At 46.4% G+C, this 57,671-nt stretch carries 47 protein-coding genes and 2 pseudogenes (2 of these 49 cut by a window edge); 17 read left to right on the plus strand and 32 right to left on the minus strand.

Annotated elements, in window-relative coordinates:
- On the minus strand, window positions 1-233 hold the 5' end (the start) of the coding sequence (locus C6W44_RS04755; RefSeq protein WP_007394850.1) for a DUF411 domain-containing protein. It extends 412 nt beyond the left edge of the window; the window shows 233 of its 645 coding nt (coding positions 1-233); it begins with the start codon at window positions 231-233; its stop codon lies beyond the left edge, outside the window.
- A gap of 239 nt (window positions 234-472) precedes the next feature.
- Here C6W44_RS04755 and lnt point away from each other — a divergent pair, with 239 nt between their 5' ends.
- A complete protein-coding gene (lnt, locus tag C6W44_RS04760) occupies window positions 473-2,056 on the plus strand; it encodes an apolipoprotein N-acyltransferase (protein WP_105244432.1) in 1,584 nt (527 codons plus the stop codon).
- A gap of 21 nt (window positions 2,057-2,077) precedes the next feature.
- A protein-coding gene (locus tag C6W44_RS04765; RefSeq protein WP_105244433.1) for an IS3 family transposase occupies window positions 2,078-3,243 on the plus strand; the annotation gives its coding sequence in 2 pieces (ribosomal slippage) (window positions 2,078-2,336 and window positions 2,336-3,243; 1,167 coding nt in all).
- Between the two features lie 218 nt (window positions 3,244-3,461).
- On the opposite strand, the pseudogene C6W44_RS04770 reads toward C6W44_RS04765, so the two are convergent.
- From C6W44_RS04770 to C6W44_RS04785, 4 genes and pseudogenes are all read right to left on the minus strand, one after another.
- Window positions 3,462-3,755 (minus strand): annotated as a pseudogene (locus C6W44_RS04770) (IS3 family transposase); the annotation flags it as partial.
- Window positions 3,756-3,787: 32 nt separating this feature from the next.
- A protein-coding gene (locus C6W44_RS04775) for an IS3 family transposase (protein WP_105244434.1) occupies window positions 3,788-4,953 on the minus strand; the annotation gives its coding sequence in 2 pieces (ribosomal slippage) (window positions 3,788-4,695 and window positions 4,695-4,953; 1,167 coding nt in all).
- A gap of 200 nt (window positions 4,954-5,153) precedes the next feature.
- The gene (locus tag C6W44_RS04780) at window positions 5,154-6,323 is read right to left on the minus strand and encodes a hypothetical protein (protein WP_105244435.1); all 1,170 of its coding nucleotides are present in this window, start codon (window positions 6,321-6,323) and stop codon (window positions 5,154-5,156) included.
- Between the two features lie 136 nt (window positions 6,324-6,459).
- Window positions 6,460-7,413 (minus strand): annotated as a pseudogene (locus tag C6W44_RS04785) (YifB family Mg chelatase-like AAA ATPase); the annotation flags it as partial.
- A 291-nt stretch (window positions 7,414-7,704) separates the two neighbouring features.
- On the opposite strand from C6W44_RS04785, the gene C6W44_RS04790 reads away from it, so the two are divergent.
- From C6W44_RS04790 to hemN, 3 genes are all read left to right on the plus strand, one after another.
- Complete coding sequence (locus C6W44_RS04790; RefSeq protein WP_105244437.1) at window positions 7,705-7,950, plus strand: hypothetical protein; 246 nt, start codon at window positions 7,705-7,707, stop codon at window positions 7,948-7,950.
- Window positions 7,944-8,537 carry a penicillin acylase family protein gene (locus tag C6W44_RS04795; protein WP_264755607.1) on the plus strand — a complete coding sequence of 198 codons (594 nt, stop codon included), beginning with the start codon at window positions 7,944-7,946 and terminating at the stop codon, window positions 8,535-8,537. Before C6W44_RS04790 ends, C6W44_RS04795 begins: the two co-directional genes overlap by 7 nt.
- 354 nt (window positions 8,538-8,891) lie before the next feature.
- Window positions 8,892-10,352: an oxygen-independent coproporphyrinogen III oxidase gene (gene hemN, locus C6W44_RS04800; RefSeq protein ID WP_413772335.1), complete on the plus strand. Its 1,461-nt coding sequence runs from the start codon at window positions 8,892-8,894 to the stop codon at window positions 10,350-10,352.
- A gap of 88 nt (window positions 10,353-10,440) precedes the next feature.
- On the opposite strand, the gene C6W44_RS04805 is transcribed toward hemN, so the two are convergent.
- The 3 genes from C6W44_RS04805 to C6W44_RS04815 all read right to left on the minus strand — a co-directional run bounded on the left by C6W44_RS04805 (window position 10,441) and on the right by C6W44_RS04815 (window position 12,625).
- A complete protein-coding gene (locus tag C6W44_RS04805) occupies window positions 10,441-11,301 on the minus strand; it encodes an SPFH domain-containing protein (RefSeq protein ID WP_075101278.1) in 861 nt (286 codons plus the stop codon).
- A 39-nt stretch (window positions 11,302-11,340) separates the two neighbouring features.
- The gene (locus C6W44_RS04810) at window positions 11,341-11,838 is read right to left on the minus strand and encodes an NfeD family protein (protein ID WP_105246459.1); all 498 of its coding nucleotides are present in this window, start codon (window positions 11,836-11,838) and stop codon (window positions 11,341-11,343) included.
- A gap of 232 nt (window positions 11,839-12,070) precedes the next feature.
- A complete protein-coding gene (locus tag C6W44_RS04815) occupies window positions 12,071-12,625 on the minus strand; it encodes a porin family protein (RefSeq protein ID WP_105244440.1) in 555 nt (184 codons plus the stop codon).
- A 420-nt stretch (window positions 12,626-13,045) separates the two neighbouring features.
- On the opposite strand from C6W44_RS04815, the gene C6W44_RS04820 reads away from it, so the two are divergent.
- The 3 genes from C6W44_RS04820 to C6W44_RS04825 all read left to right on the plus strand — a co-directional run bounded on the left by C6W44_RS04820 (window position 13,046) and on the right by C6W44_RS04825 (window position 15,221).
- The gene (locus tag C6W44_RS04820) at window positions 13,046-14,296 is read left to right on the plus strand and encodes an 8-amino-7-oxononanoate synthase (protein WP_105246462.1); all 1,251 of its coding nucleotides are present in this window, start codon (window positions 13,046-13,048) and stop codon (window positions 14,294-14,296) included.
- Window positions 14,297-14,413: 117 nt separating this feature from the next.
- Window positions 14,414-14,566 carry a hypothetical protein gene (locus C6W44_RS13545; protein WP_227526492.1) on the plus strand — a complete coding sequence of 51 codons (153 nt, stop codon included), beginning with the start codon at window positions 14,414-14,416 and terminating at the stop codon, window positions 14,564-14,566.
- Between the two features lie 31 nt (window positions 14,567-14,597).
- Complete coding sequence (locus tag C6W44_RS04825; RefSeq protein WP_264755608.1) at window positions 14,598-15,221, plus strand: biotin synthase; 624 nt, start codon at window positions 14,598-14,600, stop codon at window positions 15,219-15,221.
- 104 nt (window positions 15,222-15,325) lie between these two features.
- Here C6W44_RS04825 and dnaK read toward each other — a convergent pair whose 3' ends face one another.
- Together dnaK and grpE are read right to left on the minus strand one after the other, a co-directional pair.
- Window positions 15,326-17,263, minus strand: coding sequence for a molecular chaperone DnaK (gene dnaK / locus C6W44_RS04830; protein WP_105244441.1), 1,938 nt, complete (start codon window positions 17,261-17,263; stop codon window positions 15,326-15,328).
- Between the two features lie 197 nt (window positions 17,264-17,460).
- Window positions 17,461-18,060, minus strand: coding sequence for a nucleotide exchange factor GrpE (grpE, locus tag C6W44_RS04835; RefSeq protein WP_105244442.1), 600 nt, complete (start codon window positions 18,058-18,060; stop codon window positions 17,461-17,463).
- A gap of 526 nt (window positions 18,061-18,586) precedes the next feature.
- On the opposite strand from grpE, the gene C6W44_RS04840 reads away from it, so the two are divergent.
- Window positions 18,587-19,987: an alpha/beta hydrolase gene (locus C6W44_RS04840; RefSeq protein ID WP_105244443.1), complete on the plus strand. Its 1,401-nt coding sequence runs from the start codon at window positions 18,587-18,589 to the stop codon at window positions 19,985-19,987.
- Between the two features lie 24 nt (window positions 19,988-20,011).
- On the opposite strand, the gene C6W44_RS04845 is transcribed toward C6W44_RS04840, so the two are convergent.
- The 10 genes from C6W44_RS04845 to fmt form a co-directional block, all read right to left on the minus strand.
- Window positions 20,012-20,194, minus strand: a complete 183-nt coding sequence (locus tag C6W44_RS04845; RefSeq protein ID WP_193833346.1) for a hypothetical protein — start codon at window positions 20,192-20,194, stop codon at window positions 20,012-20,014.
- A gap of 429 nt (window positions 20,195-20,623) precedes the next feature.
- Complete coding sequence (locus tag C6W44_RS04850) at window positions 20,624-21,679, minus strand: TIGR01777 family oxidoreductase (RefSeq protein ID WP_264755609.1); 1,056 nt, start codon at window positions 21,677-21,679, stop codon at window positions 20,624-20,626.
- A gap of 164 nt (window positions 21,680-21,843) precedes the next feature.
- On the minus strand, window positions 21,844-22,323 hold the full coding sequence (locus C6W44_RS13550; RefSeq protein ID WP_227526357.1) for a fatty acid desaturase: 480 nt from the start codon (window positions 22,321-22,323) through the stop codon (window positions 21,844-21,846).
- A 9-nt stretch (window positions 22,324-22,332) separates the two neighbouring features.
- On the minus strand, window positions 22,333-22,482 hold the full coding sequence (locus C6W44_RS13555; RefSeq protein WP_227526358.1) for a hypothetical protein: 150 nt from the start codon (window positions 22,480-22,482) through the stop codon (window positions 22,333-22,335).
- Between the two features lie 276 nt (window positions 22,483-22,758).
- Window positions 22,759-23,388 (minus strand): L-threonylcarbamoyladenylate synthase, encoded by a 630-nt coding sequence (locus C6W44_RS04860; RefSeq protein ID WP_105244444.1) that lies wholly within the window; start codon window positions 23,386-23,388, stop codon window positions 22,759-22,761.
- Window positions 23,389-23,477: 89 nt separating this feature from the next.
- Window positions 23,478-24,710, minus strand: coding sequence for a DNA-processing protein DprA (gene dprA / locus C6W44_RS04865; protein WP_105244445.1), 1,233 nt, complete (start codon window positions 24,708-24,710; stop codon window positions 23,478-23,480).
- Between the two features lie 64 nt (window positions 24,711-24,774).
- Complete coding sequence (locus tag C6W44_RS04870) at window positions 24,775-25,872, minus strand: LysM peptidoglycan-binding domain-containing protein (RefSeq protein ID WP_105244446.1); 1,098 nt, start codon at window positions 25,870-25,872, stop codon at window positions 24,775-24,777.
- 341 nt (window positions 25,873-26,213) lie between these two features.
- A complete protein-coding gene (gene thrC, locus C6W44_RS04875; RefSeq protein WP_105244447.1) occupies window positions 26,214-27,635 on the minus strand; it encodes a threonine synthase in 1,422 nt (473 codons plus the stop codon).
- 58 nt (window positions 27,636-27,693) lie between these two features.
- Window positions 27,694-29,271, minus strand: coding sequence for a transcription antitermination factor NusB (locus C6W44_RS04880; RefSeq protein WP_105244448.1), 1,578 nt, complete (start codon window positions 29,269-29,271; stop codon window positions 27,694-27,696).
- 85 nt (window positions 29,272-29,356) lie between these two features.
- The gene (gene fmt, locus C6W44_RS04885; protein WP_105246467.1) at window positions 29,357-30,442 is read right to left on the minus strand and encodes a methionyl-tRNA formyltransferase; all 1,086 of its coding nucleotides are present in this window, start codon (window positions 30,440-30,442) and stop codon (window positions 29,357-29,359) included.
- 252 nt (window positions 30,443-30,694) lie between these two features.
- Here fmt and C6W44_RS04890 point away from each other — a divergent pair, with 252 nt between their 5' ends.
- A complete protein-coding gene (locus C6W44_RS04890; RefSeq protein WP_105244449.1) occupies window positions 30,695-33,571 on the plus strand; it encodes a response regulator in 2,877 nt (958 codons plus the stop codon).
- A 247-nt stretch (window positions 33,572-33,818) separates the two neighbouring features.
- Here C6W44_RS04890 and C6W44_RS04895 read toward each other — a convergent pair whose 3' ends face one another.
- The 8 genes from C6W44_RS04895 to rpmH form a co-directional block, all read right to left on the minus strand.
- A complete protein-coding gene (locus C6W44_RS04895; RefSeq protein WP_105244450.1) occupies window positions 33,819-34,493 on the minus strand; it encodes a riboflavin synthase in 675 nt (224 codons plus the stop codon).
- Between the two features lie 514 nt (window positions 34,494-35,007).
- Window positions 35,008-36,063: a bifunctional diaminohydroxyphosphoribosylaminopyrimidine deaminase/5-amino-6-(5-phosphoribosylamino)uracil reductase RibD gene (ribD, locus tag C6W44_RS04900; RefSeq protein WP_105244451.1), complete on the minus strand. Its 1,056-nt coding sequence runs from the start codon at window positions 36,061-36,063 to the stop codon at window positions 35,008-35,010.
- A 68-nt stretch (window positions 36,064-36,131) separates the two neighbouring features.
- A complete protein-coding gene (nrdR, locus tag C6W44_RS04905) occupies window positions 36,132-36,590 on the minus strand; it encodes a transcriptional regulator NrdR (protein WP_058369796.1) in 459 nt (152 codons plus the stop codon).
- A 113-nt stretch (window positions 36,591-36,703) separates the two neighbouring features.
- Window positions 36,704-38,161, minus strand: coding sequence for a tRNA uridine-5-carboxymethylaminomethyl(34) synthesis GTPase MnmE (gene mnmE / locus C6W44_RS04910; protein WP_413772316.1), 1,458 nt, complete (start codon window positions 38,159-38,161; stop codon window positions 36,704-36,706).
- Between the two features lie 175 nt (window positions 38,162-38,336).
- Window positions 38,337-40,019, minus strand: a complete 1,683-nt coding sequence (yidC, locus tag C6W44_RS04915) for a membrane protein insertase YidC (protein ID WP_105244453.1) — start codon at window positions 40,017-40,019, stop codon at window positions 38,337-38,339.
- Between the two features lie 215 nt (window positions 40,020-40,234).
- Window positions 40,235-40,600, minus strand: a complete 366-nt coding sequence (gene yidD / locus C6W44_RS04920) for a membrane protein insertion efficiency factor YidD (RefSeq protein ID WP_105244454.1) — start codon at window positions 40,598-40,600, stop codon at window positions 40,235-40,237.
- 1 nt (window position 40,601) lies between these two features.
- Entirely contained in the window at window positions 40,602-40,973 is a 372-nt protein-coding gene (gene rnpA / locus C6W44_RS04925; RefSeq protein ID WP_105244455.1) for a ribonuclease P protein component, read from the minus strand.
- A gap of 199 nt (window positions 40,974-41,172) precedes the next feature.
- Entirely contained in the window at window positions 41,173-41,307 is a 135-nt protein-coding gene (gene rpmH / locus C6W44_RS04930; protein WP_007394757.1) for a 50S ribosomal protein L34, read from the minus strand.
- A gap of 618 nt (window positions 41,308-41,925) precedes the next feature.
- Here rpmH and dnaA point away from each other — a divergent pair.
- The 5 genes from dnaA (at window position 41,926) to C6W44_RS04955 (ending at window position 50,473) form a co-directional block, all read left to right on the plus strand.
- Window positions 41,926-43,371, plus strand: coding sequence for a chromosomal replication initiator protein DnaA (gene dnaA / locus C6W44_RS04935; RefSeq protein ID WP_105244456.1), 1,446 nt, complete (start codon window positions 41,926-41,928; stop codon window positions 43,369-43,371).
- 452 nt (window positions 43,372-43,823) lie between these two features.
- A complete protein-coding gene (dnaN, locus tag C6W44_RS04940) occupies window positions 43,824-44,999 on the plus strand; it encodes a DNA polymerase III subunit beta (RefSeq protein WP_075101301.1) in 1,176 nt (391 codons plus the stop codon).
- 328 nt (window positions 45,000-45,327) lie between these two features.
- Window positions 45,328-46,545, plus strand: a complete 1,218-nt coding sequence (gene recF, locus C6W44_RS04945; RefSeq protein WP_105244457.1) for a DNA replication/repair protein RecF — start codon at window positions 45,328-45,330, stop codon at window positions 46,543-46,545.
- 575 nt (window positions 46,546-47,120) lie between these two features.
- A complete protein-coding gene (gene gyrB / locus C6W44_RS04950; protein WP_105244458.1) occupies window positions 47,121-49,727 on the plus strand; it encodes a DNA topoisomerase (ATP-hydrolyzing) subunit B in 2,607 nt (868 codons plus the stop codon).
- Window positions 49,728-49,864: 137 nt separating this feature from the next.
- The gene (locus C6W44_RS04955; protein ID WP_105244459.1) at window positions 49,865-50,473 is read left to right on the plus strand and encodes a manganese efflux pump MntP family protein; all 609 of its coding nucleotides are present in this window, start codon (window positions 49,865-49,867) and stop codon (window positions 50,471-50,473) included.
- Between the two features lie 126 nt (window positions 50,474-50,599).
- Here C6W44_RS04955 and rlmF read toward each other — a convergent pair whose 3' ends face one another.
- Window positions 50,600-51,652: a 23S rRNA (adenine(1618)-N(6))-methyltransferase RlmF gene (rlmF, locus tag C6W44_RS04960; RefSeq protein ID WP_105244460.1), complete on the minus strand. Its 1,053-nt coding sequence runs from the start codon at window positions 51,650-51,652 to the stop codon at window positions 50,600-50,602.
- Window positions 51,653-51,893: 241 nt separating this feature from the next.
- On the opposite strand from rlmF, the gene C6W44_RS04965 reads away from it, so the two are divergent.
- Window positions 51,894-52,700 carry a crotonase/enoyl-CoA hydratase family protein gene (locus C6W44_RS04965; protein ID WP_227526360.1) on the plus strand — a complete coding sequence of 269 codons (807 nt, stop codon included), beginning with the start codon at window positions 51,894-51,896 and terminating at the stop codon, window positions 52,698-52,700.
- A 67-nt stretch (window positions 52,701-52,767) separates the two neighbouring features.
- The gene (locus tag C6W44_RS04970; protein ID WP_199774458.1) at window positions 52,768-53,934 is read left to right on the plus strand and encodes a MalY/PatB family protein; all 1,167 of its coding nucleotides are present in this window, start codon (window positions 52,768-52,770) and stop codon (window positions 53,932-53,934) included.
- Window positions 53,935-53,981: 47 nt separating this feature from the next.
- Here the strand turns inward: C6W44_RS04970 and C6W44_RS04975 are convergent, their stop codons facing one another.
- The 3 genes from C6W44_RS04975 to C6W44_RS04985 form a co-directional block, all read right to left on the minus strand.
- Window positions 53,982-55,547 carry an FGGY-family carbohydrate kinase gene (locus C6W44_RS04975; RefSeq protein ID WP_105244462.1) on the minus strand — a complete coding sequence of 522 codons (1,566 nt, stop codon included), beginning with the start codon at window positions 55,545-55,547 and terminating at the stop codon, window positions 53,982-53,984.
- Window positions 55,548-55,705: 158 nt separating this feature from the next.
- Window positions 55,706-57,352: a glycerol-3-phosphate dehydrogenase/oxidase gene (locus C6W44_RS04980; protein WP_105244463.1), complete on the minus strand. Its 1,647-nt coding sequence runs from the start codon at window positions 57,350-57,352 to the stop codon at window positions 55,706-55,708.
- A gap of 190 nt (window positions 57,353-57,542) precedes the next feature.
- Window positions 57,543-57,671 carry the end of an FAD-binding oxidoreductase gene (locus C6W44_RS04985; RefSeq protein WP_105244464.1) on the minus strand. The gene runs 1,623 nt beyond the window's last position, so only the last 129 of its 1,752 coding nucleotides appear in the window; the start codon falls outside the window, past its right edge; its stop codon occupies window positions 57,543-57,545.

Consider the following 57,671-nt stretch of genomic DNA (forward strand, 5'->3'; position numbering starts at 1 on the left):
GGTTTACTTACTGATGTCATCATAGAATTATTTATAACGTTTGGTTCAGCTGTCTTTGGAACAGCCAAAACATCTTCAGTTGATGCCGATGTTGTGCTTGCATCAGATACGCCACTACTCGGTTGGCTACAAGCAAATAGTGATGAGGCAGCCAGTAATAATAACGTACTACGCAACCCCTTAGACAGATAACGATTGCATATAAGACTGGATTTTATTTTTAAGGGGGGCATAGTGCTTTCTCATGTACTGTAGATATTGTGAGCTATAGAAGATCAAGTAACACTTCATATCGTTTGGTAATGTAGCATAATAACCCATTAAACGGAGTACGTAAATTCATCCATTGAGCAGTGCAGGCTGGTATCATAAGCAGTTTTTATTTTAAAATACTGCCTGTAGTATTAACGGCTCTATCTAAGTTTTGGATTTTGATTAAAAATTCAAGGCTCATAATTTTGGATAATTTGCGATGCGCCTGTCTACTATTAATCTACAAAAGCGTTTGAGTACTCACTTAAATCAATTACCGCTATCGCTTACGCTAGTAGCAGCATGGCTTGCAGGAGCTATTTTTTTATTTTCGCTAGCGCCTTATGGGTTTTGGCCGCTAGCAATAGTATCACCAGCGATTTTATATGCGCTGTTGGTGACAAGTATGAGTGGTCGTCGCGCTTTTATTATCGGTGAAGCTTACGGTATGGGGCTATGGTGCGTCGGCGGCTTTTGGCTCTATACTGCTATCCATGATTATAGCGATACACCAACGTGGCTCGCATTGATTATGATTGCATTGATGGGTCTCGGTATGGGACTATTTCATGGATTGTTAGCACTAGTCTTTAACCGTATGGTAGGCAAACAACCCTTTTCATTTGCTGCTCTTTGGGTGCTACAAGAATGGTTAAAAACTTGGTTATTCACAGGCTTTCCGTGGCTGTTTGTTGGTTATGCATTTACTGAAGAGTATTGGTTATCGTCCTTAGCACCCGTTGCTGGTGTTTTTTCCGTCTCTTTTGTTGCCATACTATTGGCTGCAAGTTTAGTAGAGCTACTGCTTCGGCGCAGTAGTTATGCCATCGTTTCTGTACTGTTATTAGCCATTAGCACATCATTATGGCTGGTCAATCCGCAATGGACAAAACCTAAGGGCACACCTGATCTGTCAGTGTCATTGATTCAAGGTAATATTTCACAAGATATAAAGTGGCTGACTAAGTATCAAGTAGAAACGCTAAAGATTTATGCGAAGTTAACACGCACTGAGTGGGGACGTGATGTTGTGGTGTGGCCTGAATCATCTATTCCTATGTTTCAGGATGAGGCTGCGGGCTTTATTAGTGAAATGATAGAAATGGCTAATGCGACCAATACGACATGGATAACTGGTATCCCTTATAAGGATAAAGCGGCATTCAATGCCAGTACGGATAAGTATCCCCCATTTTACAATAGCGTGATTGCTCGAGGTGTAGAAGCGGAAGGCCTATACAAGAAGCAGCGTCTAGTGCCTTTTGGAGAGTATATTCCATTTGAAGGCGTGCTCGATATTTTCCCAAGTTTGGCCGGTAGTCAGGATATTAAGAGCTATAGTCGTGGTAGTGATCAGCAGTCACCTCTAAAGGTGCGTGGACACAATATAGGGACGGCTATCTGTTATGAGGTAGCTTATCCAGATACCACGCGTAAAAATGCCATCGATACTGAATTTTTGTTGACCGTCTCTAACGATGCCTGGTTTGGCACTTCAGCAGGACCATTGCAACATTTGCAAATGGTACAAATGCGCGCGCTTGAGAACGGGCGCTGGTTTATTCGAGCGACCAATACTGGTGTTACCGCTATCATTAACCATAAAGGTCGTATTGTAAAACGCGCACCGCAGTTTGAGCGTACTGTACTACGTGGTGAGATACAGGCACGGGTTGGTAACACGCCCTTTATGCTTATGGGAAATTATCCTATCTTGATAATAATAACCTTGTTATTACTACTAAGCTATTTTGGCAAAGTGAGCTATGCTGAAGAAACCGTACAACTAAACTTGGTAAACTAAGCGTATTAACTGGAGTTTACCATGACCAAGAAAGTAAGAACCTACAGTGACGAATTTAAAGCAGAAGCCGTTAAGAAGATAGCAGACAATAACGGTAATGTTTCAGCCACAGCCAAGCAACTTGGCATAGCGATGCAAACGTTATCGAACTGGCAGAACAAAGCCAATCAAGGCAAGCTTATTGGCACAGAGCAATATGATCCTGATCTTATGAGTGCTCTTCAAGAAATAAAGCAGCTCAAGCGGCAGCTTAAAGTAGCTGAAGAGGAGCGCGAAATTCTAAAAAAGGCGACGGCGTACTTTGCAAGGCACAGCTAGTCAGGTACGCCTTCATCAAAGATAACCAGCACCTTTTTCGCATCACCACTATGTGCCGCGTGCTAAGTGTTAAGCATTCAAGTTACTACGACTGGCTGGGTCGTAATCTCAGCGACCAACAGATACATCGCAATCAGTGTGAACTACTGGTTAAAGTCGCTCATACTCAGACCAAGCAGTGCTATGGCGTAGATCGACTGCATGCCCACCTAAGAGCGCAAGGGTACGATATCAGCCAATATATGGTTAGGAGCATCAAAGAAGAATACGGCATTAAATGCCGTCTTCACAAGCGCTTTAAAGTCACCACTGACTCCGATCATAACAAGCTGGTTTATCCAAACGTGCTGGATCAGAAGTTTGATGCAAACCGTCCTAATGAAGTATGGGTAAGCGATATTACTTATATCTGGACTGCTGAGGGCTGGCTGTACTTGGCAGGCGTTAAAGATTTATACACCAAAGAGCTTGTTGGTTATGCGATCAACAAACGCATGACTGCTGACTTAGTATGCCGTGCACTCAATATGGCAATTAAAAATAAACGACCCAGCAAAGGGCTAATCGTTCACTCTGACAGAGGCAGCCAGTATTGCAGCCATGCCTACCACAAGATCGTTAAGCAGCATCAGTTTACAGGTTCAATGAGCGCTAAAGGTAATTGCTTCGACAATGCTCCAATAGAAAGCTTCTGGGGCGTCTTAAAGAATGAGCTGGTATATCACCAGGATTATAAGACTAGATTTACAGCTATCAACGATATCATTAGATACATCGAGCTGTACTACAACCAAACAAGGATTCAAAAGGGTTTGGGCTATCAATCGCCAAGACAGGTGTGGTTTGATTATTATCGTCAGGCTGCGTAACTAAAATCTCCCAAGTTTAACTGTACGGAATTGACAGCAGGGATCAAAGGTCTAACCACACTTAGAAGACGAGGGTAATAGTAAACTTAATCATAATAATTTAATCAGTGTAAGTTTTTTATTTTTTCTAGGTAACGTTCTAACGCACGTAAATATAAAAGTTTTAAACTATTGACCCCTGCCGTCAAATCCGTATACATAAACTTGGGAGATTTTAATTACGCAGCTTGACGATAATAATCAAACCACACCTGTCTTGGCGATTGATAGCCCAAACCCTTTTGAATCCTCGTCTGATTGTAGTACAGCTCGATGTATCTAATGATATCGTTGATAGCTGTAAATCTAGTCTTATAATCCTGGTGATATACCAGCTCATTCTTTAATGTGCCCCAGAAGCTTTCTATCGGAGCGTTATCGAAACAGTTGCCTTTGCCGCTCATTGAGCCTATAAATTGATGCTGCTTAATGGTCTTGTGGTAGGCGTGACTGCAATACTGATCCCTGCTGTCAATTCCGTACAGTTAAACTTGGGAGATTTTAGTTACGCAGCCTGACGATAATAATCAAACCACACCTGTCTTGGCGATTTATAGCCCAAACCCTTTTGAATCCTTGTTTGGTTGTAGTACAGCTCGATGTATCTAATGATATCGTTGATAGCTGTAAATCTAGTCTTATAATCCTGGTGATATACCAGCTCATTCTTTAAGACGCCCCAGAAGCTTTCTATTGGAGCATTGTCGAAGCAATTACCTTTAGCGCTCATTGAACCTGTAAACTGATGCTGCTTAACGATCTTGTGGTAGGCATGGCTGCAATACTGGCTGCCTCTGTCAGAGTGAACGATTAGCCCTTTGCTGGGTCGTTTATTTTTAATTGCCATATTGAGTGCACGGCATACTAAGTCAGCAGTCATGCGTTTGTTGATCGCATAACCAACAAGCTCTTTGGTGTATAAATCTTTAACGCCTGCCAAGTACAGCCAGCCCTCAGCAGTCCAGATATAAGTAATATCGCTTACCCATACTTCATTAGGACGGTTTGCATCAAACTTCTGATCCAGCACGTTTGGATAAACCAGCTTGTTATGATCGGAGTCAGTGGTGACTTTAAAGCGCTTGTGAAGACGGCATTTAATGCCGTATTCTTCTTTGATGCTCCTAACCATATATTGGCTGATATCGTACCCTTGCGCTCTTAGGTGGGCATGCAGTCGATCTACGCCATAGCACTGCTTGGTCTGAGTATGAGCGACTTTAACCAGTAGTTCACACTGATTGCGATGTATCTGTTGGTCGCTGAGATTACGACCCAGCCAGTCGTAGTAACTTGAATGCTTAACACTTAGCACGCGGCACATAGTGGTGATGCGAAAAAGGTGCTGGTTATCTTTGATGAAGGCGTACCTGACTAGCTGTGCCTTGCAAAGTACGCCGTCGCCTTTTTTAGAATTTCGCGCTCCTCTTCAGCTACTTTAAGCTGCCGCTTGAGCTGCTTTATTTCTTGAAGAGCACTCATAAGATCAGGATCATATTGCTCTGTGCCAATAAGCTTGCCTTGATTGGCTTTGTTCTGCCAGTTCGATAACGTTTGCATCGCTATGCCAAGTTGCTTGGCTGTGGCTGAAACATTACCGTTATTGTCTGCTATCTTCTTAACGGCTTCTGCTTTAAATTCGTCACTGTAGGTTCTTACTTTCTTGGTCATGGTAAACTCCAGTTAATACGCTTAGTTTACCAAGTTTAGTTGTACGGTTTCTTCAGCATAGCTCANGTTATTGTCTGCTATCTTCTTAACGGCTTCTGCTTTAAATTCGTCACTGTAGGTTCTTACTTTCTTGGTCATGGTAAACTCCAGTTAATACGCTTAGTTTACCAAGTTTAGTTGTACGGTTTCTTCAGCATAGCTCAATCCTCTCCATCTGAAAAAGCGTCAGGCTCGTTTTGAGGCAACCTTATAATCTTTGAGTTACAAATATCTATAACTTCATCTAAAGTTAAATCCTCGCTCTTTACAAGCGCCCTTATCTGACCTATCTGCTCTATTCTATGCCTTACTACAGCAGTGGTTATATTATTAGCATCTCTTTGAGCCTCTAATATTATTTCATCAGATTCAATAGTGTTGTAGATTGGTTGAAACTTTAATGTTTGAGGTTCAACACCTTCACCGTATGTGGCAGAATTAGGCTTATCTATCCTATACTCTATTTCAGATCCCTGTGGCATAGACATACCTAAAATTTCGGTACAAAGTATGGTCTGATCATCAATCTTCAAACCTGATATCTTAAGTTGAATTTCTTGCTTATGATAAGGCTGAGCCATTAGAGAAAGGTACTGCCTATCATTTCTAAGCATTCTTGAATTGAGATTCCAAACTACTTTTTTAGTATAACCATTTGTTTTCAAATAGAATAAAAATACAGCGTCGGCAATTACACATCGATCAGGTATGGTAATCAGATCACCGTAGTTATCATTTATATTCAACCTTTCTTCGGCTTCTTCTTTGTGATAACTAATTAGAACTTTATTGATTTCTTTCGATACCCCATAGTGTGCAACAAAAAATAAAACCGATGGGATAACTATTTTAGTATTACCAGTCTGTACAACGAGGTTTGTATTAGAGTCTGTTTTAATGTCATCAACTGGATAGTTATCAGGCTCAAGAATATAATTGCCTTTATTCGCTGAAATACCAAAATGGTTAGTATATGTAAGGTTTGGGCGTTCTTGTTGCTTATCGTTATATGCATCTAACGTGGTATATAATGTTTCAAAATCGTACTTCTCCTCACAGATACCATCAACCCAAATAGACCCTATAGGTAACTTTAATATTGATTTGATTGATACTCCGACTACAACTTGTTTTTTGGTAGTAGAATTTAGAAAGTACACTTGAACCGTTTTACGTCTACGATAATAGTATATTTTCCCATACCACAGTACGACATACTCAGTCTTTGGATTATAATAACTCCCTAGACATACCTCAAAATATTTTCGGATATTTACCATACCCATATACTTAACCTTTTTACCATTACTCTTGAATAACGTATCAAACATAGCTCACTCCCAATCTATTTGTGTTGGGTCGCGAGTTAGCTATTTTAGTGAGAGTTATTTTAAGAAAATAGAGAGTATCAAAGATGGGTTTATGACATCTATTCTTGGAATATGACATCAATTGTTGGAACTGACAGCCACCGCCCACCAGCGCCACTGCCGATATGGTGTGATGCACTTGACGAAAGGGCCGTGTACCATAATCATAATCACTGTCTGCCACCGAGTAAATGCTGGCTACCTCCAGCGCCTCCTCATCACTCAAATCTGGCAAGATGGTCGGCAATCTCGATGCCATCAGGGTCTTGCCAGAGCCAGGCGGCCCTGTAAACAGTAACGAATGACCGCCTGCTGCCGCAATCTCTAATGCCCGTCTGGCATGATGCTGGCCTTTGACATCAGCCAAATCTACCTGATAGCCGACATGCCGCTGCACGGTGCTGGGCGTGACAATGGGTAAACGCTGAGAGGTCGCGTTTGGGTCAGTCAGTGACTGTAAGTGCTCACACACAGCCTGCAAGCTCTCGGCGGCCAACACATCTACACCCTCGACGCGGCTGGCCTCAGCACCATTATCCATGGGCACGATCAACTGCGGCAGTGTTTGCGCGCTTGCTTCTTTCTGATCTTCTTTTTGCGCGCAGCTTTTTGAGTCAGCTGTCGTTGTCATCTGCCCTAACCGCGCCGTTACCCCTTCTGATTTTATCGCCCGTGCTACTGCCAAACTGCCGCTGACTTGGCGCAGCTCGCCATTTAGCGCCAGCTCGCCGATAAACTCAAACGTGGACAAGCTCTCAGGCTCGATCTGACCACTCGCCGCTAAGATACCAATCGCAATCGGTAAATCCAGCCGCGCGCCATCTTTTGGCAGGTCCGCTGGCGCTAAGTTGATGGTTAGACGACGATTGGGAAACTGAAAGCCTGAGTTTAAGATGGCGGAGCGTACGCGATCCTTACTCTCACGGACGGCCGCCTCTGGCAAACCCACAATGGTGAGTGCAGGCAAGCCTTGCGATAAATGCACCTCAATGATGACCTTGGGGGCATGCAGCCCGACGACTGAGCGGGTATAGACTTGGGCAAACGACATCAGTACTTCCTAATATAGGGAATCAATCGATAATAAAACATTAATTATCAGTGCGCAAATGTCGTGTCTCACTCGCTTTGTTTTCAATGTTAATATCATTTAATACCGATGCGTTAAATAAGGCAGCACCAGCATCACGCTTCTATATTATTATATGATGAATAGATACGTCTTAATCTCAACCCTAGTCTTAAACGCATGCGCAATAAAAGGATGTTATTGCCTCATAAAGCTGATTGAGTCGAGCTTTATGTACCACGCTTTTTTTAACCAACCAAGGATGGATAAGTTATGAGCATCAATGTGCTTAATCATCGGCGTGTGCCGACCCTTACGCTACTGACAGTGGCCGTCTCCTTAGCTCTATTCGGTTGTTCGGATAGTGACAACAGTTTTAATAACGCTGATACCGCCCAGCCCACGACCCCCTACGAGGTGGACATCCAGCGCACCGAGTTTGGCATTCCGCATATCACCGCAAAAGGACGTTATCGAGCGGTGGCAGTATCGACGCGACCCAAGCCTGCACAGTGCTGAGCAATTGGGACCGCCGTAATAACTTAGACAGTAGGGGCGCTCATGTCTTTAGAGAGTTTTGGCGCAATGTCGACTTTACCGAAACCACTGATGATGCCTTTGATGTGCCGTTTGATGAGTCTGACCCTATCAACACAACGCGCGATCTTAAAATCACAGCGGGCACCCGTGCCGCCTTGGCAGATGCGATTGCCTACTTTCAAAACAATGGCGTGGCGCTCGATGCCACATTGGGCGAGCTACAATACACCCTTGATGCCAGCAAAAACAACGAGCGTATTCCGATGCATGGCGGCCAAGGACGTGAAGGCGTCTTTAACGTAGCGCGCGGCCCAGCACCAAACGCCGATGCCAGCGAGTATGCCTTTATCAATAACGGCCCGACATATATGCAAGCGGTGACGTTTGATGACAAAGGTCCTGTGGTCAACGCCTTACTGGCGTATTCGCAATCCGCGGATAGCACACGCCCTTATCACCGTGACCAGACGCGGCGTTACTCTGCAAAAGATTGGATTCGCCTGCCGTTTAGTGCCGGTGAGATTGCAACTCACGCGGTGGGCGATACGCTGCAATTAACCGAGTAAAACCAACTGCTATTTAACCTTATCAAAAGACCTCAGACCACACCGCTGAGGTCTTTTTTTCTGCTGAGCAAGCGCCGTTTCAAAAGCGTAGCAATTCTAAGCCTTTACACCCCCGCTATCACTTCTCCACATCCCAATCCTTACCCAACTGCTATAAGTCGTCTCCCCACTACTGGTAGGGATTTGTTATACTAGCGGTAGCAAGTCAGTCATCTCTATACAACCAAAAGCGACACCCAAAACCGCAGCCTGTATGGTCAACCCGAGGAATGCCGTATGACAGAATACTCACAACCAGATATTCAGCAGCCCTACAACCGCGCTGACGAGCAGCCGACGACCACGCGCCCTGTCATGCAGCCTGACAACCCATATGCCAGTACGCGCGGCAGTATCACCAGCAAGCAGCTGCCAGCGTTTGATGAAGCGATGATCCAAAAATACAATCGCTCAGGGCCACGTTATACCTCTTATCCAACAGCGCTGGAGTTTACCCCGATACCAGTAGATTTAGAGACCAAAATTCTAAAAAATCGTGAAGCGCGGGCGCCACTGTCTTTATACTTTCACATTCCGTTTTGTCGCCACCTTTGCTATTACTGCGCTTGTAATAAAATCATCACTAAGAAAAATAGCGACTCAGGCGACTACTTAGAGTATCTCATCGCTGAGATTAAACTCAAGCGGCGCTTATTGACCACTGAAGGTGGCAAGAACCCAGTCGTCAAGCAGCTGCATTTAGGCGGGGGTACGCCAACTTTTTTGCGTGACGAGGAGATGGTACAGCTGTGGGAGTTTTTACAAACCCAGTTTGAGTTTTTGAGTGATGACGAAGGCGACTACTCTATCGAGATTGATCCGCGTGAGCTGAGCGGCAACACCCTCCAGGTTCTACGCGATCTGGGCTTTAACCGCATCAGCTTAGGAGTACAAGACTTAGATGAGAGCGTCCAAATCGCCGTCAACCGAGTGCATTCAGCGGAATTAATCGAAAACGTACTTACTGAAGCACGCGAATTGGGCTTTCATTCTATCAATATCGATCTGATCTACGGTCTGCCGCATCAAACGCCTGAGACATTGGAGCAAACCGTACGCCGCATCATCGAGATGGCACCCGACCGGCTGTCGGTGTTTAACTACGCGCATCTGCCGGAGCGCTTTAAAGCCCAGCGCCAAATCAAAGAAGCGGATTTACCTAGCCCTGCAGCCAAACTGACCATGCTGGGCAACACCATTAACACGCTCACCGAGGCAGGCTATCAATACATCGGCATCGACCACTTTGCCAAGCCCGATGACGAGCTGGCTGTGGCACAGCGCGAGGGTAAGTTGCATCGCAATTTTCAGGGTTATACCATCATGGGCGACTGTGATTTGCTCGGCTTTGGGGTCTCATCGATCAGTCAAATCGCCAATGCCAATAGCCGCTATATCTTGCAAAACGATACCGACCTGCAAGCTTATCAAGCCACCATCGATGCCGCGCAGCACAATCTGGCCATTATGCCTGCGGTCAAAGTGATCAAAACCTCTATCAAAGATCGCTTGCGCGAGTATGTGATCATGAATCTGCTGTGTCACGACTACATCGACTTTAAAGACGTCAATCAAAAATTTGGTATCGATGCCATCACCTATTTTATTGATGAGATTGCGCAGTTAGGCGCGATGCAAGAGGACAGACTTATCGATATGGATGCCGCTGGTATTCGTGTGCTGCCAAAAGGTCGTCTACTCGGTCGCAACGTCGCCATGGTGTTTGATGAATATTTGGACAAAAAGCACAAAAACCGCTTTTCTAAAGTGATTTAACGTACTTTAAAAAATACTTTATGCACAAAAAAGACCTCGTTTTTGAGGTCTTTTGTTATGTCAATATGAGCGCTCAACCGTAGCGTTGTTACACCTTAAACTTATCGCCGACCATGCCCTTAACCGTGCTCAAGATGTCGGCAGGCAGTACCACCATTTTTGAGTTATCAGACTCTGCAAGCTGACGTATCGACTTGATGTACTGCTCGCCTAGCAGATAAACAATCGGCATCTCTTCATCGCCCATCGCAGCGGTAATCAGACGAATGGACTCCTCAGAGCCTTTGGCCAGCACCACTTGCGCTTCAGCATCACGACGAGAGGCTTCTAGGCGACCATCTGCTTCTAAGATAGCGGCTTGTTTTTGTCCATCGGCACGCGTCACTGTCGCACGGCGCAGACGCTCTGCTGCGGCCTGCTCTTCCATTGACGCTTGCATCGTATCTGAGGGGTTGATATCTTGAATCTCGACTGTTTTGAGTGTGATACCCCAATCAGCGATGTCTTCTGAGATGGCATGCTTGAGCTTGGTTTTAATCTCCTCACGACTAGATAGTGCGTTATCCAAATCCATCTCACCGATGATCGAGCGCAGGGAAGTCTGTACCAGATTACGGATACCATACTCATAATCTTCGATACCATAGACCGCCTTATCGGGGCGGACGATATTGATATAAGCCACCGCGTTGGCGATGATTACCACGTTATCACGGGTGATAACTTCTTGCGATGGAATATCAAGTACGATGTCTTTGGTGGTGACTTTATACGCGACGTCATCGACATAAGGAATAATAAGGTTGAGACCAGGCTCTAGCGTCTGGCTATATTTACCCAGTCGCTGCACCACCCACTTATAACCTTGCGGTACGATGCGCACCCCTTTAAACACGGTAAAGACTACCAGTGCAATTAACACCACCATCACAATGCTAAAGCTTTCCATAACTCATCCCTATAATTGATAATTGTATTTGACTGGCAGTCAAAATTGCCTATTTTTTTGGCTCAGCGTAGGCGACTGCATACTTCTGACGATCAGCTCATTGCCCACGATATCTGTCACCACCACCCGCTCACCAACTGCAATCTCCTCTCCTGTGGTGCGGCACATCCACTCTGCCGCGCCAACGATAGGGACACTAAAGCGCACGATACCTGCGCGCTCGGGCTGCGGTGATAGCACAATCATCCCTGTCTCACCCACGATGACACCACCGCCCAATCCAGCTTTGGTACGGTCCACTGATAAAGGCTTGATAAACTTAAACCATGCCACTAAAAACACCGCCGACAGCACCAACCAAATGACAACTTGCACAAAAAGAGAAATCGGCAAGAGCCAAGCCAGTGCTGCAACAATAATGGCAGCGGCACCAAACCACAGGCTGGCGAATGTCGGTACAAACATCTCAACAATCAGCAACAAAAAGCCCAGTACCAACCAATGCCAAGGCTCAATCATCAAAAACATCTCCATCATTGCCACCCACCCTGTTTGAATCATCCTAGCTTGCTATCCTAGCTTTCAATGTAGCATATTTTGAGCGTTTATAACCTCTTAAAAATCGTCAATATATACCACTCATAACACAACGCCCATATCTTAGATGAAATCAAAAAGCGCCGAATAACCTTTGCCACATAAAAAAACGACCGCCAAAGCGATCGTTTTCTGTTTGATATATAAATATAAGGTGTGGTCAATCAATGCCTTAGAACTTCAGCTGAGCACCAACAGTCATTAGATCAGCATCACTTCCCAACTTGTCGTATTCAGCTTCAACGCTAAAGTTTGGATTCACTGAATAACCAAGACCAACACCGCCTGCTAGGCTCGTATCACTGTCCGAATACGTCTCGGTTCTGATTTCAGTATTGCCAATATTGCGCGTATAGTCCCCTTCTATCTCAGTTTTTGCCACACCTAGTTTACCTTTGGCGTATAACCCTGTATTTGGGAACTGATAGCGGTAAGTACCATAAGCGCCATAAGACTTAGCATCAATATCGCCACCGCGATAATCTGCATCATCTGAGCCGACATACTCAGCTTCGATACCAAAGTTAGGGTCAAAATTATAACCCCCATAGATACCATAAGCCGTTGGATCATCAGCATCATTGACGTCTAGATCAAATTGACCGATCTTAGCACCAACGTATGGTTGACCAGTGTAGCCGTTACCATAAGTGACAGCGGCGTTTGCACCTACAGTAAGTAAAGAACCAGTTGCTAGTGCAAGTATAGTTTTTTGTAGAGTTTTCATTATTAGCTCCTTCAAGTAAATTTGGACAAACAAGTTATTTAGTTGTATTGACCATTTGGCCGTATCGCCTTGTTTGCTAACGATGAATATATAGTAACAAACTATTTCAAACACTCTGTCAGTGTTTGATGGTGTGAGAGTTAAGATTTGCAAGTATTTATCAGCGGGTGGGTTACAAAGGCAAAGATATGAAATCTTTTGTTACAACCTCCGTTTTTGTGCAATAATTCCTACTTATTTCACCGAAAGCGATGGCAGCGCGTGTATTTGAGCACTAGGTTTTACCGAGCGTATCCTCATGTTTCACCCAGTTAGACGATTATCGCTTGATAGAATACATGCCCTAGCCGCAAGGGACAAAGAGACCGAAAAAGGCCAAAAAATCGCTTTGTTTTATCAAAATAACAGGAAAAATAGATGATGACCCTCAAGGACGAGCTGGAGCAAGCACTACAGACGTTAAAGAAAAATGAGCAGTATCGGCAGATACCTACGCTGGCACATGATGGGCGCTATGTTGTTTATCAAGGCAAACGCTTACTAAACATCGCCAGTAATGACTATCTGGGCTTGGGCAGCGACAGTAGCCTACAAAGAGCGTTTTTTGAGCAGATGGATCAATTGGCTGACACGCATTATCCTAAGATGAGTGCCACCTCCTCACGGCTACTCACAGGAGACGACACGCAGTTACAAGCCTTAGAGCTTGAGATGCAAGCATGGTATCAAACGGCAGTGTGTCAAGAAGATGCCTCTAATAGTCCTAGCAGCCCTAGCAATCTGAGTAGGCCAAAATCTGTGTTGGTATTTAACAGCGGCTACCATGCCAATATCGGTATTTTGCCCGCGCTGACCGCCTTACCCATCAAAACGCTGGTATTAGCAGATAAGCTGGTGCACGCCAGTATCATCGATGGGCTGCGCCTTAGCCAAAACAAAACCGTTGGCTATCGCCGTTATCGTCATAATGACTACGCTCATCTGGCTCTGCTTATCGAGCAAGCTGATGACGATATCAGGCGCATCATTATCGTGACCGAAAGCGTGTTTAGTATGGATGGTGATCGCGCAGACTTACAACAACTGGTACAAATAAAAGCTCAAGATGCGCGTATTGAGCTGTATGTCGACGAAGCTCATGCCATCGGGGTCCTAGGGGAGACAGGGCTTGGACTGGCAGAGGAAACGCAGACACTCGGGCAGATTGATTATTTGGTTGGTACCTTTGGCAAGGCATTTGCCTCCGTTGGCGCTTATATCATGTGTGATGAAACTATCAAGCGCTGGCTGGTCAATCGCATGCGTTCACTGATCTTTAGTACCGCATTGCCGCCCATCAACCATGCTTGGACACGTTTTGTGTTGGCCAAAATGCCAAGCTTGACACCGGCACGGACGCATTTGGCGCTACTGTCTACCGAGCTGAGCGAGGCCATTGCCCTCAAATACTCTACCAGCGCAGCCAGCACCGCCTATACCTCGCCGATCGTCCCTTATATATTGGGCGATAATGCGCGCACACTGGCCAAAGCCCAGCAGCTACAGGCCGCTGGGTTTTATGCACTGCCTATTAGGCCGCCTACGGTGCCTGCCAACAGCGCGCGCATTCGTCTCGTAATGAATGCCAAACTGACCTATGATGACTGTGAGCGGTTAATTCAGCAACTGTAGTTGTCTTAAATATAGGTTGAATCGCTACTGGTAATAACGTACAGATGCCTTACGATCAGTCACAGACGATGATATGGTTTAGGAAAAATGGCTCGCCGAGAGGATGTAATAGCATAGATGACACACTCAGCCGCACTCAAGCTAGATCACAGAAAGCAAACCATCGCGCGCCATTTTGCCAATGCCAGTCATTATGATGAGCACGCCACTATCCAGCAAAAGATCTGTCACGACTTGCTGGCGACCATCTCAAAAAAGAACACAAGATAGCGTCTTAGAGATTGGCGCAGGTACAGGTCAGATGACCCGCCTATTAGCCGAGCACATTCAAAGCCAGCACTGGTTGATCAATGAGCTATGCGCCGAGCAAACAGCTACCCTGCAAAGCATTTTGCCAAATGCTCAGATCGCCATCGGCGACGCTGAAACTATCGACTTCAAAGGAGAACATAGTTTGATTGTCAGCGCCAATGCTGTGCAATGGTTTGATAATCCTCTCAGCTTTGTTGCCCACTCTGCCTCTCGCCTCCAAGCAGGTGGCCAGCTGGCCTTTAGCACCTTTACGCCTAATAATTTTTTGCAAATCAAAGCCCTGACTGGTCAAGGGCTTCACTATCCTGACATGCAGCAATGGCGCTTGGCATTGCATCACGCTGGGTTTGACAATATTGCGCTATCGACACGGCGCTTTGATGTGACATTTTTTAGTCCTTATGCGGTACTCAAACATATGAAACTCACTGGTGTATCGACCAATCAAACGCAAAACAAAGCCAGCCCGCGCGTGGCTTTCATTTGGAACAAATCGAGCTTACAGCAATTTGAGCGGCGCTACTGGCAGCATTTTTCGGTGATAGATGAGGCGGGAGACGCTGGTGTTATACTCACTTATGAAGCACTGATTATTAGCGCCCAGCTTACTTGAACCAAATATCGGTCGTTGATCAAATGAGTAACTGCCATAAAAAAACGCACCTCGAAAGGTGCGTTTTTATGTCACATTAATCAACAGTCAGCTTATCAGCCGTTTTATTTTTTGTCGTCTACTTCTGTAAATTCAGCATCGACAACATCATCATCGGCTTGGTTGTTACTTGCTGCATCCGCGCCTTGCTGGAACTGGCTTGGATCCATACCTTCTGCGCCTGCACCGCTATCAGCATAGATTTTTTGGCTGATAGGCAAGAAAGCATTGTCTAGCGCTTCAAGTTTGGCTTTGATGTCGTCATGATCATCTTCTTTAGTCGCTGTTTCTAACTCAGAGATTGCCGCTTCTACTGATGATTTTTCTTCTTCAGTGACTTTATCACCCGCTTCTTTTAGCGCTTTTTGTACCGCATGGATACGACCATCCGCTTCGTTACGAACTTGCGCCAGATTTGCAAACTTCTCATCTTCAGCTGCGTTGGCTTCAGCGTCTCGTACCATTTGCTCAACTTCTTCATCCGACAAGCCAGAGTCTGCTTTGATCTGGATGCTTTGCGCTTTACCAGTACCTTTGTCAGTCGCTGAGATGTTCATGATACCATCAGCGTTGATATCGAAAGTCACTTCGATTTGTGGCAGACCACGCGGCGCTGGTGGAATATCTGTTAAGTCAAAGCGGCCAAGCAGTTTGTTTTGGTTAGCGATTTTACGCTCGCCTTGGTAAACCTGAATGGTTACCGCAGGCTGGTTGTCTTCTGCTGTTGAGAACACTTGTGATTTCTTGGTAGGAATCATGGTGTTTTTCTCGATGATTGGGGTCATTACGCCGCCCATCGTCTCAATACCAAGCGTCAATGGTGTCACATCAAGCAATAAAACGTCAGTTTTGTCACCAGACAATACCGCACCTTGAATCGCGGCACCCGCTGCTACTGCTTCGTCAGGGTTTACGTCTTTACGTGGCTCTTGACCGAAGAACTCTTGTACTTTTTGTTGTACAAGTGGCATACGAGTCTGACCACCGACCAAGATCACGTCGTTGATGTCGCCGACTTTTAGGCCAGCATCTTCAAGGGCAATCTTACAAGGACCCATGGTACGCTGTACCAGATCTTCGGTTAAGCTCTCAAGCTTAGAGCGGCTGATAGTGATGACCAAGTGCTTAGGACCACTGCTGTCAGCAGTGATGTATGGTAAGTTCACTTCAGTGCTTTGAGCGCTTGATAGCTCGATTTTTGCTTTTTCCGCTGCTTCTTTTAGACGCTGCATCGCAAGTGAGTCACCTTTTAGGTTGACGTCTTGCTCTTTTTTGAATTCATCGACCAAGTAATCAATCAATGCTGAGTCAAAGTCTTCACCGCCAAGGAATGTGTCACCATTGGTCGCTAGTACTTCAAACTGTTGCTCACCGTCTACATCTGCAATCTCAATGATTGAGATATCAAAAGTACCACCGCCCAAGTCATATACAGCAACCGTGCTATCGCCTTGCTTTTTGTCCATACCATAAGCAAGTGCCGCAGCAGTTGGTTCGTTGATGATACGTTTTACATCAAGACCGGCGATTTTACCGGCATCTTTGGTGGCTTGACGCTGTGAGTCGTTGAAGTAAGCAGGTACGGTTACGACCGCTTCTGTTACTTTTTCGCCCAAATAGTCTTCTGCTGTTTTTTTCATTTTTTTCAAGATTTCAGCAGAAACCTGTGGTGGCGCTAGTTTTTTACCGTTTACTTCTACCCAAGCATCACCGTTATCCGCTTTGGCGATTTTGTATGGCACCATGCCGATGTCTTTTTGTACCACTTTGTCATCAAAACGGCGACCGATCAGACGCTTGATCGCAAACAAAGTGTTTTTTGGGTTGGTGACCGCTTGACGCTTAGCCGATTGACCAACGAGGATTTCGTCGTCTTTATAAGCGACGATAGAAGGTGTGGTACGGGTACCTTCAGCGTTTTCGATGACTTTGACTTTGTCACCTTCCATCACTGCCACACATGAGTTGGTTGTACCCAAGTCAATACCAATTACTTTACCCATAATCAAATGCTCCTAATGTATATTTTAAATATAACTACTTATATCTTCAGACCATAGTCGGTCACTTATTGCTATATATCGGTTTGCCTGTCGGTTTTTTCAAGGCAATCATCAAGCAAAAATTGTCTTTTGTGTGATTTTTTGTCAAAACCCTTTATATAAGTAAGGTTTAGATGCTTAAAATCAAGTAAAAAGTCCTACTGACCCACGCGTACCATCGCTGGACGTAGTAGGCGACCATTTAGGCTATAGCCTTTTTGTAGCACTGTACCGACCACATCAGCGTCGGCATCGGCATCGATACCCACCGCTTCGTGAACATCGGCATTGAACTTTTCACCTTGTGGGTCAATCACTTCGATACCGTTTTTGTTGAGGACAGACAGCAGGGCTTTGTGCGTCAGTTGCACGCCTTCGGTAACCGGATCGCTGGCGTCGGCGTTTTCAATCGCACGCTCTAGATTATCAACGACTTCCAATAGCTCTTTGGCAAATTTTTGTAGGGCAAATTTTTTGCTTTTATCGGCTTCTTGCTCCATGCGTTTTTGCGCATTGTAAGCTTCGGCATTGGCACGGGCGGTGGTCTCACGGGCCTGCTTGACCTCGCCTTCGAGCTCAGCAATACGTGCTTTGAAAGTGTCGATATCGATTTCGTTGTCGATGGTGACTTTTTCAGCTGAATTGTTTTTTGGATCAAACTCTTGCATGGTTTCTTCTAAAACACTGTCATTATGCTCGACGTTGTCGTGCGCCACATTGTGCTCAGGGGATTTGTGGTTATTGTTTTGCTCGCTCATGATAGCTCCTTAGAATTTTAATAATGACGATTGATGTATGGCACAACAAACCTGCTGGCAGCAAGTCATGCTGTGCTCTTATTAGTCTGCGCTTTTATTAGATAATCAACAGATATCACTGATTTTTTGCGAATATGCTTTGATAGCTGATTGATAAAGGTGATGAGGACAAATTTCAAGCCTTGCGCTGAGGATTTTTTCCCATTTACAACAATTGCTGTACCAACGAGCGTGGGACTAGAGATATGGCGCTGACAACGGCATAAACAGTGAGGCCAAACATTGAAACAAAACGTTGGAACAAACAGGCAAATCTAGCCAATCTATTTTGCAAGAGGTACCCTCCTACTGGTATTGATTTACCTTTATAGCTCACACCCACTACCAAACCTTCGGTTTATTCCAAAATTTTTACGGTTTTCATTCAATCCATTACCAAAATATACTCAATTTTGTTTTCTTTTGCTTTACTATGGCCAAAAACATCTGTTATTTCAAACACTAACCATCATGTATCCGAGGTGTTATGTCTCACTCAACCATATCGCTCAACACCTTATTAAATAGAGCGTTGATCAATCTAAAGCGCTCAAACGAGCTAGCGCCTGAGATAGAAGCTGTACCAAAAGATAGCGCTAAGCGTCAATGCTTTGCGTTAAAAAGCACGTGTTTGGGTTATCAGCAAGTCGTTAATCATCAAGCGCATACCTTGCATTATGCGATGAAAGGGCTGGGCTATTTGCCATTGCCGCTGTTAGAAAGTTTGGTCAGCTACCTTGGCGGCCCGACTTCTAAGCAATACTTGCATGCCGATGCCCATCTACGGCTGATTTTGGCGATAAATAGTAAGCTAAAAACCCCGCTTGAGCTGACGCCGATGCCTAAGCTGCGCGAGAGGTTCGCTGCCGATGCCGTGGCCATGCAGTCTCCAAAGGTATGGCAACAGACGGGCGATACGCTGATGAATAATATAAAGCGCTTTCGCAAAAAAGGTGAGGTCAGCGTTCGTTGGACTGATAAGGTGATTGCAAATGCTGATGATGGCGATATGACCATTCGCTGCTATCAGCCAGACGCTAGCACTTATAGAAAGACAATCAAAAAAGGCAGCGTGCACAATCCTGATGAGACTGTGTTGCTGTTTTTTCATGGTGGTGGGTTTTGTATCGGCGGTATCGATACGCATCACGAGTTTTGTCATGCGCTGAGCCAGCAGACTGGCTGGCCTGTCGTCAGTGTCGACTATCGATTGGCACCTGAGTACCCCGCCCCAGCCGCGCTAAAAGACTGTATCAGCGCTTATGCTTGGCTGGCCGAGCATTGTCATATGTTTGGCGCGCTGCCATCACGTATCGTCTTGGCAGGCGACAGCGCAGGTGGCGGCTTATCGACCCTTATTGCTCAGCAGCTCACCGCCCCTGCCAAACAAGCTTGGGCAGACCTAGGCGAAGCGGGGCAAGATATGTTTGCGCTGTTAGAGCGTCTGCCTCAGCCACTTGCGCAAATGCCGCTTTACCCTGTTACCGATATCGAGACAGACTATCCAAGCTGGGAGCTATACGGCGAAGGCTTGTTGTTAGATCATGACGATGTGGCGGTGTTTGACGCGGCATGTCTAAAAAACAGCCCCTTACCGCGACAACACATTCTCAACTCGCCTATGCTGGGGGACAACAGCCACGTCTGCCCCACTTATATCGTCACCTCAGAGCTGGATGTCTTACGTGATGAAGCTTTTGCGTATGCAGAGCAACTAAAGACACATGGCATATCGGTGAGAAACTATACGGTACTTGGTGCGCCGCATGGTTTTATTCACTTTATGAGCATTCATCAGAGGCTAGGATTAGAAACCCGCAAAATCATCCACGGTTTTGCCAGTTTTGTCCGTGAGGTCATTCGTGAGCAGGGGCAGTTAGCGGCCTAATGACTGACTGCTTTGGCGCGCTGACTATGACGACGGCTCAGCAACGGCACCACTGGGCGTCAGGGTAATTATCCAAATCTCAGAGCGCGTCCCCAGTCGAAACGGTACCGGCCCAAAGCCATATCCCGATGTCACCAAAAACTGCGTCTCCCCTACCACCTTAGCGCCATAATGTAGGGGCGCAAGCCCGCGCATCAATAACGTCAATGGAAATATCTAACCGCCATGCGTGTGCCCTGCTACATGCAAATCTATCGGTAAAGAACTGATTTCGTCCATCATAGCTGGCCTTTAGACGCTCTTTCATCAATGCTTCACGCTTTTTACATAAAACCTCATATAGTGGAATCCAAATAAACCAGATGCATGGCGCTCGGGTCGCTCAAAGTAGCGTGGCTATTCATTTAAACGCGGAACTGGTATAAATCAGTTATATGGTTCCACGTGAAACACCTCTAAGTTAAAACCTCTCACGATAAGGCTTGCGAACGTACTGTTTTGTTAGTGTGATACTTGAGTCTTTGCTTTTTTTGATAGCCATAATTAGGCACCAGTTTTATCATATCAATGCGGATGGTGAACGGGTTGTATTTGTTTCACGTGAAACAACTCCGTAGACCGTTCTTTTATTTAGCGCTATTTCGCCTCTAAGGCTTGCATGAGCGTAGGATATCGAAACTCATAACCCGCCGCTAATAACGCCTGTGGCAATACTTTTTGACCATCAATTAGTAGTGTCGACATCTCACCAAATATCAGCTTTAGTAAAAATTCTGGTAAAGTAAAGAGTGTTGGACGATGTAGCCATGTACCTACGGTTTTGGTAAAAGTATGATTGGTCACAGGATTGGGCGCAGTTAAGTTGTAGACCATGGCTGGCGTATCATTTGTGACTTTTAGTGAATTATCATTTGTGGTTTGACTGTTGTCATAATCAGCAAGGTGCTGCTCAATGATAAATATCACAGCGCCGACCCAGTCTGCCCGACTAATCCAGCTCATGATTTGCTTGCCATCGCCCAATTGTCCACCAACGCCCATTTTAAATGGGGTCAAAAGCTTGGCAAGCATCCCGCCATCAGGATGAATAACCACACCAGTGCGCACGATTGCCACAGGCACACCATGTTTAGTGGCTTTAAGCGCTAACTGCTCCCAATCATCACATAATTTATGAGCAAAATCTGTCTCAAAACCACTACTTTCTGTCAATGGTTTATCGCCTTGTGTGCCGTACCACCCTATCGCTGAACCACTAATCAATAATTTGGGCTTGCTGCGGCTGCGAGCGATAAATGCCAACAATGCCTCAGTAGGCCGGATACGGCTCGCCATCAGCTGCTCTTTGCGACTATCGCTCCAGCGCGAGTCGGCAATACCTGCCCCCGCTAGGTTTATTATCACATCAAAGCTTTTATCAGTCTTTGTAAGCTCATCATAAGTCATCATAGCGATATCGTCAGGGTGCGCCTGGTTACTATCACGCGTCAGCCAAGTGACTTGTAGTGCCTTTTTTCGCTCACGATACCGCGCCATGATTTCGTCGCTAAATGCTCGACCCAAAAAACCTGAACCACCACTGATTAAGATATGCATGTCTGACTCCTTATTCATGTCGCCAACTATCTGTATCGTCAACTCTTTGCTTAAGATAAACGCTGTCTCACCATCATCGTCTTCTTTCACCGTCATATCAAAACGACTTTCACAGGTGTTTGGTAACGTCTTTTGGTCTAGGACATCTCTTCAATTCAATCAATAGCCACCTAAATGAGTTAAAAATGAAGACACGCTCTAATGACCAGCACCTATAAAATAACTGTCCTTCTTTCATCCATTTAGAGACCTACTCGTCTCTAAGCAAAACGCTTACGGATAGGGCACTCACTGTCATCACTATTTTGATACTTGTCTTTTATGGCATTCCAGCGATGCTTCATGCGCTTTATAACGGTAGTACGGCTGGTTAGTACAGGCGCATTGGTCAAGTGAGGTGCGGCTGCGTCCAAACGCTTGGCAAGCGTTGGCAAATGGTTGGATGGTATCGCAGAAAACAAATGATGCTCTACATGATAAAGTAAATTAAATGTCAGCAGATTTACCAGAGGGTTGCGCTCAGTGCGAGCTATCGTCTCGTCACAGTCATGATGCACGCCCCACACAGCGATGATACCGACACTGGCATTGGCCAACATCATCACCACAAGATGATATAGCACCACCTGCCCAAACACCGTAGACGCAGCAAACACGCTCATCATCAGGGCACCCATGATCACCAATGCTATCAATCCAAACTCTAGCCAAGCCAACATCCTATGACGGCGACTGCTCAAGCGCAGCCCTTAACGGTAGATAGCCAACCGATACGTGATACCGCCGAGCAGTGCTTGCTGCCATGATGCCTTTGCCAAACGACCCTCAACGTCGTGATCGCCTAATGGGTCTCGATGATGCGCCATGTGAGTGGCTCGGATACTATGTAAGCTGGTCATCAATAGCACACTAAGCAGCAACAAAATAGCAGTGGTCAGACGCCGACCTGCACCTAAACTATGGTGATAACCATCATGCGCTTGACGAAAAGCGGTGGCAAAAAACAGATAAGACGCACCGCACGCAAGGAAAATTTATACCAGTTCCACGTTGATATATAATGTATCTGTTGTGTTTAGAATCGACTATAAGACGATATATAGTCAGATTAATACAAAACCCAGTCCAACCTACTTATGCCGTGTGTCTGATTTTCTGTAAAGCATGAGTGGGCGCTAACGAATAATCAGACCTGTGCGCGCGTCACGGATTTGGCTCGGCAGCGTATATCCCAAGGTATCAGCCTGTAAGTAGCCAATTTGGTCAGAAAAATACGCATAAGCTTCAGAGAAAGTCATGGCAGGCGGCTGGCCTGAAGGGTTACAGCTGGTGGATACCAGCAGGCCAAAAGGGTTTTGCTCACTGACCAACTGCTGGCACAGCTGCTGGATAAGCGGATGAGAGATGACCCGTACTGCCACGGTTTGATGCTGGCCGGTTATCCAATGAGGGATACTGGTGCTTAGTGTTTGCGGGATAGGCAATAGCCATGTATGCGCTTGTTGATACTGCGGCTGGGTGTTGTCGCTGTCCGTCTGCCAGCTTGCCAAAATAGGCTGACGCTGAGCCTGTGTTAAAGGTGCAAGCAACGGCGCTAAACGCTCGGCATTATCGGTAATGACAATCATGCCTTTGGCGATTGGTCGCTGTTTGATGGTCAAGATACGCTGTACGGCGGCTTGATTATAAGGGTCACAGCCGATACCCCAGACACTTTCGGTTGGATAAGCAAGTAGCTGGCCATTTTTTAGCCAAGTAGCAGCTTGGCTGACAGAATCGGCCAAAACGGAGGAGGATGGTTTCATGATGGAGGTACAAAAAATAAAAAGGTAGAAACTTATCATACTACAGCAAAAAGCCAATCTAAGACAGCCACTCGCAAAAATAGCATTTTTTAGACACGCAAGTAACGCCCACCTTGTACGCTGATGAGACCCAATAGCTCAAGCTCCATCAGCTGCCCGATCAAAACGGGTGCTTCAAGCGTGGTGGCCAGCAACAGCGCATCCAAATCTTGCCCATGCCAATCAAGCTGCTCATATACTGGCTGCAAGTGTTTGGGAGCCACAGGGTCCGGGTGATGAGCTATCGTAGATGGCAGCGGGCTCTCTGCAGTATTGGCAACCTGTGCTGATGGTGTGGCGTTATCATTATCAGAAGGTGTGCGTTTGTTCAGCGGAACGCGACTACCAAAACCTTTCTGGTGGCTAAGCTGACTACTGACATCTTCAATAACCTGCTGAGGATGATAAATCAACGTCGCCCCTTCGCGTATCAAATGGTGGCAGCCTTCAGCATTGCTATTGTCAATATGGCTTGGCACCGCAAAGACTTGCTTGCCTTGCTCTGAGGTCAAGCGCGCGGTAATCAGCGAGCCACTTTGAATGGTGGCTTCGGTGACGATAGTCGCTAGACTGAGTCCTGCGACCAAGCGATTACGGCGTGGAAAGGTATGCTTGTGCGGCGGCGTATGCGGTAGCAGCTCACTGATGATACAGCCACCCTGCTCGATGATTTGACTAAATAGCTGGTCGTGATGATTGGGATAATTGACATCAATTCCTGTGCCCATTACCCCGATCGTCCGGCCTTGATGGGCTAAATCTGTCTGTGCCAGTGCGCCTAGATGTGCGCGTTTATCCACCCCCATGGCCAGCCCGCTGGTGACAATGTAGCCTGCCTGCGCTAAGTACTGCGCCATATCAAAGGTGATTTTTTGTGCGTGGGCGGTGGGCTTGCGACTACCGACGATGGCGATTTGGGCTTGGTGCAGACGAGAGAGGTTACCGCGATAAAACAACACAGGCGGCGGATCATATATCTGTAGCAGCTGGGCAGGATAGTCCGCTTGATCGGCAAACAGTAATCCATAGCGCCCTTCTACGCGTGCTTGTTGGATTTTGTCGATATTAGCGCGTGTTTGCGCTGGCTGCTCATGGCGTTTGAGATGGGTATAATGAATACCCAGCTGCCGCCAAGCCTCTACTGTCGCCGTCCACGCCAGCTGTGCACTACCAAAGCTCGTCGTCAGCTTGTGATAAGCAGACAATGACGCATTCACCTCATACCATAGCGCCACTATGGCGCGCTGCTCGTCTGATAAAGAAGGGGTGACTGCTGTCATCATCGTTTGGCTCGCCTCCGCTAAGATCGGGTGCTCATCTCAAAACCTTGTACTGTATTTGGCGTGTTTATAAATATGGCGGCGGTAATAACCGATCACCGACATTCAGTGGCAGCTCAGAATCCAGTACATAGGCATAGCTGATATGTTCAAACGTATTAAAAACCATCAGCATCCCACTTGGCTCGTTTGGCAAACGCACTGGCGTATCATTGTCTCTTATATCACGCACCAACGGTCCTTTTTGGTACACAGTCAATACATCACCAGGTTTGGCACCATGCGTACTACCAAGGTTGATGGCGACCACGCTGCCTTTTGCTGCGGAGCTGATCGAATCCATCACTCGTACGATCATACCGCCACGACTGACGCTGGCTGGGGTTGGATAAAACACAGGCGGGATCGCATTGTCTAATTCTACAAATACCCGATCACCTTCGCGCACTTCTTTGCCATAGCTGTCTGTCAGTTGCAGGCTAGTGACGCCGTTGCTTTCTGTCGATGTCACTAGGCCTGTGGCCACTTGGGTAACTTCAAGACCGATGACTTTTTGGGTTTTTGGCTCGACGTATCTCTCACCTTCACGGTAAATGCCATAGCGTTGCCCCACGATCAGTGGTACGCCTTTGGCATAGACCTTGTCACCACTGGCGGTGATTAAGTTGCGGTTTTTAGAAGCCAAGATGTATGGCGTGGTATTAAAATCTTGTGGATCGACAATGATGGTCTTATCGAGCCAATGCTGAATTGCTGACCACGGAATAGGAGGGATACTGTTGGCCGTTGAGGTCACAGTGACCGCACTGGCGGTGACATCACCCATCAACTGCTTTTCGATTCCTGCACAGCCTTCGCCCGTATCGACACCGACCAAGGTTTTACCCTGAATCACGCACAAGATAAGGATGTCGTTTGGGTAGATCAGATGCGGGTTTTTGATTTGTTTATTGGTTGCCCAAATCTCTTTCCAGCGCCACGGGCTGTCTAAGTAGCGCCCAGAGATATCCCATAAGGTATCGCCTTTTTTGACGATGTAGCGATTGGGGGCATCGGCTTTGATGGTAGGTGGTGGATTATTGGCGTAGGCAGTACTCATTAGCATGGCACTGCTAAATGTCGTGATCAACAGTGCTTTTGCTATCTTTTTTAAGCTCATCTTCATTGTTATATCCACAATATGTACCGCTGTCGCCGCCTTAACAAACCCTACTTACGTCTATACCTGTCAAGCCCTTCGATTATATATTCGTAGAGACTCAGCGCAGTTTACAGACACAGCAATGCAATTATTATGACGCCTATTGGGCAGCTGTTTTTTGTAATTGACTGATGTTTATGGCTAAAAAAGCGTCTAGCACGATGATGACTTGCCGACGCTGTTTCTCATATTACAATTATATCTACCATAACACAATCATAAACACTTTATTACAATACCGTAACCTTTATGTGGATGATTTCCTAGATTTGCTTTTTACAATGAGCGTTAAATACCTTTATTAATTACGCTGGGTTTGCCGTTACATGTTGACGAATTTGTTCAGCGACCAGCTCAGCGTCGTTGTCTAATACCACGACATGCTGCGGCAAGTCCTCTAGCCCCTCGGTATGCGCTGGACGAGCAATCTGAATTTGCCCAACAGCCTCAACAATGGTATCGGCAAACTTTACAGGCAAAGCAGTCTCGGCACATACGATAACTTCTCCTGCGCGTTGTAATTCTTTAGCGACTTTAATCCCATCGGCAGTGTGCGGATCAACCAACTCACCATGCTGCTCATAAAGCGCCTTGATGGTTTGTAAGCGGTCGCTATGGGTGGACTTGCCAGCAGCAAAACCATAACGTGTGTTAACTGCTTCCATCAAATCAGACAAATCAAACCCTTGGCCGGATTTTACGCCTTCAAACAACGCATGGACGCGCGCGCTGTCTTTGTCGAGCAGTAAATAGACAAAACGCTCAAAATTAGAGGCTTTTGAGATATCCATCGATGGACTAGAGGTCACGTAAGTCTGCTCAGCTGGGCGCGGCTGATAGGCACCTTGATTAAAGAAATCATTGAGCACATCGTTTTCGTTGGTGGCGACGATAAGGCGATCGACTGGCAGCCCCATCTCACGAGCAATGTGACCGGCACAAATATTGCCAAAATTGCCCGATGGTACGCTAAAGCTGACTTTTTCGTCATTGCTTGTGGTGACGGCAAAATAGGCCTTAAAGTAATAAACGATTTGCGCAAGGATACGGCCCCAGTTGATCGAGTTCACCGTACCGAGATTATAAGCGGCTTTGAATGCCGCGTCCTGTTGCAGCGCTTTGACGATATCTTGACAGTCATCAAACATACCGTCGATGGCGATATTATGGATATTGTCATCAGTCAAACTATACATCTGCGCACGCTGAAACTCACTCATCTTGCCATGAGGTGACAGCATAAAGACTTCGATATTTTCTTTGCCGCGTAGCGCATACTCCGCCGCACTGCCCGTATCACCACTGGTGGCACCAATGATGGTAATCCGCGCGCCTTTCTTTTTCAACACGTATTCAAAGGCATTGCCCAAAAACTGCATAGCCACGTCTTTAAATGCCAGCGTCGGACCATTGGACAATCCCAAAATATACAGGTCGTCTTCAAGTTTGCGAACAGGGACAATCTCATCAGAACCAAATACGTCAGCGTTATAAGTACGCTCGATGATATCTTGCAAATCAGCCGCCGGGATATCCGTGGCAAAGCGCTGCATAATCGCCATGGCAAGCTGCGGATAGCTCAGCGTACGCCACTCATCAAGGGTAGCGCTATCAATGCTCGGATACTGCTCAGGCAGCATCAAACCACCATCTGGCGCAAGCCCCATCAAAAGCACATCACTAAAATCCATCGGTGCTGTCTGACCACGGGTACTGATATATTTCATGAGATTGTCCTGTCTACAATGATGTTTTTCAATATTTAAAACGGTTTATTTAGCAGTTTTATGCCATTGTCTTCTGTAGCAGCGCATAATAAAAACCATCGCCACCATCGCGATCTATCGGCAAGCATTGACGCCCGATCGCTTGTTCGATACCCCAACTACACGCCTCGGTAAACGCAACCGCCGCCGCATCGTCATGACGACTGACAAAGTCTTGCATTTGCAGGACGTTTTCTTGCTTTAAAATAGAGCAAGTCACATATAACAAGTAACCGCCGACTTTGAGCTGTGGCCATAGGTTTTGCAATATTTCTGCTTGCAATAACGCAGTCTGCTCAACGTCCTCTTCGGTACGCAAGAGGCTGATATCTGGATGACGACGAATCACGCCGGTCGCCGTACAAGGCGAATCCAGTAATATAGCATCAAATACGCCGCTGTTTTTAGCAGAATCTTGCTTTTTAGACGCACCACCAGTGCTGCGCCAGCGGGTTGCATCGGCGCAGACGATATCTAGGGCAATACCACTGCTACTTTGTGCCAAGTCTGTCTGGGTAAAGTTAAGGCGCTTTAGGTTGTCATAAATACGCTCGATGCGCGATGCTTCGTTATCGATAGCGGTGAGCTTAATGCCCGTAGGCACTGATGTCGCCGCTGTATCGTCTTGTTTCACGTGAAACAAGACTGACGCATCTTCAGAGCTTAATAATTCTAGCCAATGCGCCAGTTTGCCCCCAGGTGCCGCGCAAGCATCTAAGATATGCAGCTCATTATTATCTAAGCCCGCCTGAGACTGATCAGCGCTCACCTTACTCATCAAAGCACGATGGATAATCGGTGCCGCAAGCTGCGCGTGCATGTCCTGTACACTCACGATGCCGTCAGCGAAGTCAGGCAAGGCGCTGACAGCAGTGCTTTGGCGTAGCCGCAGACCTATAGTCGCTAGGGTAACGGGCGCAGCGTTAGAGGCACTAGGTAGACGAAAACCTGTGGTCATCTTGGTCAGCTCTGTCTCAATCTCTACCCCGTTTAACGCTTCTTGATACTCTGTAACTGAGCTGGCCGCCGCGTTTACTCGTAAAAACATCGGGGCTGGCTGCCGCAGTCCTTGTGTCAGCGCATCATACTGATCGCTCCAGTCTTGCTTGAGCTGATAAGCAAGCCAGTTCGGCAGGCTGTGGTTCTTATTGCATTTTTTGCGAAACTTATTGGGGTTTTTGGCGACCTTGCGCAGGATGGCATTGATAAGACCAGTCGCATGAGCAAAGCCGACCTCTTTTGCCGCCTCCACCGTTTCGTGTATCGCGGCGTGGTCAGCGACTTCTAAATACAGTAGCTGCACCAGACCGACCTGAATGGTGGTACGAACCTCGACTTCATCGATAGGGTTGTCCGCCAAACTATCCAGCAGCCGCGCCAGTGCATGCCACTGGCGTAAGGTCGTCAAAAGTAGCGCATGGGCAAACCCTTTATCACCATCGTGCAAGCTGTTGAGCAAAGGGTCAAGAACGCTTGCCAACGACTGCCCATTTTGAATGGCCAACAAGGTACGTATGACTCGTACGCGGACACTGCCATTCATAATCAGGTTGCTTGAGGGTTTATGGTTTTTAGACGCGGGGCTGGGATGTCTCATTGAGTTGCTGTTCCTTGACGTATGCGCGATAGCGTCTGATAAAGGTTAGATAACTTATAACTAAAGTACATTAAGCTTAATTGAATTAGTTTGATTCTTTGGTGAACTGGTCGCCATCATTTAATTGGTTGCCATGGCAGACTTGCTCTGCTGTCATCGGCTTGCCACCTGCAAACTGCAGATGAGTAATGGCCAATGTCCCACTCGCCTGCTCAGTATGACTGGCCGCCAAGCTATCGTCTTTGCCACAAGCGACCAATATCGCTTTGCGTCCAACACTGATGATGGTACCAGCGGGCAGTTCGGTTTGCTGCGAGGGGTTGACAGGTAGGCTGGCTAAAATCTTCACACGCTGACCATTGAAAAAAGTATAAGCGCCTGGCCACGGTGTCAGACCACGAATTTGACGCTCAATCATCGTCGCCGATTGTGCCCAGTCAATCTCGCCTTCGGTTTTGACAAGCTTTTCGGCGTAATTCGCTTGACTGTCATCTTGCGCGGCGGCTTGGTCTTGGTAATGCGCCAAATCCTTTAACACAGTACCGATGGCGTCCGCACCCAATGTTGCCATTTTGTCGTGTAGGCTGGCTGCCGTGTCATCAGCGGTGATAGGCGCACTGACTTTGTAGAGCATATCACCGGTGTCTAGTCCCTGATCCATCTGCATAATGGTAATGCCAGTCTCACTATCGCCTGCCAAGAGTGCACGATGGATGGGCGCTGCACCACGCCAGCGCGGCAGTAGCGAAGCATGAATATTAAGACAGCCATAAGTGGGTATCGTCAGTACGCCCGCAGGTAGTATCAGCCCATAAGCGGCGACAATCATCACATCGGGCTGATAGCTACGCAGCGTCTGGCGGGCCGCCATGCCTTCGGTGCTCGATTTTTTAAAGGTCGGTGGCTGCTCTACCACGATATCATGGGCGAGCGCCACTTGCTTGACCGCTGAGGCGGCCAGTTTTTGCCCGCGGCCCGCTTTGCGATCAGGCTGGGTATAAACCGCCACAACCTCTATGTTGAGTGCTTGTTGCTGGGCAATGAGCGACTCGAGGCTGACCGCCGCAAACTCAGGCGTCCCAGCAAACACCACACGTAATGGCGTGCTAGAAGTCGTATCGGCAAGGCTAGATGAGGAGGATAACTTAGAAGCAGGAGCAATTGTCGTCATAATCATGCATTATATAGGGTTCGGTGCTTCATTATAGGTGAGTTTGGCGTATTGTGCCATGATTGTAACCTCGCCTACTCAGCGTTACTTACGAGGTCCTTTCGCTTTATAATAGGCGCTATAGACAATAAAACAGCGATTGTTTTGCTATAGATAACCGTCATTGGTTATATTAAAGACATTGACTGCTTTATCATGGTAGTAGTCATGCCACATTTATCCTGCCAAGTGACGATATAGGACCTCGCTTTCATGCAACAGTTTCAGTCCTTACAGCGCTTATTGTTATTTTATGTCCTAACGTTGCTGGTGATGCTAGTACTGTATTATGTTATGTTGTTTGATGGTATGAGGCAGTATCAACAGCAGCACAGCGTCGATACTTTTTTTACCTTACAACACGAGATCACTGAGCATGCCGTGCTACGAAACGATGAGCTAAAGGGAGTTTTGGCGCATCCGGCACTTAACGGGGTCAGCTATCAGCTTATCTTTATGTTGCCCTCGGGACAGACATACATTCATCGTGATACCCGTCCGAACGAGCCTGCGTTTTCGACAGTGACGTTCCCGACTGTCAGAGCCTCTGCTCAAAATAATGGCGCTTATACGCTCAATACGCGCAATCTGACGGGCACCATTGAGCTAGATAGTGGCCACCGGATATATATGATATTGCGTCATAAGCCGCTTGATATCGACTGGATCTCTTATAAATACTGGTTGCCACTGATGGCAGCCATTGGGTTGTTTATTACCGCACTGCTATACATGCTCAAGCGCCGTACTAACTGGGAGCAGCTATTACGCTATACGGATAATTTGAGTGATAATGCAAAAGAAACCTATACCCCGTCGCCATTTTTAGAAAGCCAATCTACTACGGAGTTTTTACGATTAGGTCATGCGCTCGGCCGTATCAATTATCAGCTACACAACGACTATCGGCGTATCAAAACCCTCAAGCACCGTCTCGAGCGCCTGATTGAGCAGGCGCCATTACCGATGGCAATGATCATGCGCCACGGTCAAATCAGTTTTTTTAACCAGCGTTTTGAACAAGTCTTTATCAGACCTGCGCACAGCAGTGGCAGCGCACAGCTGACAGACTTTGTCATTGGCAAAGATGATACCACCCAACTACTGCTACAAAGACTGGTCAATCTGCGCGTCACACGTACGCTAACCGTGCTAGGAATAAAAGACCAGCAAACCTATCAGCTGCATGTGACGCCATGGTTTGGTGAGCATGGACAGGTACATGGCTTTACCGTTTTGCTCAATAATATCAATGAGCTGGCCAACCAAACAGAGCAGCTACGGCTAAAAAACCAACAATTACAACAAAAAATCGATGAGTTTAGCGAGCTGCGCTCCATCATGGGGCGTAAACTGCGCCTACCACTGGAGTCGTTGATAGACACACTCGAGCCTATCGACCCTAGCACCTTGACCGATAAGCAAAACCACACGCTTGAGACACTGATAAAAACCAGTCACTATATGCTCACCACGCTCGACAACATGCTAGATATCGGCGATATAGAGGTTCGAAAAACCCGCCTGAACATAGCGCCTGTCGATATTTATAAGCTTGGGCAAGAAGTGGGTGACGCGGCCGTAGATCATGCGCGCCAGCAGGGGCTAGAGCTTATTTATTTCTTTGATCCAGAGTGTCCACGTGTGATCGACACAGATCATACACGCCTGCGCCAGATACTCTTAAATCTACTTCATAATGCGATCAAGTTTACTCCCTCAGGCTACGTCGCCTTGGCGATCGATGCTATCAGTCCTGAGCAAGTATCTCAAATCAATAAAGGCAGCCTACTACCGATCAATGAACAGGTAAAAGCGCAGCAACCGCACTACTGGGTACGTTTTAGTATCAAAGACTCAGGCACAGGTATCGATATCGCCAAACAGCATCAGTTATTGAGTTGTTTTAATAAACAAAGCCCGTCCCTTCAGCAACACAACAACCTCGCTTATCACCATGGTATCGAAGCGGGCTTGGGCTTAAATAACGTCAATAGTTTTGCCCGTTTGCTTGGCGGTTTTATTGAGCTAAAAAGCGCGGTCGATCAAGGCAGCACCTTTAACCTCTATCTGCCTTGTCGGCAGCCAAGTTATCAGCCGATTTATCACCCTCACCAGCACTTACAGCATATTCATCTTATCGCCGTAGTCAACCAAACCTTGCTGTCCGATTACTTGCGCCGCTTGTGCCAGTATTTATCGATTCCAGCGACGATCTATACCGATGTTGATAGTGCCACCATCGAGCATGTGGCCGAGCGGCTTGGCAAAGACGCCCAAAGCCTAGCGCCCATCTTGTTATTGGATTATGAATACTACACTGACCACACCGCCATAAACCTCTCTGACCCAGTGGCAGAGCAAAGCGACAAACTGTCCGCCGAGACCTCTATCAACGAATCGAAGACCGCAGCAAAGAGCCCTGCATCAAAGACACAGGCAACCAAAGAGTGCCTGATACTGGCCAGCAACGATAGACGCCAAGCACTACATAACTTATTGTCTAAAAAATCACTGCCTAAGATTTTGTGTAGCATGAAGCCTGAGCGCCGTATTCCCTCTGCCCTGCTGGATCAATGCGATGGTTTTTTATTAAAACCCCTAGAGAGCGCCCTCCTGCTCTCTGAGCTGACACGACTGACGCTACCTGTTCGGCAAACCTTGACCACCCAAACGCCAAAAAACGACATGACGGTGGCCGCGCCCCTACACAAGGATGACGTAGAGCCGCTGATACTGGTGGTAGAAGACAGCCCAACCAATCAAAAAATCGCCTGTAAAATCTTAAGTAAACTGGGTTATCGCAGTATCGTAGCAGAAGACGGCCAACAAGCGCTTGAGCAGCTAAAGGCGCATCGGGAGGATATCTCGCTTATTTTGATGGACTGCCGTATGCCAGTCATGGACGGGCTACAAGCCACGCAAGCGATTCGCGCGCAAGGGGATGATATTGCAATCGTCGCCCTAACCGCGAACAGCTCAGACGAGGATCGCGACGCTTGTATACAAGTGGGTATGGACGAGTTTTTATCCAAACCTATCAATAAGAAAAAGCTCGAGGCTGTGCTAAAACATCTGATAAAACACTAAAATCCCGCTTACTATATCTATATCTGTATCTATATCCAAAAAAAAATAGCGGGTTAATATCAAAATATTAACCCGCTACCTGACTGGCCTTTGTGCGCATCGTATAGTAAAAGCAAGGCTAATAGAAGTTTTTGTAGCCTCTGTCAGCAACGGCACAGCACGCCAGAAAACGTTTATCAGCCTTGCTGGTTAATCAATGCCTGACTCTTTTATTTAGAATCGACGATACCTACGCTTTAGCTTATCACTACTTCATAAAACCATTATCGGCTAAGAATGCCTCGGTGATTTGGCTTTGCGGACTTGGTGCGTTTATGTCACCAGCTTGCGACTTATTTAACAAACGTTCCAAATAGCGGGCGACGATATCTACCTCGATATTTACCTTACTGCCGACCAGCCAGTGTTTGGCGATATTGGTCACTTGCGCCGTATGCGGGATGATATTGAGACAAACCACATTGTCACGTACTAGGTTGGTGGTTAGACTGATGCCATCGACAGTGATAGAGCCTTTGGTCGCGGTATAATGCGCCAGCTCTTTTGGGATCTCAATCTCGATATAGATAGAGCGCGCGTCTTGTTGCAGTTTACTAACGCGGCCGACCCCATCGACATGACCTGCGACGATATGACCACCAAAGCGCGTGGTGGGTAGCATCGCTTTTTCCAAATTGACGATATCCCCAGGCTTTAGGGTTTCCAATGCAGTACGAGCAATTGTTTCACGTGAAACATCGACAGAGTAAGATTTATCGCCAATCTCTACCACAGTGAGGCAGATACCATTTGAGGCAATAGAGTCGCCCAATTTGACATCACTAAAGTCTAGCTCGCTTGACTCTATCGTCAAGCGTATGTCACCGCCGGTAGGCTGCATGGACGTGACTTTTCCAACACTTTCTATAATTCCAGTAAACATAGAGACCTCGTATCCTAATTTTTTGCTGTTATAAGCGTTTAACAATAGTGACGATTATTACAATGGTATCCAATAGATGATAAATGCTAAATGATGACTACTTATCAATAGACAATGAACGAGCATCGCTTTTATCTAAATATTTCCTAAAAGCACTGTCTTTTAAGCGTGTAAGGGGATAAGTTGTGGATAAGTAACAATAAATCAAGCCTGTCTGCGATAAATCCTTATTTTATACAGAGTTATCCACAAACCTTTGCATTTTTACTATTACACTATCAACAGCATAACATCAACGTAAGTATATGATTTTTATAAATTATTTATAAAAAAAACAGTAAATCAGGGCCTTTTTAGTTTCACATGAAACAGAGTTATACACAGTTTCATGTGAAACAGGTGCGCCCTTCAGGCAATGCCACTATCTAGATAACTATTTGACCCTTTATCTATAGGGCAGGTATCTTGACCTTAGTATTCAAGGCTTGTGGATAAGGTGTTTATAACTTATGATCTATAAAGGATACAACGTCAGCTTAAGATCAGGGCCGAGTTGCTCATGGCCGCTCATTTTAAAACGTAATTGTTCAGATAAAGACAGCGGATGAAAATTCACCATCGGCCGCGCCGCTGCACCTAACAGACAAGGCGCTTGATAGACAATCAGCTCGTCTACCAGCTGTTGGCATAAAAAACTACCTGCGACGCTAGCACCTGCCTCTACCAATACATCATAGCATTGATGCTCACTGACCAGATGCCTTAACAGCTCGGCTAAATCGTCATTACGCCAATAAAGCGTATCTGCGCGGCGGCATAGTTGGTATTCTGATTGCGCGTTGTGCGCTAAGCGCTGACGTCTATCGAGTACGACCACCTTAGGAGCCGGAACTTGCTCAGCCGGCACGTCCAACTGAGTAGAGCGCACGTTGAGCTGTGGATCATCAGTAACGACGGTCTCACTGCCAGTGATAATGGCGCCACTTAGGGCGCGAAGCTTTTGTACGTCCTCACGAGCCGCTACCGAGGTAATCCATTTTGACTCGCCTGTCGCCATCGCAGTACGGCCATCGAGACTGGTGGCAATCTTAAGCCGAACGTAGGGCATCTGGGTGCGCATCGCCTTTAAAAACCCATGGTTTAATGCTTCTGCTTGCTCTGTCAATACGCCAACAGTGACTGCAATGCCGGCCTGCTCTAACAGCTGTACGCCGCGCCCCGCTACTTGCGGATTGGGATCGAGACCAGCTATCACCACCCTCTGTACGCCTGCCTCTATCAAACCTAAAGCACAAGGCGGCGTACGTCCTGTATGGCTACAAGGCTCTAAAGTCACATAGGCGGTGGCACCAACCGCTTGCGCACCAGCATCTTTGAGGGCAAATACCTCTGCATGAGGCTGGCCTGCCTTAGGATGAAACCCTTGCCCGACCACCATTCCTGCCTGAACAATCACGCAGCCTACCGCCGGATTGGGTCTTGTGGTATATAATCCTTGCTTGGCTTGCTCAATCGCCAGCATCATAAAATAGCGGTCTTGTGTAGCTTGCGCATGGTTAGAATTCGACATAATAATTGGCTTCATTTATAAAGAATATGTAGGGTGTGTTGAACATTCAACCATGGCACTGACAGAGACTATTTTTCATTGGGGCGAATATTGGCAATCTCTTGATGAAACGCATCGATATCCTGAAAATCGCGATAGACACTGGCAAAGCGTACATAAGCGACATCGTCCAGTGTCTTTAGCTCACTCATGATGATCTCGCCCAGTACCTTACTACTAATCTCGCGCTCCCCCATTTGCCTGACGCGCTTTTCGATTCGGCTAATCATTGCCTCTTGCTCATCAATGGTGATGGGGCGCTTTTGTAAAGGCAATAAAATAGAGCGGCGCAGCTTTTCGTTGTCGTAGGGCTCAATCTTGCCGCTAGATTTGATGATACGCGGCATCACAACCTCCACCATCTCAAAGGTGGTAAAGCGCTCTTGGCAGCTATTGCACGAGCGGCGGCGACGCACCTGCGCACCCTCTGCCGCCAGACGCGAGTCAATCACTTTGGTATCTGACGCGTTACAGTAAGGGCAGTGCATAGCGTTTCCTTATTTTGATATTAAGAATACATAGCGTCATTTATGAGGCTGAGTTTGATAGCTGACGTACTTTTAAAAGTTGATACGCGAACTTAAATAGCCAATCAGTAGCATTATTTGCCAATACAAAAACTACCAAATATCTTACCTAGTAAGTCATCAGCACTAAACTCTCCGGTGATCTCACCGAGGCTTAGTTGTGCTTGACGCAGGCTCTCAGCCACCAGCTCCCCGGCTTGAAAGACCGTCAGCTGCTCATGCGCTTCTGTTAAGTGCCCAGCTGTCCGTCTAAGCGCATCTATATGACGCGTACGGGCGATGAGGCTATTCTCTGGTGGATGAAAACCAACCTTAGCACACAATGTCTCGATCAATGTCTCGATACCAGTGCCTGTTTCACATGAAACATTGACTTGCTCATAACCACGCTGAGTGATTTCGTTTTGTGAGCTCGCCTTTTGCGCTTTATCGTGGGCATCAGTGAGTAAGTCGCTTTTATTGGCGATAATCAGTAGTTTTTTGGCTTCTGGGAGCTTACCAAATAGCTGCTCTGCCAGCTGTAGCGGTGTGCTGTCTTCTGCAAGGTCGCGGCTGACATCGTAGACCATCAGTAGCATATCGGCTTGTGTGATTGCGGTACGCGCGCGCTCAATTCCGATGCGCTCGACAGTGTCGTCGGTATCGCGCAGACCTGCAGTGTCGGTGAGGTGAAGGGTCAGGCCTTTGAGGACGACGGTCTCTTGTAGCGTATCTCGCGTGGTGCCTGCCACATTGGTCACGATGGCGCGCTCTTGCCCTGCCAGACGATTAAGCAAGCTTGATTTGCCCGCATTAGGCCGCCCTGCCAACACCACATGAATCCCATCGCGTAACAGCTGGCCTTGTTTTGCCGTTTCCAGCACTTGCCGGATTTTATCTTGCGTTTGCTCAAGCTTGTCTTGAATCACGCCATCCGATAAAAAATCAACGTCCTCTTCATCAGGGAAGTCGATAGCAGCCTCGACGTGCAAACGCAAATGAATAAGTTGCTCTAATAGCTGATTAATCTTTTGCGAAAACTCCCCGCTGAGCGAGCGGATGGCACTACTGGCAGCAGCGGCACTGGTTGCATCAATGGCATCAGCGATTGCTTCTGCTTGCACCAGATCCAATTTATCATTATCAAAAGCACGATAAGAGAACTCCCCTGCACCCGCTTGCTTGGCACCCAACTCAAACACGCGGGCGAGCAGCTGGTTTTGCAAAATCATGCCACCATGCCCTTGCAGCTCGATCACATCTTCACCTGTAAACGAGTGCGGGCCTTTGAAGTACAGCACCAAGCCTTCATCAACGATAGTACCATCCGCTTGATAAAATCGGCAAAAACTGGCCATGCGCGGTGTAAATGCTGTCTTGCCCGTCAGCTGACACGCAATATCATATGCACGCGCACCTGATAGCCGTATCACGCCGACACCGCCGCGCCCAAGCGGCGTCGCAATGGCGGCAATCGTAGCCAATCCTGATGGATGAGGCGTATTAGATGTAGCAGGTACGGCTTGCGCCAGCTCAAAAGAATCCACAGTCATTCTCATCAGTTAAAAGTCCCATTATAGACGGCTAAAGAGCGACTGACAAAGCCAAACTTAATATAGCAAATCTTGCGTTTACCGGTGTATGACAAAGTGATTGTAAAATACTAACAAATAAAAAAACCACCGCCGCTGCGATGGTTTTTAATGAAAACTAAAAACGTGAAGTGATTTAATCAAGTACCTTAGCGGTACGACGTTTTTGTTCTTCTTCAACTTTTCTGTTGACGATATATTGCTGCGTCATACTAAACAAGTTGTTCACCGTCCAATAAAGCACCAAACCTGCTGGGAAGAACAGCATAAAGGCGGTAAAGATAATTGGTAAAAACTTCATTACCTTCGCTTGCATCGGATCAGCTGGCTGCGGGTTTAGCTGCTGCTGTACAAACATCGATGCACCCATCAGCAATGGTAAGATAAACCAAGGATCCATCGCCGAGAGATCTTGGATCCACAAAATCCAAGGCGCGTGACGCAGCTCCACACTCTCAACCAATACCCAGTACAAGGCTAAGAAAATCGGCATTTGCAGCAAGATAGGCAAACAACCCGCCATCGGATTGACTTTTTCTTCTTTATATATTGCCATCATCTCTTGCGACATTTTCATGCGATCGTCGCCGTACTCTTCTTTTAGTGCCTGCAGTCTTGGGGCGATAGCACGCATCTTCGCCATCGAATAGTAACTTTTATTCGAAAACCACATAAGAGCTATCTTCACCAAAATCGTCAGAACAATAATGGACCAACCCCAGTTGCCAATGACTTTATGAATGCCATCAAGAATCGCAAATAAAATCTTAGATATTGGCCATAACAGACCATAGTCGACAGTTTGATTGAGCCCCACGGCGACTTCTTTAAGCTCAGACTGCACCTTTGGTCCTGCGTACAAGGTTGCATTGAGCGTCACTTGCTTGTTTGGCGCGACATTGACAGGCTGGCTATTAAAGCCGATAAAGTAGTCGTTACCTGTCTCGCGGCTAAAGAACTTACCCGTGAAGTTGTCAGGCGTCCAAGCAGAAACAAAGTAATGCTGCACGATACCCACCCAGCCTTTGTCACTGGTAGTGGTCAGCTCACCGTCGTTGAACTTACCAAACTTTAGCTTATTATAAGGGTCGTCAGGCGTACCCCAAGCACCGCCTAGATAAGTCGCCATGCTGAGCACGCCTTTATCAGACATACCAGGATCTTTGCTGTCATCACGCTTGAGCTGCGCAAACATTTGCCCTTGCCACGCATTGTTAGAAGCGTTTTGAATTTGATAACTGATATCGATCGGATATTTATCTTGGGTAAAGGTAAAGGTCTTAGTGATCGTTACGCCATCTTTTTTGTAAGTGAGCGGTACCGATAGCGTCTGCTGGCCTGCTTCCATCACATAGTTGTTGGCAGTGTGGCTATAAACCGCGCGACCTTCTGCGGTGTCGATACCATCTTGACCAATCAGACCCGACTGCGCCACATATACCCGATTGTTATTATTCTCTAATAACACAAAAGGCTTATCACTATCGAGCGTTGCATCATACTGTTTGAGCGCAGCATAGACGATATCGCCGCCTTCTGGATTGATTTTTATATCATAGCGATCTGTGGTGACTGTGATTAGACCTGCGTCTGTCACTGGCGCGTCAGTGACGCCGCTCGCATCTACAGGCATCGTCTGTACTGGAATGTCACCTGCTGCACCAGTGGTAGACGGGATGTCAGCACCCACTGAGGTGATAGTTTCTGGCACCGTATCTACAGCTGGCGCATCGGCATAATCATCTCGCCATGCCAAAATCAGCAGATAAGCGGTGATTAGCATCGCAATGATGATCATCACCCGAAATATCTTTTGCATAAATCTTTCCTAGATTGAAAAATTAGGGAATGAAAAATCAGGCATGTATCATGACCACCGCACAGTATTCACCCGTGTTTGAAGCGGCAATATCAGTAGTCAATCACATAAAATGTTCATCATTTTACTAAAAAACCGCTCTAAATGATACAAGAGTGTGGATAACTTGTGGGTAACTAAAGCGTTATCCTCAGCCAGTCCAAACGCAGGTTTGCTCAGAGCACGCTCATTAGATGATTTAAACGTGAAACATAGCTTGTGGTGTCTCTAAATACATACAAACCTTGAGCAGTATGCCGAGCAGGGGATAAGTATTGATAATGATAACTAGACAATGGTAACGGCACAAAATCAATGCCATGTCCGCCTAGAGGATGACAGCGACTTAGGCGCTTTAATAGCAGCCAGCTACCCGACCACCCCCCATGCCATGCCAACGCCTGCTTGCCATAGTTAGAGCACGTTGGATAATAACGACAACGCGCCGGTATAATAGGGCTTATTATCTTTTGATAAAGAGCAATGAAACAATAAATAAAATTATAAAAAATATTATTTATTATTTTTAGTAAAAATACCATTTTATTTTTTTTCTATTTTTTTTAAAATATTATTTATTTGATTTTTTAAATCTGTATTATCTATACCTTTCAAAGGTTTTTTTATTATAAAAACAATATCTTTGTTTTCTAGATTAAAAGACTTGATACGAAACTGCTCACGTATTTGGCGTTTGATTAGATTGCGCATCACGGCCGTGGGTACTTTACGCTTGGTGATCGCCATACCTACGCGTGCACCTCCATGCGTGTTAGTACGTACAAACGCCATCAAATGGCTTTGATGAAGTTTACGCTCTGGCGCATCAAACACCTTTTTGAACGCTGTAGGCGTGAGCAGGCGCTGCGCTTTGGTAAAGCGAGCATTGGGGGTCACTAAAGCAGTATGGGGCATAATCAACCTAGTTTTAGAGCTTACGATGGTAGCAAGAATAATAGCGTAAATATCAAAGCAAAGTATAGAGACAAAAAAAGCGCCGATATAGGCGCTTTTAATATATGACGATGTGTTAGTTGTGAAGACTGACTATCGCAATCTATAATTAATAGAAACACAACAAGCACATATGGCCATGCTTATCGCTATCTACTGATTATACAGTAAGGCGATGACGTCCTTTAGCGCGGCGACGGGCTAAGACCTGACGGCCTTTTTTAGTTGCCATACGTGCACGGAAACCGTGAGTACGTTTACGCTTGATCACGCTTGGTTGGAATGTACGTTTCATAACTCACCTATCAAAATAATGGGACTAAATTCGTAATAGCGAAGGATTATACCATTCCCTATTATTTTGGTCAATAAACTAATTTGCTTTATGAAATTATCGTTGAATCCGGTAAAGACCTCTGTATGTCTCAAATAATCTAGACACTTAAACATAATTTATCTAGTAGTAACTGTCATCCAAACAGATATTTAAGAGTCTCAAAATTGTTTAGTTATCCACAGTTTTCTACCAACTCCATAATAATTAATTATTAATATATATAGATATTGTTGTTATTGGGGACGGTCTTTTCTGTGGTTAACTTATTATTTATCTTTTATATCAGTTATTTGTGCTATGGGTAAGGTTGTGGATAACTTGTGTATGGATTATGGATAACCGAGTGTTTTTACTTATCCCCAAAAGTATCCACAGCCTTATCCCCAAAATAGAGGATGTTATCCACAGGCGATTTGTGGTAGATTATCACCTTGTTTGGTGGACAAGAGACAGCATGTGGCTGTCTTTTTATTTGATTATCAAAAGCGAGCAAAAATATCGATGCTGGTAGTAGCGAAAGGCTTGCCTCTGGTGTCAGTTTGCTAGGGATTTGATATTAACGAGGTAATGGGTTTCATGATAGATACAGCCACTATTTGGGATAAGTGCCTAAATGACTTGCGTTACAGCGTCAAGGACAACGTATTTACCATGTGGTTACGGCCACTGTCAGCGCATCAAGAGGCCAGTAGTTTAATTATTCTTGCGCCCAATGATTATTTTGTAACTTATATCAAAAAAAATCATTTACAAGATATTCAGCAGCTGGTAGCTAAGCACAGCCAAGGCAGTATCGAAGAAGTGGTGGTGCGTGTAGACAATGCTGGTCGTCAGGTAGAAGACAACCCACAAGTGCAGTCAGGCTCTCTGTTTGTAGAGGATATCCCCTCCCCTACCCTTACTGACCAAAATTTTCAGACCGCGCATCATCATATGGCAAAGGCTGACATCGATACCAATACGCGTCAGGCAGAATTAATTGGCTCTGTTGATGCAAAATCGCTTAGCTATCTCAATCCTGACTTCACCTTTGAGACCTTTGTCACTGGTAAGTCTAACAATTTGGCTTACAAAGCCTGTTATGAGCTTGGAAAACGTCAGTCAAAAAACCGGCACAATCCTTTATTTATATACGGGCCTTCTGGTTTGGGAAAGACGCATTTAATGCATTCTGTTGCACATCGCTATTTAAAAAACAATCAAAGTTTTTATTATTTCACTTCCGAAAAATTTATTAATCAATTAGTTTATTCATTAAGAAATAATAAAATAGAAGATTTTAAGAAAAAAATAAAAAAAGTAGATTTGTTGATTGTAGATGATATTCATGTATTGGCTGGAAAGACAAAAAGTAGTAATGAGTTTTTGACGTTATTTGCTGACTTCACAAGTGGTGATAAACAGCTGATTTTGGCATCTGATAGACATCCCTCACAGATGACAGAGTTTGATGAGCGCTTTAGGTCGCGCTTTTCTTGGGGGCTGACGGTGGCTGTTGATCCGCCTGAGATTGATACACGTGTACAGATTTTGCAGAAAAAAGCGGCTTCTTATGGGATGACGTTGCCTAAAGAATGTGCGCTTTTTATCGCGCAAAACGTCGTCTCTAATGTTAGGCGTTTAGAGGGCGCCCTAAACCAAGTATTTGCCAATGCCAACTTAACTGGTGCGCAAATCACACTAGAGATGGTGCAATATGCCCTAAAAGATATCGTTGCCATGCGTGTACAAGCAGTCAATATGGATAACATCCGCAAAATCGTCGCTGAATATTATGATGTGACAGTAAAAGACATCATGGGGCGCAAGCGTACCCGCAGTATCGCAAGACCGAGGCAAATAGCCATGGCTTTGTCACGTGAGCTGACGGGCGATAGTTTTCCAGAGATTGGTCAGTCGTTTGGCGGCCGTGACCATACGACAGTGATGCACGCTTGTGATAAGGTCAATGAGCTGCGTGCAGCAGACCCAGCGTTTGATAAGGATTACAAGACGCTAGCCCTTATGTTACAAGCAGGTTAGCAGCTCTCAGTCTTACTATGTTTTAGCGCCATGATATGGTTTATACTGTAGTCAATCCGACATAACATTGGCATATTTTATGTCATAGGCTACTGGTATGAATTTTGTCCAGCCTCTGTCGGCACAGGCATAGCGCGCAAGAAAAATAAATACCAGTAGGACAGCACCTATTTTAAAGTAGTTTAATTCTATCAATGTCTAGGCAGGCGTATGCTTTATAGATTATCGTCAGTAGACAGGGTATGATTAAGCCACTATTTGTATAGTTGATTCACTGTAAAAGCGATACAGTGCAGATGGTATGAGTTTTGCCCAGCATCTGTCATCGTAGACACAGCAAGCAAGGAAATTTTGTACCAGTTGCACGTTCAGATGAGCGTATCGATTTTATTTCGAACTGACTGTAGTTTATTTTTGTAAAAAAAGAATCCTTTAAATAAGAGTAACTAAGCATGCAATTATCGATTAATCGAGAGTCGTTACTAAAAGCTATTAATTTGATCGCCAAAGCTGCTGATAAGCGCCATAATATGGTCATTTTAGGCAATATTAAGTTGCAGCTATCTGAGTCGCAGCTGATCTTGACGGCGTCTGACCTAGAGGTCGAGCTGACATCGACATTAAAATTGCCTGCCGGTGCTTGTGTTGCCGCAGGGACGACCACGTTACCTGCCACTAAGTTAAAAGATATTTGTAAATCGCTGCCAGCTCAAGCTCAGATCAATTTGACCACGCAAGAAAACGAACGCTGTTTGCTGACCAGCGGCAAAAGCCGCTTCACTTTGGGCACCTTGCCAAGTGAAGACTATCCAAGCCTAGGCAATCCAGAGAACATCACGCCGCTTATCATCAGTCGTAGTCGTCTGACGGATCTGATTCACAAGACTCAGTTTGCGATGGCTATCCAAGATGTACGTTACTATTTGACTGGTATGTTGTTCGATGTCTCTCAGCAGCAGCTGACCACGGTGGCCACCGATGGGCACAGATTGGCATTGGCGCGTAGTGTGATCGATGTCAGCAGCGACCTAAATATGCAAGCTATTTTGCCGCGTAAAGCGGTCATTGAGCTTGAGCGCTTGGCCTCTGAGCTGGGTAAAATGCTAGGTGATAAAGACAATCCTGTAACCCTAAGCTTTGGCCGTGAGTTTTTGCAAGTCAGCTTGCCATTTGGTGAGGTGGATAGTGCAGGGCAGGTCAGTGATGATTTGGTAGTGACTTTTACCGCGCGCCTGATCGATGGGAAATTTCCTGATTACCGCCGAGTCATGCCGAGCAATACGGATAAGTTGGCGCTGTTTAATCAAGAAAAGATGACAGAAGTACTGCGCCGTGTGGCAATTTTGAGTAATGAAAAATCTCGCGGTGTGGTCTTTAATTTTGCCACCGACGGTATGGTCGAAGTACGCGCCAACAACGCTGAGCAAGACGAAGCGGTCGAGGTGATTCAGGCGAAATATCAAGGTGAGCCGATGGAGCTGTCGTTTAATGCCGCGTATCTACAAGACGTATTGGGCGTCATCCAAGGTGATGTACAAATGCATATGAGTCAATCCAATGCCTCGGTGTTGGTCAATCAGCTAGGTGATGAGTTTCATCAGTATGTGATTATGCCAATGCGTATTTAGTGTTCGCAGTTTATTCCTACTATAGTCATACACTATAAAAATGTCATAGCGCTACTGGGATGAATTTTGCGCAGCCTCTGGGAACGCAGCACGCAAGTAAAATTTATACCAGTAGCGCGTTTAAATCCATAACAGTTTTACATTCAGCTAACTATAAAAACAACGTGTACGTGGTTTTAACGGTATTACTAAGGCTGTTTTTGCCAATTTAGATCAAAAACAGGCCTTAGTAAACTCTAAGTTTTCGACTCAAATTAATTCTCAAACCCTTCTTTACCAAACGTTTATCTGCTAAATTAAGCGTTTTTAATAGGCGGCTGTCGCTATCATGATTGAACGTCTACAAATCTCAAATTTGCGTAATCTTACGCAGGTCAATATGCACACTGCCGCCTGTAATGTGATGATTGGTGCCAATGGCAGCGGCAAAACCTCGTTGCTTGAAGCCATATTTTTGTTGTCCAGAGGCAAAAGCTTTCGCCATCATCAGCCTAAACGTTACATTCAGCATCATCAACACACTGCCACCGTTCATGCACGCTTGAGCGATGGCAATACGTTAGCGATCCAAAAACAATCCGATGCCACAACGCTGCTGCGGCTCAATCAAAGCACCGTCTATAATCAAAGCATCTTGACTGAGCAACTACCGACACTATTGATTGATCCTTCTAGTATGGACATGCTAGAGCAGGGCAGCGCCAGTCGTCGCCAGTTGTTAGATTGGCTAGTGTTTCACATGAAACAAGGATTCCACCCGCAGTGGCTGGCCTATCAGCGTCTGCTAAGACAGCGCAATAGTTTATTAAAAAAAAGTAAGCATTTAACGCACGTACAGCTTGCTGAGTTGAGGTCTTGGGATAAAGGGCTTGGAAATCATGCCGCGCTTATTCACCATTATCGTCAGCACGTGTTTACAAAGTGGCAACCTTACTTTGCCGACAGCATCGCTCAGCTGTTGCCGAGTTACGCCGAGCAGCTGAGTCTAAGCTACCATGCAGGTTACGATACTGATGTGGCGTTAGAGGTGCAACTTGGTGAGCGCTTAGAGCAAGACTTGCAGTTGGGCTATACTCGTATCGGCAATCATCGCGCTGATATCCATGTCCATTGGCGCTCTAATGACACCGTAGCAACCAACGATACCATGCCACCTGCTGGCTCGGGCAGCAAGCAGGTAATTGCTGACCCCTTACCGATGCTAAAAGAGCAGGCGGCAAACGTCTTGTCTCGCGGCGAAAAAAAGCTACTCATCACCGCGCTACGTTTATCACAATTGCCTTTATTGTTGCAGACGGATGCCACGACACAAGCAAGTACCAATGAAAACGAACGAGTGCTCACCGCCACACCAGTAGTACTACTTGATGATATCACCGCCGAGCTAGATGAGAGAGCGATAGAGATATTATTATCCACGTTAGCCAAACTGCCTTGTCAGGTGTTTATGAGCAGCCTGACCGCTGATATCGCGCCTATGGTCAATGATTTGTGGTCAAACCCTATGATGTTTCATGTGAAACAAGGGCAGGTTTTGCCTCTCTAATAGCGCTAAATCTTGTCAAACAGCCGAAATGAGCTTAACTATATCATCTGCGTTATTTTCTGATTTGATTCTCATACTCAACGGCACTTTATCTCATTTTTATGATCATTTTGAAATGAGGACACACCATAGGTATTTATTAAAATACCATCCACCCTAGTATGACTGTCCAAAGCAATAAAACGACCAGTAAACAGTGACTTAGAGGCAAAAAAATGCTAAAATAAGGCTTTATTTTTGTCCTGTTCTCAGCAAGTTGTTTTGTAGCGTCATACAGTGATTTTTAAGTTTTTAACTGTCTTTAAGTTTATGATAATAAACATGTTTTATTTACTTCTTTAGCTTTGATAAGACATAGAAGAGCAGAGGTTAATAGCAAGAAAATAAAACATGGGTTTTAAGCTTGGCTTAAAGTAAGAAAGCTTTTATAAGGTACTGACGACTCGTACTTTGGCTCACGACATAGCGCTACTGGTGTTAACTCTCCAGATTGGATTTGACATGATGTCATGCGGCTTCATCGTAGTGATGGGTCAATGGCAAACGGCTGATGATGGCTAGATTAAGGAATGTACATGAGTGATTCATTACCTAACGACCACGAGCAACTGACAGTCGGCAGCGTTGCCTCAACGACTGCTACAGCGGAAGGAGTGCCTTCAGACTATAGCTCCAAAGATATTCGTGTACTTCGCGGCCTAGAGGCGGTGCGCGTACGTCCTGGCATGTATATTGGTGATACCGATGATGGCACAGGCTTGCACCATATGGTCTTTGAGGTGGTGGATAACTCTATCGATGAGGCGCTCGCCGGTCACTGTGATCAGATTGATATTATCATTCATGAAGATGAGTCGGTTAGTATCATGGACAATGGGCGCGGCGTGCCTGTCGACATCCACCCAGAAGAAGGCGTGTCGGCCGCTCAGGTGATCATGACGGTACTACACGCTGGTGGTAAGTTCGATGACAACAGCTATAAAGTCTCGGGCGGCTTGCATGGTGTCGGCGTTTCAGTCGTCAATGCTTTATCAAAAAAGCTTGAGATGAATATCTGGCGTGAAGGCTATCATTACCATCAGACTTATACCGATGGTGTGCCTGATGCCGATATCGAGCAACTAGAAGCGACCGATAAGACTGGCACACAGATTCGTTTTTATCCTAGCGATGAGGTGTTTACTGGCACCATCTTTGAATACGACATCTTAGCCAAACGCTTACGTGAGCTGTCTTTTCTTAACTCAGGGGTGCGTATCGTCTTGACTGATGAGCGTATCGACAAGCGTCATGAGTTTGAGCACAAAGGCGGCCTGTCAGAGTTTGTCAGCTATATTAACGCAGGTAAAGAAGGCATCAATGAGGTCTTTCATTTTACCAGTGAGCAAGACGACGGTATCGCGGTAGAAGTGGCGCTGCAATGGACAGATACCTATAACGAAAAGGTGCTTTGTTTTACCAATAACATCCCGCAGCGTGATGGCGGTACGCACTTATCAGGGTTTCGCTCAGCGCTCACGCGTGGTCTAAACAGTTATATGGACCGCGAAAATCTGTTCAAGAAAGAAAAAGTCGCCGTCAGCGGTGATGATGCACGAGAAGGGTTAAGTGCAATTGTCTCAGTGAAGGTTCCTGATCCAAAATTCTCTAGCCAGACCAAAGACAAGCTGGTATCAAGCGAAGTCAAGTCAGCAGTCGAATCGGCGATGCATGATAAGTTTAATGATTATTTACTTGAAAACCCAAGTGCGGCTAAAGCGATTGCCAATAAGATTATCGATGCCGCTAGAGCTCGTGATGCTGCCCGCAAGGCACGTGAGATGACGCGCCGCAAGACTACGTTAGATATCGCTGGTCTGCCTGGTAAGTTGGCAGATTGCCAAGAAAAAGATCCATCACTATCAGAGCTATACATCGTGGAGGGTGACTCTGCGGGCGGATCGGCAAAGCAAGGTCGTAGCCGTAAAACTCAGGCTATCTTGCCGCTTAAAGGTAAAATCTTGAACGTCGAGCGCGCACGTTTTGACAAGATGCTATCGTCAGCTGAGGTCGGTAACTTAATCACCGCACTTGGCTGTGGTATCGGACCTGATGAATATGATCCGGATAAAGTTCGCTATCATAAAATCATCATTATGACTGATGCTGACGTTGATGGGTCACATATTCGTACGCTACTGCTGACCTTTTTCTTCCGTCAAACGCCGGAGCTGATTGAGCGTGGTTATATTTATATCGCACAGCCGCCATTGTATAAAGTGAAAAAAGGTCGTCAAGAGCTGTATCTAAAAGACGATGAAGCACTAAAAGCTTATCTATTGTCCTCAACGATTGATAATACTAAGCTGCACGTCTCTGAAGATGCGCCAGCGATTACTGGTCAAGCGCTTGAGACACTGCTTAACGACTATAACCAAACGCAGCTAATCAAAGCTCGTTTGCAAATTCGTTTCCCTGCTGTGATTTTGGATGCTTTGACGCACACGCCCAAGCTAAATACGGATATGACGTATGATAAGTCAGCCATGCAGGAGTGGCAGGCGCAGCTACAAACTCAGCTGAATCAATTCGGTGATGAGCTAAGCCCTGAGATTGAGCTGGTCAATATCCATGAGTCGCAACCAGAAAATATGGACGCTGCTGCCGCTGATCTGCTGGGTATGACCCCCGCATTGACTGCTGATGAGAGTGAGGCGGCTGATAGCGATGCCTTATCGACCAAGGCCCAGTGGCTACCGCGTATCACGGTGTATGTGCATCAGCTGGCGCATCATTACTTGCTCGATGCCAGTTTTATAAATTCGAGCGAGTATAGCAAGCTGCTGCGTTTATCAGCGGAGTGGAATACTCTGTTAGAAGATAGCGCCTTTATTCGCCGTGAAGCGGGTAGTGGTACTACTAAAGATATTCCGATACGCGACTTTGATTACTTATGGCAGCAAATGATGCTCGATGCGCGCCGAGGCCTAGCTATCCAGCGCTACAAAGGCCTAGGTGAGATGAATGCTGATCAGCTTTGGGACACGACGATGGACCCAGAGAATCGCCGTATGCTACGCGTCACCATCGAAGATGCTATCGCTGCCGATCATATGTTTACCTGCTTGATGGGCGATCATGTCGAGCCACGCCGCGTGTTTATCGAAGAAAACGCGCTTACAGTGTCTAATCTTGATATTTAGGCATTAGCCACCGCGTAAGATATAGAAAATACCGCTTTGATACACATTGCGGTATTTTTTTAATAATAAGTTTGTTTCACGTGAAACTTTTATAAGTAATTTTTTATAAACTGGCAATTCTAATCAATGGACATCAGATGATTGAAGTACTGTTACTCGCTATTGCGCTAGCGATGGATGCGTTCGCAGTTGCGATTGGACTGGGCGCTAAATCGCAACAACAAAGCCCGCGCTATACCTTGCGTTTGGCTATTTATGCTGCGTTATATTTTGGTATTGCGCAGGGTGTGATGCCACTTATCGGCTATTTATTAGGCGCGGCACTCTTAGGTTGGTTGGCTGCTGCTGCGCCTTGGATCGGTGGATTTATTCTTATCGGACTGGGTAGCAAGATGCTCTATGAAGTCTTTTTGGCAGATGAGGAAGAAACCGTAGATAAGGGGCTGCGAGTAAATAATGAAGCGGCTTCTATAAACGATAGCCGAAAGAAAAACATCAGTCATCGCACCATGTTTACCCTCGCCATTGCCACCAGTATCGATGCGATGGCCGCTGGTTTTACACTTAACCTGTTGGCGCTCAATGCGTGGCTAGCGTGTGTAATCATTGCGATTGTCACAGCTGTTTTTAGCGCTATCGGCATCTACTTGGGCAAAAAATCAGGTACGTATCTTGAAGATAAAGCAGAAGCTCTCGGCGGCCTTGTACTTATCCTCATTGGCTTAAAGGTCATGTTTGTTGGCTAGGACATGTCCTCAATTCAATCTATAATTCAATTTATATAGTCATCTAAATGGATTAAAAAAACCGCTTTGATAGCCAAAGTGGTTTTTTGTTTCACGTGAAACGATAGCATCATTTTTTAGTGATGATTACGCTTCATCAGTATTAAAACGCCAAGCTAAGACCCGCGTGTTTTTTTGACCTTGGCTCATCTCAATAATACACATCTGTGCCACCCCCAGTTGTTTTAGCAGCAGTTGTAGCGGTTTCACGTTTTCAGACTTTGAGACCAAACTGGTAAACCAGCCTACATGCGCAGCAAACTGTTGGCTTTCTCTTATCATATTGCTCAAAAAAGCAATCTCGCCGCCCTCAGACCACAATTCTTTATGTTGACCACCAAAGTTAAGGTTTTGCGCGGCATTGCCAGCTTTTGTTGAGTGGCGACTGATTTGCGCGCTTTCGTTTTTGCTGCGATGGCGCTGCAAGTTGTGCTGTTTACGACTATTGGCCTGCATCGCTTCTTCTAATGACGCATGAAAAGGTGGGTTACATACGACGACGTCAAAATAGTCTTGACGACCGATAATATTTTTAAAGATATGCTTAGATTCAGGTTGCAGTTTGATCTTAATCGCACCTTTGAGCTTGGGGTTGGCCTGACAAATCACGCTGGCGGTATTGACAGAAACCGGATCGATGTCGCTCGCAGTAAAGCGCCAGCCATAGTTTTGGCTGCCAACAATAGGGTAGATAGCACTGGCACCAGTGCCGATATCAAGTGCATGAATATCTTTGCCTGTAGGCGGCGTATTGTCTTCGCTCACATGAGTAGTCTGCGCCAACAAGTCGGCAATATAATGAATGTAATCGGCGCGCCCAGGAATCGGCGGGCACAAATAACCTTCAGGAATATCCCAAAACTTCACACCATAATAATGCGCGAGTAGTGCTTGATTAAGCACGCGTACGGCCTTGGCGTCGGAGAAATTAATCGTTGGCTCGCCTTTCGGGTTGGTAATGGTGTAGTCGGCAAGTTCAGGTAGCGCGCGGGTCAATAGCTCAAAATCATAGCGACCTTGGTGTGGATTACGCGGGTGCAGCTTGCCGAGTTTTCTCGCGGTCGCAGGTGAGCGGTTGCGATGAGTATTAGCATTTGCTCTACGGGCGTTTGATGTATTGGTGCTGGGCTTACTGGTCATAGTTTCGGACTGCGATGTTTGAATATAATCACCCAGTTTAGCAGATTTCGCGTCCCTCTATCTGTTTATCCATGGCTACTCATTTACCTATGGCGAATAAAATAGCAATCTGCCTGTGCGCGTATATCTGTCCTTGCGTTATCGCCTGGGGGTGTCTATATTGAAACTAAGCCAAATGAGCATAAAGCGGCTATTTTATAAGCGCAGCAGATGACAATAATGCATTTAAAAGGATAAAAATATGACAACGGAAAGTAATAAACCCAGTACCGATAACCGCATCACCTATGAAACCGACGGCTATATCTGCCTAATCGGGCTCAATCGCGCCGATAAACGCAATGCCTTTGATAGCCATATGATTAAGCAATTATCCGAAGCACTGACGCGTTATGAAAACGACGAGAACTTACGTTGTGCGCTCATATTTGCCCATGGCGAGCACTTTACCGCTGGCCTTGATCTGATGGAGCTACAAGATAAATGGGATAAAGGCGCGTTTAAATTTAGTGACGATGAAATCGATCCGTGGGGTATCGGCGGTAAGCTCCGCAGCAAACCTGTGGTCGTCGCGGTACAAGGAACCTGCTTTACCGCGGGCATTGAGCTTATGCTAAACAGTGATGTGGTTATCGCAAGTGATAACTGCAACTTTGCACAAATGGAAGTCCAGCGCGGTATCATGCCGTTTGGCGGGGCGACGGTACGCTTTGTCGCGGCGGCAGGCTGGCAAAAAGCCATGCCGTACTTGCTGACAGGTAAAAACTTTGACGCGCAAACCGCCGATAAACTAAACCTAGTCAGTGAAGTCGTACCCAATGGTGAAGAGTACGAGCGCGCGCTAACAATTGCCAAAGAGATTTGCAGCGCCGCGCCACTTGGGGTAAAAGGGCTACTATCCTCGGCGCAAGATGCCAGCCGTAATGGCGCAAAGTCAGCGCTGGCTAATATTCATGGTTATCTACCGCATTTATTTCATTCAGAAGACGCAAAGGAGGGCGCGATGGCGATGGTTGAGCGCCGCGAGCCTGAGTTTAAGGGTAGGTAGAGACTCGTAACGCTACCGAACGCATGATGTAAAGCTTTCTTTAACCGTATGACCAAGGACAATACCAGTGCAATATAACTTCGACGAAATCATCGATAGACGCGGTACGGGATCACTTAAGTGGCACTATAGTGACGATACCATTCCGCTATGGGTCGCCGATATGGACTTTAGAGCCGCGCCGCCTATCTTGGCTAGCGTACAGCGTGTCGTAGATCACGGTATTTTGGGTTATACCAAACCGACTGATGCTTTGTATAAGGCGATTATTAATTGGCACGGCAGTCGTTATGGTTTGCAGTTGAATAAGCAAAATATTCTATTCTCGCCAGGGGTCGTGCCAAGTCTTGCACTGATGATGCAGATATTCACCGAGGTAGGCGATGCGGTAATGGTCAATGATCCCATTTATACGCCGTTTATGACTAAGGTGCAGCAAAATAAGCGCGCGCTTGTGACATCGCTATTAAAAGAAGTCGATGGTAAATATCAGTTAGATTTGGCCGATATCGAAGCTAAAATTATCGAGCATAAGGTAAAGTTATATTTGTTGTGCAATCCGCACAATCCTGGCGGACGCGTGTGGACGACCGATGAGATTGAGGCGCTGCTTGTGCTTTGCAAAAAACATGACGTGGCGGTTGTCAGCGATGAGATTCATCAAGATTTAACCTTGAGTGGTCATACCTTTACGCCTTTTTTAAAATTGGCAGAAGCGGAAAACTACGCGCACAAGGTGGTGAGTCTCACCTCAATGACTAAAACCTTTAACGTGGCGGGTATCAAAGGCTCAATGATCTTTGCCAAAGACGATGCTTTACTCAAAAAAATCAGTCAGCAGCAGCATTTAAACGATGAATACGAGCTGAATTTATTTGCTTATACGGTGATGCAAAGCGCTTATGAGGAGGGCGGCGAGTGGCTTGAACAAGTACTGGCTTATATTGAGAACAATATCGAGATTACGTTAGACTTTTTAGCAGGGCATCTACCTGATATTAAGGTCATGCGTCCTGAGGCGTCGTATTTGATTTGGCTCGATTGCTCGGCGTACGCGCAAGATGATCAGGCGCTGTATGACAAACTGCGAGCCGCCAAAGTTGAGTTAAATTCTGGTATCAAATACGGCCGCGAAGGGCATCTAAAAATGCGTATTAATGTGGCGTGTCCGAAAACGCTGCTGCGTGAGGGATTAAATCGGCTTTATGAAGCTTTTAGAGGTATGGAAAAATAGTTATAGAGTTAAACTTTCTTTAAGTTCAAATATTTAAAAAATTTAACTCACCTTGCAGGATATCCCGTGATGTCTTGAATGCTTTGGTATAAGGGTTTTAGGCGCTCGTACATCTTCAGATAGACCTCGTTATATAGGCGTTTGTAGAGTTGTACGTTGGCTTCAATCGGGACGAATTCGTCGCCTAAATGGGTCATGGCGTCGCTGGCAGCAGTGTGGTCGGGATAGACGCCGAGACCCACCGCGCAGTTGATGGTCGCGCCGAGGCCAGTGGCTTCAAAAGTGTGCGGGCGGTAGGCGGGCATGGCAAAGATGTCGGCGGTGAGCTGCATGGCGGCGTCGCTTTGGGAGCCGCCGCCTGAGACGCGCAAGTGTTTGATGGGTTTGCCGGTACGTTTCTCGATAGTGTCAAAACCAAGCTTAAGCTCGTAAGCCAGCCCCTCTAAGATAGCGCGGTACACGTGCGCGCGGGTATGCACATCGCCAAAGCCAATAAGTGCGCCTTTGCCCTCAAGCCCCGGATGACGCACGCCCGGCGACCAATAGGGCTGCATAGTGAGTCCCATGCTGCCGGCTGGAATGCCTTTGACGGCGGCGTCGAGGAGCTTTTCGGTGTCTATGCCTTGGGTTTTGGCAAGCGCTTGCTCATAGTGGGCGAATTGTTCTTTAAACCAGCTGACCATCCAAAAGCCGCGATAAATCATGTACTCGTGATTGTAGTAATGCGGGGCGGCGGCGGTATAGGCGGGCATGTGTTTGAGGATCTCGACATAGTCGGGGGAGATGGTGTTGATGGTGGCGGTGGTGCCAAAGCTAAGACACGCAGTATCGGCGGACAGTCCCGCTGCGCCTAAGGCTTCGCAGGCTTTGTCACTGGCGGCGGCAATCATCGGCGTGCCCTCTGGTATACCTGTGACTTTGGCAGCTTTGGCGCTTATCTCACCAAGAGTTTGGCCTGGTGGGATGATCTTGGGCATTTGCTCGGGGGTACAGCTAAACAGCCGCCATTTCAGGTCTTTGGGTTTGAGCCATGTTTGCGCTTTGTAGTCATACGGCAAGTAGCCGACCGAATGACCGTTTGAGTCGATAAGTTCACCTACTAGCTGATAAGTGAGGTAGGCGGAGAGATTGACGTAGTGCGCAGTCTTTGCCCATATCTCAGGCTCGTTTTGCGCGAGCCAATTACAGCGCGCTTTTTGCTGGGCGTCTTTGACCAGTTCGCCCATGCCGATAATTTTGGTAAGCGGGCCAAGAAAGCCGATATCACCAGTCTCAGCGCGGCGCAAATCCATCCAAACGATAGCGGGACGTAGCGGCTGCTTGTCTTTATCAAGGCAAATCATGGTATAGCGCTGGGTAGCGAGACTGACGCCAGCGATTTGTTCAGGTTTAATCTCGCAGCTTTGCCAGAGCTTTTGGCAGACCTCACATAGCTTTTGCCAATAGTAGTCGGCGTGCTGCTCGGCATAATTGGGCTGCTCGGAGAAATACGGCTCGATAGGCACGCGGGCTTTGGCGATCTCGCTGCCGAATTGATCAAAGATAAGCGCGCGGACGCTTTGAGTGCCGTTGTCGATAGCTAAGAAATAGATGGGGTCGTGAGAGGTGGTCATAGTAGTCCTTTACTATGGGGGATATTTATCAAAATCAGAACGTGCTATTGGTACAAGTTTTCCTTGCTTGCGACCGTCAGAGTTCTCGAGGCTACGCAGCTTTTGTTTTAAAAAAAGTGCCCTAGCAGCTCTAACCCTTATAATAACTCGATAAGAAGCTAAGCTGCAGGCAAATGATAATAAAGCTGCCATAACTCGCTATAGCGAGCGACTTCTTGTTGCCACTTTTGCTCATCCCAGCCCAGCTCCTGCTGGCAAATCTGCTTTATTCTCGTTCTAATCAGTGGTGTCATCGCACCGTGCGGTAGGATTAAGCCTAAGCGCGTCCGCCGCAGTAGTAAATCATCTAAATGGATGACCTGCTCATAGCGCGCGGCAAAGCGAATCTCCGCCCAAATAGTGTTGCTATCGGTGATATAAGCTAAGTCTTCTTCATGCGCCAGCTCAAGTAAAGTATCGAGCTTACGACCATAAAATCCTTGCAAGCGCTGTTGTAGATCAGAGGGTAGCGTCGCAAACTTAGGATGGATGGGTGCTACTTTACTAAAGACCTGATCGCCATTTATCGCTTGGTTTTGAGTAGCAGAGTCATCAAGCGCGAGCACTTGTTGACATTTTGCCAGCACATCAAGCGCAATCAGGCGAAAGGTGGTGAGCTTGCCGCCGCTGACGGTCACCAGATTATTATCGAGCCAGACGCTATGATCGCGCTTTTCTTTACTGGGGCTGACGCGCTTACCATCACCGCTATCAGAGATCAGCGGGCGCACGCCGGCCCACGTGCTGATGATATCTTTGCGATTCAAGTCAGTCTCATTAAATAGCGAATTAGTCGCGTCTAATAAATAATCGACCTCTTCATTGGTAATGCCGACCTCTTCGTCATTAAGTGGTGGATGATCTAAGTCAGTGGTGCCAAGTACCGTGCGGTTCTCCCACGGAAAGACAAACACCGCTCTTTTATCAGCAGGATGCAAAAAGGTATAGGCTTGCAAGGTAGGTAAGCGCTCTTGACTGACGACTAAGTGACTACCGCGTGAGGGACGTATTTGCTTGTTGAAGCTTTGCTCAGTTTGCTCGCGGGCTTGCATACGTAAGGTATCGGCCCAAGCACCGGTGGCACTGACCACCACTTTGGCGTGAACCTTATAGGTTTGATATTTATCTTTAGAAGCGGTGTCTTTTAAAGTTGCACCCACCACCAAGCCCTGCTCATTGGTGATAAGCGACTCGGCTTTGAGATAATTAATAGCGTGCGCGCCGTCATGAATGGCTTCGTCAAGTACGCGCATCACTAAGCGCGAATCATCGGTGATCGCATCGCTAAACTGGCTGGCACCCAAAAATTTATCTTGCTTGATATTAGGGTTTAGCCGTAAAAACGCGTCTTTTTTAAAGTATTTAAAATAGCGCTTACCCGCTATCTTGTCGTAGACTCTTAGCAAGGTATTAAAGATCCACGGCGGCGGAAACTTGCCTTTATAGTGCGGCATGACGTAGTGCATCTCGTTAACTAGACCGCCTGCTTCAGTGAGCATACGTTCGCGCTCGCGTACGCTAAGCAGTGTCGTTTTATAATCGCCTGAGGCAATGTAGCGCAGGCCGCCATGCACCATTTTGCTCGAGCGGCTGGAGGTGCCCCAAGCAAAGTCTTTTTGCTCGATAAGTAATACGGCAAGGCCACGCCTTGCTGCCTCGCGTGCAATGCCCGCACCAGTAATACCGCCGCCGATGATAAGCATATCCCAAGGTTCAGATCGTGCTAGGGGCGCGAGTGCTTGCTGGCGTTGTGTGCTTTGGTTCATAAATTACTCTTCTTAAATGACGTCATTCATTTAACGAACATAAATAGTTAAGCCATTTTGAAATCAGTTCGATATAGTGCTACTGATATTGATTTTGTGCAGCCTCTGGAGTGACGAAGTCGCACAGCAAGCAAGGAAAATTTATATCAGTAACACGGGATAGACAATCTATCTCTCATATTTTCAATTTCTATTTCTCAAGCAACACACCTGGATTCATACGCTGCTCAGGATCTAGACTTTTGAGCATATCACGAGTCACTTGAATCCCAAGCTTACCTTTTTCGGCAGCCAGGTACGGGGCATGATCGCGGCCAAC

This window comes from Psychrobacter sp. Marseille-P5312 (genome assembly GCF_900291405.1).
GTDB lineage: Bacteria > Pseudomonadota > Gammaproteobacteria > Pseudomonadales > Moraxellaceae > Psychrobacter > Psychrobacter celer.

Coding starts and splice junctions, on each gene's coding strand:
- lnt (WP_105244432.1), top strand. CDS start 473: ATGCGCCTGTCTACTATTAATCTACAAAAGCGTTTGAGTACTCACTTA.
- C6W44_RS04780 (WP_105244435.1), bottom strand. CDS start 6,323: ATGTTTGATACGTTATTCAAGAGTAATGGTAAAAAGGTTAAGTATATG.
- C6W44_RS04790 (WP_105244437.1), top strand. CDS start 7,705: ATGAGCATCAATGTGCTTAATCATCGGCGTGTGCCGACCCTTACGCTA.
- hemN (WP_413772335.1), top strand. CDS start 8,892: ATGCAGCCTGACAACCCATATGCCAGTACGCGCGGCAGTATCACCAGC.
- C6W44_RS04805 (WP_075101278.1), bottom strand. CDS start 11,301: ATGGAAAGCTTTAGCATTGTGATGGTGGTGTTAATTGCACTGGTAGTC.
- C6W44_RS04810 (WP_105246459.1), bottom strand. CDS start 11,838: ATGATGGAGATGTTTTTGATGATTGAGCCTTGGCATTGGTTGGTACTG.
- C6W44_RS04815 (WP_105244440.1), bottom strand. CDS start 12,625: ATGAAAACTCTACAAAAAACTATACTTGCACTAGCAACTGGTTCTTTA.
- C6W44_RS04820 (WP_105246462.1), top strand. CDS start 13,046: ATGACCCTCAAGGACGAGCTGGAGCAAGCACTACAGACGTTAAAGAAA.
- C6W44_RS13545 (WP_227526492.1), top strand. CDS start 14,414: ATGACACACTCAGCCGCACTCAAGCTAGATCACAGAAAGCAAACCATC.
- C6W44_RS04825 (WP_264755608.1), top strand. CDS start 14,598: ATGACCCGCCTATTAGCCGAGCACATTCAAAGCCAGCACTGGTTGATC.
- dnaK (WP_105244441.1), bottom strand. CDS start 17,263: ATGGGTAAAGTAATTGGTATTGACTTGGGTACAACCAACTCATGTGTG.
- grpE (WP_105244442.1), bottom strand. CDS start 18,060: ATGAGCGAGCAAAACAATAACCACAAATCCCCTGAGCACAATGTGGCG.
- C6W44_RS04840 (WP_105244443.1), top strand. CDS start 18,587: ATGTCTCACTCAACCATATCGCTCAACACCTTATTAAATAGAGCGTTG.
- C6W44_RS04850 (WP_264755609.1), bottom strand. CDS start 21,679: ATGACGGTGAAAGAAGACGATGATGGTGAGACAGCGTTTATCTTAAGC.
- C6W44_RS13555 (WP_227526358.1), bottom strand. CDS start 22,482: ATGACCAGCTTACATAGTATCCGAGCCACTCACATGGCGCATCATCGA.
- C6W44_RS04860 (WP_105244444.1), bottom strand. CDS start 23,388: ATGAAACCATCCTCCTCCGTTTTGGCCGATTCTGTCAGCCAAGCTGCT.
- dprA (WP_105244445.1), bottom strand. CDS start 24,710: ATGATGACAGCAGTCACCCCTTCTTTATCAGACGAGCAGCGCGCCATA.
- C6W44_RS04870 (WP_105244446.1), bottom strand. CDS start 25,872: ATGAAGATGAGCTTAAAAAAGATAGCAAAAGCACTGTTGATCACGACA.
- thrC (WP_105244447.1), bottom strand. CDS start 27,635: ATGAAATATATCAGTACCCGTGGTCAGACAGCACCGATGGATTTTAGT.
- C6W44_RS04880 (WP_105244448.1), bottom strand. CDS start 29,271: ATGAGACATCCCAGCCCCGCGTCTAAAAACCATAAACCCTCAAGCAAC.
- fmt (WP_105246467.1), bottom strand. CDS start 30,442: ATGACGACAATTGCTCCTGCTTCTAAGTTATCCTCCTCATCTAGCCTT.
- C6W44_RS04890 (WP_105244449.1), top strand. CDS start 30,695: ATGCAACAGTTTCAGTCCTTACAGCGCTTATTGTTATTTTATGTCCTA.
- C6W44_RS04895 (WP_105244450.1), bottom strand. CDS start 34,493: ATGTTTACTGGAATTATAGAAAGTGTTGGAAAAGTCACGTCCATGCAG.
- ribD (WP_105244451.1), bottom strand. CDS start 36,063: ATGTCGAATTCTAACCATGCGCAAGCTACACAAGACCGCTATTTTATG.
- nrdR (WP_058369796.1), bottom strand. CDS start 36,590: ATGCACTGCCCTTACTGTAACGCGTCAGATACCAAAGTGATTGACTCG.
- mnmE (WP_413772316.1), bottom strand. CDS start 38,161: ATGACTGTGGATTCTTTTGAGCTGGCGCAAGCCGTACCTGCTACATCT.
- yidC (WP_105244453.1), bottom strand. CDS start 40,019: ATGCAAAAGATATTTCGGGTGATGATCATCATTGCGATGCTAATCACC.
- yidD (WP_105244454.1), bottom strand. CDS start 40,600: ATGGTATTTTTACTAAAAATAATAAATAATATTTTTTATAATTTTATT.
- rnpA (WP_105244455.1), bottom strand. CDS start 40,973: ATGCCCCATACTGCTTTAGTGACCCCCAATGCTCGCTTTACCAAAGCG.
- rpmH (WP_007394757.1), bottom strand. CDS start 41,307: ATGAAACGTACATTCCAACCAAGCGTGATCAAGCGTAAACGTACTCAC.
- dnaA (WP_105244456.1), top strand. CDS start 41,926: ATGATAGATACAGCCACTATTTGGGATAAGTGCCTAAATGACTTGCGT.
- dnaN (WP_075101301.1), top strand. CDS start 43,824: ATGCAATTATCGATTAATCGAGAGTCGTTACTAAAAGCTATTAATTTG.
- recF (WP_105244457.1), top strand. CDS start 45,328: ATGATTGAACGTCTACAAATCTCAAATTTGCGTAATCTTACGCAGGTC.
- gyrB (WP_105244458.1), top strand. CDS start 47,121: ATGAGTGATTCATTACCTAACGACCACGAGCAACTGACAGTCGGCAGC.
- C6W44_RS04955 (WP_105244459.1), top strand. CDS start 49,865: ATGATTGAAGTACTGTTACTCGCTATTGCGCTAGCGATGGATGCGTTC.
- rlmF (WP_105244460.1), bottom strand. CDS start 51,652: ATGACCAGTAAGCCCAGCACCAATACATCAAACGCCCGTAGAGCAAAT.
- C6W44_RS04965 (WP_227526360.1), top strand. CDS start 51,894: ATGACAACGGAAAGTAATAAACCCAGTACCGATAACCGCATCACCTAT.
- C6W44_RS04975 (WP_105244462.1), bottom strand. CDS start 55,547: ATGACCACCTCTCACGACCCCATCTATTTCTTAGCTATCGACAACGGC.
- C6W44_RS04980 (WP_105244463.1), bottom strand. CDS start 57,352: ATGAACCAAAGCACACAACGCCAGCAAGCACTCGCGCCCCTAGCACGA.